The sequence below is a fragment of the Ruegeria sp. BJ6 genome (assembly GCF_056537885.1).
On the sequence record NZ_JBQFSG010000014.1, the window covers coordinates 1 to 55,337 of the forward strand.

Annotated in this window: 58 protein-coding genes (1 of these 58 running past the window's edge); 36 read left to right on the forward strand and 22 right to left on the reverse strand. The window is 59.4% G+C overall.

All coding sequences use genetic code 11. The features are described from left to right. Positions 1-118: 118 nt before the first annotated feature. Positions 119-1,471, forward strand: a complete 1,353-nt coding sequence (locus ACR0D6_RS20800) for an MmgE/PrpD family protein (protein WP_480766944.1) — start codon at positions 119-121, stop codon at positions 1,469-1,471. Between the two features lie 120 nt (positions 1,472-1,591). Here ACR0D6_RS20800 and ACR0D6_RS20805 read toward each other — a convergent pair whose 3' ends face one another. From ACR0D6_RS20805 to ACR0D6_RS20825, 5 genes are read right to left on the reverse strand one after another with little or no spacing between them, the layout of a single operon-like run. Next, entirely contained in the window at positions 1,592-3,751 is a 2,160-nt protein-coding gene (locus ACR0D6_RS20805) for a hypothetical protein (RefSeq protein WP_480766945.1), read from the reverse strand. Next, positions 3,748-4,617: a flagellar motor stator protein MotA gene (gene motA, locus ACR0D6_RS20810; protein WP_480452866.1), complete on the reverse strand. Its 870-nt coding sequence runs from the start codon at positions 4,615-4,617 to the stop codon at positions 3,748-3,750. The genes ACR0D6_RS20805 and motA overlap by 4 nt, the downstream gene beginning before the upstream one ends. Before the next feature lie 42 nt (positions 4,618-4,659). Further along, positions 4,660-5,253 (reverse strand): MotE family protein, encoded by a 594-nt coding sequence (locus tag ACR0D6_RS20815; protein WP_480766946.1) that lies wholly within the window; start codon positions 5,251-5,253, stop codon positions 4,660-4,662. Beyond that, entirely contained in the window at positions 5,250-5,690 is a 441-nt protein-coding gene (locus tag ACR0D6_RS20820) for a hypothetical protein (RefSeq protein ID WP_480766947.1), read from the reverse strand. Before ACR0D6_RS20820 ends, ACR0D6_RS20815 begins: the two co-directional genes overlap by 4 nt. Before the next feature lie 9 nt (positions 5,691-5,699). Then, positions 5,700-6,203: a flagellar basal body-associated FliL family protein gene (locus ACR0D6_RS20825; RefSeq protein WP_170656343.1), complete on the reverse strand. Its 504-nt coding sequence runs from the start codon at positions 6,201-6,203 to the stop codon at positions 5,700-5,702. 118 nt (positions 6,204-6,321) lie between these two features. Here ACR0D6_RS20825 and fliF point away from each other — a divergent pair, with 118 nt between their 5' ends. Genes fliF through fliP form a run of 4 tightly spaced genes read left to right on the forward strand, consistent with a single transcriptional unit; the run spans position 6,322 to position 9,527 of the window. After that, positions 6,322-7,926, forward strand: a complete 1,605-nt coding sequence (gene fliF / locus ACR0D6_RS20830) for a flagellar basal-body MS-ring/collar protein FliF (RefSeq protein WP_480766948.1) — start codon at positions 6,322-6,324, stop codon at positions 7,924-7,926. After that, the gene (locus ACR0D6_RS20835; protein ID WP_480766949.1) at positions 7,926-8,522 is read left to right on the forward strand and encodes an ABC transporter ATP-binding protein; all 597 of its coding nucleotides are present in this window, start codon (positions 7,926-7,928) and stop codon (positions 8,520-8,522) included. The genes fliF and ACR0D6_RS20835 overlap by 1 nt, the downstream gene beginning before the upstream one ends. Then, on the forward strand, positions 8,515-8,802 hold the full coding sequence (locus tag ACR0D6_RS20840) for a FliM/FliN family flagellar motor switch protein (RefSeq protein ID WP_480766950.1): 288 nt from the start codon (positions 8,515-8,517) through the stop codon (positions 8,800-8,802). Before ACR0D6_RS20835 ends, ACR0D6_RS20840 begins: the two co-directional genes overlap by 8 nt. Beyond that, positions 8,802-9,527: a flagellar type III secretion system pore protein FliP gene (gene fliP, locus ACR0D6_RS20845; RefSeq protein WP_480766951.1), complete on the forward strand. Its 726-nt coding sequence runs from the start codon at positions 8,802-8,804 to the stop codon at positions 9,525-9,527. Before ACR0D6_RS20840 ends, fliP begins: the two co-directional genes overlap by 1 nt. A gap of 40 nt (positions 9,528-9,567) precedes the next feature. Here the strand turns inward: fliP and ACR0D6_RS20850 are convergent, their stop codons facing one another. Then, a complete protein-coding gene (locus ACR0D6_RS20850; RefSeq protein ID WP_480766952.1) occupies positions 9,568-10,914 on the reverse strand; it encodes an aminotransferase class III-fold pyridoxal phosphate-dependent enzyme in 1,347 nt (448 codons plus the stop codon). Then, entirely contained in the window at positions 10,911-11,720 is an 810-nt protein-coding gene (locus ACR0D6_RS20855; RefSeq protein ID WP_480766953.1) for an IclR family transcriptional regulator, read from the reverse strand. Before ACR0D6_RS20855 ends, ACR0D6_RS20850 begins: the two co-directional genes overlap by 4 nt. Before the next feature lie 116 nt (positions 11,721-11,836). Here ACR0D6_RS20855 and ACR0D6_RS20860 point away from each other — a divergent pair, with 116 nt between their 5' ends. From ACR0D6_RS20860 to ACR0D6_RS20880, 5 genes are all read left to right on the forward strand, one after another. Continuing rightward, positions 11,837-12,781 (forward strand): tripartite tricarboxylate transporter substrate binding protein, encoded by a 945-nt coding sequence (locus ACR0D6_RS20860; protein WP_480732137.1) that lies wholly within the window; start codon positions 11,837-11,839, stop codon positions 12,779-12,781. A 65-nt stretch (positions 12,782-12,846) separates the two neighbouring features. Continuing rightward, positions 12,847-13,386, forward strand: a complete 540-nt coding sequence (locus ACR0D6_RS20865; RefSeq protein WP_170656327.1) for a tripartite tricarboxylate transporter TctB family protein — start codon at positions 12,847-12,849, stop codon at positions 13,384-13,386. A 12-nt stretch (positions 13,387-13,398) separates the two neighbouring features. Then, on the forward strand, positions 13,399-14,916 hold the full coding sequence (locus ACR0D6_RS20870; RefSeq protein ID WP_480766954.1) for a tripartite tricarboxylate transporter permease: 1,518 nt from the start codon (positions 13,399-13,401) through the stop codon (positions 14,914-14,916). A 5-nt stretch (positions 14,917-14,921) separates the two neighbouring features. Next, positions 14,922-16,406, forward strand: coding sequence for an aldehyde dehydrogenase family protein (locus tag ACR0D6_RS20875; RefSeq protein WP_480766955.1), 1,485 nt, complete (start codon positions 14,922-14,924; stop codon positions 16,404-16,406). A gap of 27 nt (positions 16,407-16,433) precedes the next feature. After that, positions 16,434-17,663 carry a Tm-1-like ATP-binding domain-containing protein gene (locus tag ACR0D6_RS20880; RefSeq protein WP_480766956.1) on the forward strand — a complete coding sequence of 410 codons (1,230 nt, stop codon included), beginning with the start codon at positions 16,434-16,436 and terminating at the stop codon, positions 17,661-17,663. Here the strand turns inward: ACR0D6_RS20880 and ACR0D6_RS20885 are convergent. After that, positions 17,650-19,101, reverse strand: coding sequence for a sensor histidine kinase (locus tag ACR0D6_RS20885; RefSeq protein ID WP_480766957.1), 1,452 nt, complete (start codon positions 19,099-19,101; stop codon positions 17,650-17,652). The two genes, ACR0D6_RS20880 and ACR0D6_RS20885, sit on opposite strands and share 14 nt — an antisense overlap. Further along, positions 19,098-19,835, reverse strand: coding sequence for a response regulator transcription factor (locus ACR0D6_RS20890; protein WP_170656365.1), 738 nt, complete (start codon positions 19,833-19,835; stop codon positions 19,098-19,100). Before ACR0D6_RS20890 ends, ACR0D6_RS20885 begins: the two co-directional genes overlap by 4 nt. A gap of 217 nt (positions 19,836-20,052) precedes the next feature. On the opposite strand from ACR0D6_RS20890, the gene ACR0D6_RS20895 reads away from it, so the two are divergent. From ACR0D6_RS20895 to ACR0D6_RS20915, 5 genes are read left to right on the forward strand one after another with little or no spacing between them, the layout of a single operon-like run. Next, complete coding sequence (locus tag ACR0D6_RS20895) at positions 20,053-21,291, forward strand: ABC transporter substrate-binding protein (protein WP_480766958.1); 1,239 nt, start codon at positions 20,053-20,055, stop codon at positions 21,289-21,291. 57 nt (positions 21,292-21,348) lie between these two features. Then, positions 21,349-22,221, forward strand: a complete 873-nt coding sequence (locus ACR0D6_RS20900) for a carbohydrate ABC transporter permease (protein ID WP_039543053.1) — start codon at positions 21,349-21,351, stop codon at positions 22,219-22,221. Beyond that, positions 22,214-23,113, forward strand: coding sequence for a carbohydrate ABC transporter permease (locus ACR0D6_RS20905; RefSeq protein WP_480766959.1), 900 nt, complete (start codon positions 22,214-22,216; stop codon positions 23,111-23,113). Before ACR0D6_RS20900 ends, ACR0D6_RS20905 begins: the two co-directional genes overlap by 8 nt. Positions 23,114-23,118: 5 nt before the next feature. Further along, positions 23,119-24,216 carry a sn-glycerol-3-phosphate ABC transporter ATP-binding protein UgpC gene (locus ACR0D6_RS20910; RefSeq protein ID WP_170656310.1) on the forward strand — a complete coding sequence of 366 codons (1,098 nt, stop codon included), beginning with the start codon at positions 23,119-23,121 and terminating at the stop codon, positions 24,214-24,216. Between the two features lie 4 nt (positions 24,217-24,220). Continuing rightward, on the forward strand, positions 24,221-25,087 hold the full coding sequence (locus ACR0D6_RS20915) for a glucokinase (RefSeq protein ID WP_480766960.1): 867 nt from the start codon (positions 24,221-24,223) through the stop codon (positions 25,085-25,087). 6 nt (positions 25,088-25,093) lie between these two features. On the opposite strand, the gene ACR0D6_RS20920 is transcribed toward ACR0D6_RS20915, so the two are convergent. Continuing rightward, positions 25,094-25,702 carry an MlaC/ttg2D family ABC transporter substrate-binding protein gene (locus tag ACR0D6_RS20920; RefSeq protein WP_480766961.1) on the reverse strand — a complete coding sequence of 203 codons (609 nt, stop codon included), beginning with the start codon at positions 25,700-25,702 and terminating at the stop codon, positions 25,094-25,096. Next, a complete protein-coding gene (locus tag ACR0D6_RS20925) occupies positions 25,692-26,489 on the reverse strand; it encodes an MlaA family lipoprotein (protein ID WP_480732160.1) in 798 nt (265 codons plus the stop codon). The genes ACR0D6_RS20920 and ACR0D6_RS20925 overlap by 11 nt, the downstream gene beginning before the upstream one ends. Positions 26,490-26,818: 329 nt before the next feature. On the opposite strand from ACR0D6_RS20925, the gene ACR0D6_RS20930 reads away from it, so the two are divergent. The 4 genes from ACR0D6_RS20930 to ACR0D6_RS20945 are packed head-to-tail and all read left to right on the forward strand — an operon-like array spanning position 26,819 to position 29,564. Continuing rightward, positions 26,819-27,274, forward strand: coding sequence for a RidA family protein (locus ACR0D6_RS20930; RefSeq protein WP_480732162.1), 456 nt, complete (start codon positions 26,819-26,821; stop codon positions 27,272-27,274). After that, positions 27,271-28,041, forward strand: coding sequence for a glycerophosphodiester phosphodiesterase family protein (locus tag ACR0D6_RS20935; RefSeq protein ID WP_480766962.1), 771 nt, complete (start codon positions 27,271-27,273; stop codon positions 28,039-28,041). The genes ACR0D6_RS20930 and ACR0D6_RS20935 overlap by 4 nt, the downstream gene beginning before the upstream one ends. Before the next feature lie 45 nt (positions 28,042-28,086). Then, positions 28,087-29,274 carry a GNAT family N-acetyltransferase gene (locus ACR0D6_RS20940; protein WP_480766963.1) on the forward strand — a complete coding sequence of 396 codons (1,188 nt, stop codon included), beginning with the start codon at positions 28,087-28,089 and terminating at the stop codon, positions 29,272-29,274. Further along, positions 29,271-29,564: a 4a-hydroxytetrahydrobiopterin dehydratase gene (locus ACR0D6_RS20945; RefSeq protein WP_170656296.1), complete on the forward strand. Its 294-nt coding sequence runs from the start codon at positions 29,271-29,273 to the stop codon at positions 29,562-29,564. The genes ACR0D6_RS20940 and ACR0D6_RS20945 overlap by 4 nt, the downstream gene beginning before the upstream one ends. 159 nt (positions 29,565-29,723) lie before the next feature. Here the strand turns inward: ACR0D6_RS20945 and ACR0D6_RS20950 are convergent, their stop codons facing one another. The 3 genes from ACR0D6_RS20950 to ACR0D6_RS20960 all read right to left on the reverse strand — a co-directional run bounded on the left by ACR0D6_RS20950 (position 29,724) and on the right by ACR0D6_RS20960 (position 30,938). Next, positions 29,724-30,071: an EF-hand domain-containing protein gene (locus tag ACR0D6_RS20950; RefSeq protein WP_480452910.1), complete on the reverse strand. Its 348-nt coding sequence runs from the start codon at positions 30,069-30,071 to the stop codon at positions 29,724-29,726. Between the two features lie 13 nt (positions 30,072-30,084). Beyond that, positions 30,085-30,330 (reverse strand): hypothetical protein, encoded by a 246-nt coding sequence (locus tag ACR0D6_RS20955; RefSeq protein ID WP_170656291.1) that lies wholly within the window; start codon positions 30,328-30,330, stop codon positions 30,085-30,087. A 122-nt stretch (positions 30,331-30,452) separates the two neighbouring features. After that, positions 30,453-30,938 (reverse strand): redoxin family protein, encoded by a 486-nt coding sequence (locus ACR0D6_RS20960; protein WP_480452912.1) that lies wholly within the window; start codon positions 30,936-30,938, stop codon positions 30,453-30,455. Between the two features lie 98 nt (positions 30,939-31,036). Between ACR0D6_RS20960 and ACR0D6_RS20965 the strand changes: the two genes are divergently transcribed. The 4 genes from ACR0D6_RS20965 (at position 31,037) to ACR0D6_RS20980 (ending at position 33,731) form a co-directional block, all read left to right on the forward strand. Next, positions 31,037-32,248 carry an NAD(P)/FAD-dependent oxidoreductase gene (locus tag ACR0D6_RS20965; RefSeq protein ID WP_480766964.1) on the forward strand — a complete coding sequence of 404 codons (1,212 nt, stop codon included), beginning with the start codon at positions 31,037-31,039 and terminating at the stop codon, positions 32,246-32,248. Further along, positions 32,245-32,805 (forward strand): 16S rRNA (guanine(966)-N(2))-methyltransferase RsmD, encoded by a 561-nt coding sequence (gene rsmD / locus ACR0D6_RS20970; RefSeq protein ID WP_480766965.1) that lies wholly within the window; start codon positions 32,245-32,247, stop codon positions 32,803-32,805. The genes ACR0D6_RS20965 and rsmD overlap by 4 nt, the downstream gene beginning before the upstream one ends. An 86-nt stretch (positions 32,806-32,891) precedes the next feature. Beyond that, complete coding sequence (locus ACR0D6_RS20975) at positions 32,892-33,527, forward strand: HAD family hydrolase (RefSeq protein ID WP_480766966.1); 636 nt, start codon at positions 32,892-32,894, stop codon at positions 33,525-33,527. Between the two features lie 24 nt (positions 33,528-33,551). Continuing rightward, entirely contained in the window at positions 33,552-33,731 is a 180-nt protein-coding gene (locus tag ACR0D6_RS20980; protein ID WP_170656281.1) for a hypothetical protein, read from the forward strand. On the opposite strand, the gene map is transcribed toward ACR0D6_RS20980, so the two are convergent. After that, on the reverse strand, positions 33,719-34,531 hold the full coding sequence (gene map, locus ACR0D6_RS20985) for a type I methionyl aminopeptidase (RefSeq protein ID WP_480766967.1): 813 nt from the start codon (positions 34,529-34,531) through the stop codon (positions 33,719-33,721). The genes ACR0D6_RS20980 and map overlap by 13 nt on opposite strands. Before the next feature lie 376 nt (positions 34,532-34,907). Next, positions 34,908-35,792 (reverse strand): LysR family transcriptional regulator, encoded by an 885-nt coding sequence (locus ACR0D6_RS20990; RefSeq protein ID WP_480766968.1) that lies wholly within the window; start codon positions 35,790-35,792, stop codon positions 34,908-34,910. A 102-nt stretch (positions 35,793-35,894) separates the two neighbouring features. Between ACR0D6_RS20990 and ACR0D6_RS20995 the strand changes: the two genes are divergently transcribed. The 6 genes from ACR0D6_RS20995 (at position 35,895) to ACR0D6_RS21020 (ending at position 43,538) form a co-directional block, all read left to right on the forward strand. Then, positions 35,895-37,337: an aldehyde dehydrogenase family protein gene (locus ACR0D6_RS20995; protein WP_480766969.1), complete on the forward strand. Its 1,443-nt coding sequence runs from the start codon at positions 35,895-35,897 to the stop codon at positions 37,335-37,337. Further along, positions 37,337-38,314: a membrane dipeptidase gene (locus ACR0D6_RS21000; RefSeq protein WP_480766970.1), complete on the forward strand. Its 978-nt coding sequence runs from the start codon at positions 37,337-37,339 to the stop codon at positions 38,312-38,314. The genes ACR0D6_RS20995 and ACR0D6_RS21000 overlap by 1 nt, the downstream gene beginning before the upstream one ends. Next, positions 38,311-39,996: a hypothetical protein gene (locus ACR0D6_RS21005; protein WP_480766971.1), complete on the forward strand. Its 1,686-nt coding sequence runs from the start codon at positions 38,311-38,313 to the stop codon at positions 39,994-39,996. Before ACR0D6_RS21000 ends, ACR0D6_RS21005 begins: the two co-directional genes overlap by 4 nt. Next, complete coding sequence (locus tag ACR0D6_RS21010; RefSeq protein WP_480766972.1) at positions 39,993-40,622, forward strand: DUF3726 domain-containing protein; 630 nt, start codon at positions 39,993-39,995, stop codon at positions 40,620-40,622. The genes ACR0D6_RS21005 and ACR0D6_RS21010 overlap by 4 nt, the downstream gene beginning before the upstream one ends. Before the next feature lie 12 nt (positions 40,623-40,634). Further along, positions 40,635-41,645 carry an Ldh family oxidoreductase gene (locus tag ACR0D6_RS21015; protein ID WP_480766973.1) on the forward strand — a complete coding sequence of 337 codons (1,011 nt, stop codon included), beginning with the start codon at positions 40,635-40,637 and terminating at the stop codon, positions 41,643-41,645. Positions 41,646-41,723: 78 nt separating this feature from the next. Continuing rightward, positions 41,724-43,538, forward strand: coding sequence for a BCCT family transporter (locus ACR0D6_RS21020; RefSeq protein WP_480766974.1), 1,815 nt, complete (start codon positions 41,724-41,726; stop codon positions 43,536-43,538). Positions 43,539-43,840: 302 nt separating this feature from the next. Here ACR0D6_RS21020 and ACR0D6_RS21025 read toward each other — a convergent pair whose 3' ends face one another. Further along, positions 43,841-44,983: an amidohydrolase gene (locus ACR0D6_RS21025; RefSeq protein ID WP_480766975.1), complete on the reverse strand. Its 1,143-nt coding sequence runs from the start codon at positions 44,981-44,983 to the stop codon at positions 43,841-43,843. An 81-nt stretch (positions 44,984-45,064) separates the two neighbouring features. Then, a complete protein-coding gene (sfsA, locus tag ACR0D6_RS21030) occupies positions 45,065-45,766 on the reverse strand; it encodes a DNA/RNA nuclease SfsA (protein WP_480766976.1) in 702 nt (233 codons plus the stop codon). A 50-nt stretch (positions 45,767-45,816) separates the two neighbouring features. Between sfsA and ACR0D6_RS21035 the strand changes: the two genes are divergently transcribed. The 5 genes from ACR0D6_RS21035 (at position 45,817) to ACR0D6_RS21055 (ending at position 49,523) form a co-directional block, all read left to right on the forward strand. After that, positions 45,817-46,539, forward strand: a complete 723-nt coding sequence (locus ACR0D6_RS21035; RefSeq protein ID WP_480766977.1) for a competence/damage-inducible protein A — start codon at positions 45,817-45,819, stop codon at positions 46,537-46,539. Further along, the gene (locus ACR0D6_RS21040; protein WP_480766978.1) at positions 46,536-47,246 is read left to right on the forward strand and encodes a GNAT family N-acetyltransferase; all 711 of its coding nucleotides are present in this window, start codon (positions 46,536-46,538) and stop codon (positions 47,244-47,246) included. The genes ACR0D6_RS21035 and ACR0D6_RS21040 overlap by 4 nt, the downstream gene beginning before the upstream one ends. A 16-nt stretch (positions 47,247-47,262) precedes the next feature. After that, a complete protein-coding gene (locus tag ACR0D6_RS21045) occupies positions 47,263-47,835 on the forward strand; it encodes a peroxidase-related enzyme (protein ID WP_480766979.1) in 573 nt (190 codons plus the stop codon). Then, positions 47,832-48,734 carry an OmpA family protein gene (locus ACR0D6_RS21050; protein WP_480766980.1) on the forward strand — a complete coding sequence of 301 codons (903 nt, stop codon included), beginning with the start codon at positions 47,832-47,834 and terminating at the stop codon, positions 48,732-48,734. Before ACR0D6_RS21045 ends, ACR0D6_RS21050 begins: the two co-directional genes overlap by 4 nt. 69 nt (positions 48,735-48,803) lie before the next feature. Then, a complete protein-coding gene (locus tag ACR0D6_RS21055) occupies positions 48,804-49,523 on the forward strand; it encodes an SDR family NAD(P)-dependent oxidoreductase (protein ID WP_480766981.1) in 720 nt (239 codons plus the stop codon). Between the two features lie 57 nt (positions 49,524-49,580). Here ACR0D6_RS21055 and ACR0D6_RS21060 read toward each other — a convergent pair whose 3' ends face one another. Further along, positions 49,581-50,486, reverse strand: a complete 906-nt coding sequence (locus tag ACR0D6_RS21060) for a LysR family transcriptional regulator (RefSeq protein ID WP_170656185.1) — start codon at positions 50,484-50,486, stop codon at positions 49,581-49,583. Between the two features lie 230 nt (positions 50,487-50,716). Between ACR0D6_RS21060 and ACR0D6_RS21065 the strand changes: the two genes are divergently transcribed. Next, a complete protein-coding gene (locus tag ACR0D6_RS21065) occupies positions 50,717-51,157 on the forward strand; it encodes a DUF4399 domain-containing protein (protein ID WP_480766982.1) in 441 nt (146 codons plus the stop codon). A 24-nt stretch (positions 51,158-51,181) separates the two neighbouring features. Here the strand turns inward: ACR0D6_RS21065 and ACR0D6_RS21070 are convergent, their stop codons facing one another. Further along, positions 51,182-52,093, reverse strand: a complete 912-nt coding sequence (locus ACR0D6_RS21070; RefSeq protein ID WP_480766983.1) for an AEC family transporter — start codon at positions 52,091-52,093, stop codon at positions 51,182-51,184. 97 nt (positions 52,094-52,190) lie between these two features. Further along, on the reverse strand, positions 52,191-54,218 hold the full coding sequence (locus ACR0D6_RS21075) for an FAD-dependent oxidoreductase (RefSeq protein ID WP_480766984.1): 2,028 nt from the start codon (positions 54,216-54,218) through the stop codon (positions 52,191-52,193). A gap of 132 nt (positions 54,219-54,350) precedes the next feature. On the opposite strand from ACR0D6_RS21075, the gene ACR0D6_RS21080 reads away from it, so the two are divergent. Beyond that, positions 54,351-54,836 (forward strand): RNA pyrophosphohydrolase, encoded by a 486-nt coding sequence (locus tag ACR0D6_RS21080; RefSeq protein ID WP_480766985.1) that lies wholly within the window; start codon positions 54,351-54,353, stop codon positions 54,834-54,836. 255 nt (positions 54,837-55,091) lie between these two features. Here the strand turns inward: ACR0D6_RS21080 and ACR0D6_RS21085 are convergent, their stop codons facing one another. Next, positions 55,092-55,337, reverse strand: partial view of a DUF6232 family protein gene (locus tag ACR0D6_RS21085; RefSeq protein ID WP_480766986.1) — the end only. Its footprint extends 537 nt past the window's final position; the window shows 246 of its 783 coding nt (coding positions 538-783); its start codon lies off the right edge, out of view — the gene reads right to left on this strand; its stop codon occupies positions 55,092-55,094.

The following is a 55,337-nucleotide window of genomic DNA, read 5'->3' on the forward strand; positions in this document are numbered from 1 at the left end:
AGGTAGAGATCTTTATTCTCGGCAAACCTCACAAGGCCAAAATCCTCGAAAAACCGCCGTTCGACCCAAAAGGCCAAAGATTGCGCGACGTTAAGACATCAGTTCTGGAAGGTGCAAAATGACCGGAACTTTCGAGCGCGTGGCTGACTTTGCCCTTAAGCGCAGGGCGGATGAAATGCCGGAAAGCGCGCGCGAGGCGGCTGCGCTTATGATGCTGGACACCCTCGGCATTCTGATCGCTTCCGGCCCGATGGAGGCCGGGGTGATTGCCCGTGATACCGCCGCACTGCTCTATGCCAGCACCGACCCCGCCTATAGCGCGCGGATGATGTTTGACGGCCGCCAGGTCAGCATGGCGGGCGCGGCTTATGCCGCCGCAACCCAGACCGACAATCTGGACGGGCATGATGGGTACAACCCGACCAAGGGGCATATAGGGGTGGTTGTGATACCGGCCCTTGCCGCACTGGCAGAACATTACCCCGTTTTGTCCGGTCCTGATGCGCTGGCCGCAGTGATCACTGGATACGAAATCGCGGGACGGGCCGGTTTGGCCCTGCACGCCACCGTAAGCGATTACCACACATCCGGTGCCTGGAATGCGCTTGGCGTTGTTGCAATGGCCTCGCGTTTGCGCGGCCATTCACAGGAACAGATGCGGCAGGCCATGGGGATCGCGGAATACCACGGCCCCCGCAGCCAGATGATGCGTGAAATTGCCAACCCCACCATGCTGCATGACGGGTCTGGCTGGGGCGCGATGGTGGGTATGTCCGCCGCCATTCTCGCCGAACGTGGCTTTACCGGAGCACCGGCAATCACCATCGAAGAGGACCGAGCCGCGCCGTTCTGGCAAGATCTGGGACAGTTCTGGCAGATGGAGCATCAATACGTAAAACCCTATCCCATCTGCCGTTGGGCCCATGCCGCGATCGATGGGACCCGCGCGATCATGCTGGATAACAACCTAAGCCATGATCAGGTGCAAAACGTCCGGGTCAGTAGTTTTCATCAGGCCGCGTGCCTGTACCCGGGCATGCCTGGAACGACCTCGCAGGCGCAATATTCGTTGCCCTTCGCCGTTGCCGTCCAGATGGTTTATGGCCGTATTGGCGTTGAAAATATCTCCGGCGCTGGGTTGACCGATCCTATTGTTTCGCAAGTGATCAAGCGGATCGAGGTGGGTGAAAGTGACAAACACAATGCGCGGTTCCCACAGGGACGATGGGCGGATGTTCAGATCTCAACAACGGATGGCCGCGTATTAGAGTCTGGTGACACCCACGCCCGCGGCGGTCCCGAGGCGCCCCTAAGCCAGAGCGAAGTCGTAGAAAAATACATGGAGTTCGCAGCCCCCGCCATCGGAGAACGGCGTGCATCCGCCATTCGCGACGCCGTATTCGGCCTTACAAGGCCGGACAGCGCGTTTTCCGATCTGGCCGATCTGTTTTATGACGCGCCCAGTGCCTGAAGTGTTACACAAACCCCGAATAGGGGACGTATAGCACCCTTGGAATTGCTGCATTCATGCCGCATGGCCAATCGTCAGACAACAGACAGCGACGCGATTGAGCGCCTTGATCTGGTCACATCAGGAAAGGGCGTCAAGCATGTTTGCAATGACCTCTCTGGCCTGGCTGCTGTCCCGGAGGATGTCTGTGGAACTCGACAACGGGGTTTCGGGTTGCCACTCTACGGTATTGGACAGATCGTCGGTCATTGCAGCGATTGATCCGAATTTCCCGACATTCTTCCGATCTGTATCGGGTACTGCCCCCGCAAGCCACCAGTAACGCTCTGCATCTTCCGATGCGTCCAGAACGTCCAGCAATTCAGCCGCCGCAGCAAAGTCTCCTGCTTGCGCTAAGGCTCTCGCGCGGAGGCGCAGGGAAGAAACGGACTCGTTTTCGGCAATTTCAAGCAAAGCCTGATGGGGCCTGCGTGACAACAATGCCGCCTTGGCCCGAATCTCTGCCCGGGCCGCGCGCATGGCCCTGTCCTGCGGTCGGTCTGAAAACGCAATCGCCCTTGCGGCGAACCCCAGAGAGACAAGGCGATCTGAAATTGCCGTGGCGGTTTCAACTGACAACGTATTCAGATCACCGCTGGTCATGTTGACTCCGTAGCGCAGAAAAGCGATGTCATCCGACCGTTCCACCAGTAGCATCATGGTTTGATCATGCGTCCTGTTCCAATCCGGTTCAGGCATATCCGGGCGGATTTTGCCAAGCTGCAATACGGCCTCATCAAATTCTTGATGTAGCGCCAGTGCCAGTACATGGCTCATTCTTACCGCAGGGCCGATTTCCGAGCGTCGGAATTGCAGGGCATATGCTGAGATCAGATCAAGCTCGGTCGCGGAAACCGCACCGCGTTCTGTCAGCCGTTTTTTGATCAACCTGACCATTGCAAGCGGAGCCTCGATCTCTGCTGCAGGTTCTGCAATGACTTCTAGCAGGATCGATTCTTCTTGTGCCGGGTTGCCTTCGATGGCGGCAATCCCTGCCTTGGCCAACCGGTATTCCGGTTCATTGTCGTCCTCGATCCGATCGACAGAGCGCAAAACCCGCCTCGCCGCTTCAGGCTTGTTTGCATCAAGCAGAATATCCGACAAGACACTTCCGTATTGGCGTCGCAGATGATTCGGCAGCCGCGCGAACGCTCTTTCGATTTCGCCGCTGTCGATGCCTTTTTTAAGGCTCCGGTCGGTCAATACGGCCCAAAGCGCGGCATCCCCAACGCATCCCTGCAAGCCAGAGAAAGGATTGTCGCGCTGTTGAGGGCCATTTTCCGCTGCCCGTGCGATTGCCTGAATACGCGCGACGTCACTGGTCGGATCATCAATCAGCGCAACAAGCTGACCCGCCTCGAAGCCAAAGCCGAAATAGGCGTAGAGCTTTGCAAGCCTGATGGCGTTGTCTTCGTTCAGCCGATCGAATTCCTGATATAAACCGCTGCGCAAATTCGCCACCTGATCGGAAAAAGACCCCTCGCCTCCCCAGCTTTCGAAGTTGAGTTCGTGATTGGTAATGCAGTTCTGCTCAGACCCTAATAAGGGAATTTCTATATCTGGGCGCCCAAATCTTTCATCATAGACTGAGCTGATCGACATATTGAAAGGCACGGGATCGGTTAAAAGGTTCGGGGCTGGTTCGAGCGTTGACGTACGTCTTGGCCCGACTGCGGCAAGCTTGAGGTCGATGGCCTGCCTGTCGGCCCCCTGCAGAAACCGGGACATCAATCGATGTTCAATACGTTGTCCCGAAAGCTCATGCAGGGGAGGCAGGATATCCTGTCCGGGTATCCATTCGATCTGGTTCGTATCTAAGTTAGGGGTCGGGGTTTGTCCCAGGTCGGACTGGGCATGCTCGGGTAATTCGGTGATCTCGGGTTCGCCGGTGGATATGTCGACCACGATCATCGTGTCATCATGAAGAAAAGCCCGGGCTACGCACGCACAGCCAAATTCCATTTCCAGACCACCACCGGGCCGTTTTTGGCCGAGCGACAACAGGCGCCCATCTGACAGACGCTGGAAAACGCCCTGGGTCGCAAATGTTACGTCCGTTATGTTCACGGACAAGGTCGCACCCTGTGCATGGGTAGCAAGCGACCAACCGGTTCCACCGGGCACCCTTATTACAAGGCGAGTAAAAGACCCGTGCTCACCCGACCGGACGGTGAGTTCCTTGGCCGCCAATGGCCCAACAACCGAAACCCACACGACAAACGCAAGCAATACCCGGATCATGCTGCCGCCTGCTTCAACCCCTTGAGCGCATCCTCAAGTTCGGAGAATTTGGGCCGATTGTGCGACGGGGTGTTCTGACGACCAACCTCGATGCACATGGCAGGGTTGTGATTGTGAAGGTTGGCAACCAAGACCTCTTTGATCAGTTGATAGAAGTGGCTGTCCTCTTCAACGACGGCCTTCAGCTTGCCCGCAAATGGCCCCACCAGCCCGTAGGCCAGAAAGACACCCAGAAATGTTCCAACCAACGCGCCACCGATCAGCTTTCCCAGAATCTCGGGCGGCTGATCAATGGAGCCCATCGTTTTGATGACCCCCAAAACCGCCGCAACAATCCCCAGCGCAGGCAAACCGTCCGCCATTGTTTGCAGCGCATGACTGGAATGCATGGCGTGATGGAAATTGGCCTCCATGCGCTTTTCAAGCACTTCCTCGACCTGATGCGGGTCATCATAGTTCATCGAGGCTGATCGCATCGTGTCACAAATCAGATCAACCACCTCACGGTCAGACTGAATTCTGGGATAGTCGGAAAACAGGCTGGAGTTGTCAGGGTCTTCGATATGCTGCTCTACCTCGACCGGGTTGGCGCGGGCGATCCGGATCAGGGAAAACAGCAGACACAGCAGATCCCGATAGTCGTCAGGCTTCCATTTCGGGCCTTTGAAAACTTTTCCAACGTCTTTGAGCGTATGTTTGATACCGCCTATGTCGTTGCTGATCAGAAAGGCACCGACAGCAGCGCCGCCGATCATCATAATCTCGTACGGCAAAGATTTCATAATGATGGTCATCTTGCCACCGGCAGCCAGATATCCGCCGAAAACCATGGCGAAGATGACGACAATCCCGACAATACCGATCATGTTCTCTCTCCAGCGAAGTGTATGTTCGTGTTCCCGGTCATGCTAGTTTCTGGGGGCCGAGGCATTGCGCCCGGCAAGCACGACACTGATGGTGTAAGCTGCCTGCGGGCTGAGCCCGGCCATGACGCCAGCCGCCGCGTCGGGCGGCATGCGGGCAAGAAACCCGGCGGCGAAAACCGGATCCATTTCCTCGAAAAGGGCGGCGGCGTCCTTGGGCTTCATGTTCTGATAGACATCCGTCAGACGGGCCAGGTCGTCTTCGGCCGCCTCGTCTGCCAGTGCGAGTGTCGCGCGCAGCGACTCTTCGGCGTGTTTCAGGGCAGCGAGCCGGGTTTCAATGGCCTTGTCCGCGATTTGCAGTGCTTTTTCACGGTCCTGAAAATCCGCTTCGCGCCGTTTCAGCGCATCTTCACGACGCAACAGCTCCTGCAACAGAACCTGCATATCCTCGGCGGGTGTTTTCATCCGGGCGGGGTCGGGCCTGTTTTCCGGCTGCGCCTCCAACTCGCGGGCCAGCGCCGGGCCAGCCTCTAATCCCAGACGAATTACGGCAGAGCCGATCATCAGAACGGATATCAGGAACAAAACGCCGCCTCGCGGTCTTGATCCATCCCCGGTCGGGCGTTTCCGGATCATTGATTTGCCTCGACCTGCTCGCGCTCATGCCGGAAAAACATCAACCCGCCCGGTGTGGCCCGAGGATGAGAGTCTGCGCCCGATTCGCCGTTGTTGTCTGGTCCCGGTTTCGCCGTTTCAGGGTCTACGGAGGGTGTTTCCAGCGGATCATCGGGAATCACGTCATGCATCGACGCCATCATCAGCTCCAGCCGTTGCGCGACTGATTCTCCTCTTTTCGTCAGCTCCTCCAGCGCCACCCCCGACCGGTCCGCTGCTGTTCGGGCCGACTCCAGAGATTTCCTGAGTTCTTCGACCTGAGACGACAAAACGGCCACCGCACCGCCGACACCCTGTTCCAGATTGGTGAACCGTTTCAGGCGCCGCGCCAGAACAAAGCAGTAAAGGCCCGCCCCAAACGCGCCCGCAGCAAGAAGAATATCCGCGATCAGCTCCACCTTCGCCTCCTAGTTCAGTACAAATTCCATCACCAGCACATCGCGCACGCGGCCTTCGCCCATGACGATGTTGATGCGCCGCAGCAGGTGGCCGCGCATCCGCGCCAGTGCCAGCGGGTCTTGCAGGTCCGTAACCTCGATGGCCCTCAGGTATCCGTTGAGCACATCCATGATTCGGGGCCGCATCTTTTCGACATCGGCGGCGTATTCGGGGTTTGCCTCCAGCTGGGCGTGAAACTTGAGATGCCTTGAATTGCCCGCGTTCAGGGACACGATCACCGGAGGCAGATCCACGAACACCACATCAGGCAGACCCTTCGCCCCGGATTTTCCCATATTCTCGCCACCCTTGGCCTCCTGCGCCCCGACGTCCCCGCCGATGGGTAAAAAGCCTGCATTGGTCAGGGCGAATCCGCCGGCAGCCCCGGCCACGGCCAGTACCACGCCTATGATCAGCCCTTTTTTTCCCGGTTTTCCGGTGGGAGCAGCCTCATCAGCTGTCGCGTCGGTCATGGCACCCTCATCTGTCTGTTCGGGTCAGTCATAACCCCGCAGGGACTAACCGATTGTTAAGGGCAATCGTTCAAACAGAGGACGCGCCGCACAGAAAGTCGGCGGGACGGAGGTGAACGTGCAGCAGATCGGAACGGTCTGGACCGGCTTGAACAGACGCAAACAGATAATTGTTGTTGCAGCAGTGATTGTTGTCTTTCTGAGTGTTCTGGCCATGTCGCGGCTTGCGGTCAGGCCCTCGATGACCCTGCTCTATTCCGGTTTGGACAGCGGTGCGGCCGGTGACGTCGTGGGTGCGCTCGACCAGCGCGGCATACGGTATGAAGTGCGCGGGGGGGCTATCTACGTTCCAGATTCGCAACGGGATGAATTGCGACTAACGCTGGCCAGCGAAGGATTGCCCGCAAATGGCAGCGGTGGCTACGAACTGCTCGAATCGCTCAATGGTTTCGGCACTACTTCGCAGATGTTCGATGCCGCCTATTGGCGTGCGAAAGAAGGCGAACTGGCACGCACGATTGTCGGCAGTCCCCATGTCAATCAGGCGCGGGTTCACATCGCGACCGGGTCGAACAACCCGTTCCGGCGCGAGGTTGAACCGACGGCGTCGGTCTATCTCGTGGCGTCCGGCGCACAGGTTACGCCGGCGCAAGCCAAAGCCGTCCGGTTTCTGGTCGCCTCTGCCGTCAGCGGGCTGACCCCGGAAAACGTTGCGGTGATCGATTCCGGTGGCAATGTAATCGGATTGCAGGAAATCGCATCCTCGGCAGATGCCGCCAATGATCGGGCGCAGCAGATCCGCGAACGGGTGATGCGCCTGATTGAGGCGCGCGTTGGCCCCGGCAACGCGGTGGTTGAGGTGAGCGTGGATACGGTGACAGAAACCGAGTCGATTCGCGAGCGGCGCATCGACCCAAACGGTCGGGTCGCGATCAGTACCGATGTTGAGGAAAGTTCGGACAATTCCAGAAACCGCTCGCAGGAAGTCACCGTGGCGTCGAACCTGCCGGACGGCGACGGGGCGGGTGGCGGTGAATCCAACTCGACCACCAGTCAAACACGCGAGCGTGTGAACTATGAGGTGTCGGAGACCGAGCTGGAGGTCCACCGCGCGCCTGGCGCCATTAAGCGGCTGACCGTGGCCGTTCTGGTGGGGGGGACGCGGGTCATTGACCCTTCCGGGACCGAGGTATTCGAGCCTATGCCGCAGCAGGAGCTTGACGCATTGGGCGAACTGGTCGCGTCTGCCGTCGGATTCGATGCCGAACGGGGGGACAAGATAACCCTGAAGTCACTTGATCTCCCCGCTTTCGAGCCGCAGGGAACTCTGGCTGCCGCTTCGATCTGGCAAAAGGTGCATCTTGACGCGATGTCTCTGATCCAGATGGCAGTGTTGGCTTTTGTCTCGTTGCTTTTGGGGCTGTTCGTCATCCGCCCGATCCTGACCGGGGTACCCGGATCGCCGCCCCTACTTGCATCCGGTACGGAGGACAAAGGCCGGGATGCCGACAGGCTGGCACTGACCGGGGAAATCTCTGACGATACCTCTGCCGAGGTTGCTTCCCTGCCATCCGCTACCGACGACCGGCCCGCTGTGCCCGCGCTTGCCGGAAACCGGAGTGACGATGCTGTTGACCGGTTGAGGAGCATGATTGGCGACAAGCAGGAAGAGACCGTCGAAATTCTGCGCAGCTGGCTTGAAGAAAGCGAAGAGAGAGCCTGATGCCCATTTCCCACTTGCTCGAGGACTTTTCGGCACAGGCCAATACCGATGCCGTGCATTTGCTGGCGGATGAGGCGCTTGAGGAATTGCGGCTGGAGGCATTCGAGCGTGGATACGGCGCCGGATGGGAAGATGCCACTGCCACACAGGAAAAAAACCGTGCCGTCTTTACCGAGGAACTGTCGAAATCCATCGCGGATGCCTCTTTCACTTATCACGAAGCCCTGGCGCGAATGTCCCGATCTTTGGAGCCGATGTTTCTGAGTCTAATTCAGGCAGTTTTGCCCGAAACGCTGGAGCGTGGTCTTGTTCAGCGCATATCGGATCAATTGTCTGAAATGGCCCGCGAACAGGTGGCGCAGCCGGTTTCCCTTTGTGTGCCCATCGGTTTTGCGGACGAGATCCGGCCGCTACTGACGCACGATTTGCCCATGCCGGTCACAGTGACCGAAAGTGAGGCGCTGTCGTGGGGGCAGGCGCGATTGCAGGTTGGCATAGCCGAACGCGAGGTGGACTGCTCGGCCCTTCTGGGGTCAATCGGGCAAGCGTTTGACGCATATATTTTCGAAGCAAAAAAGGCGTTGGCAAATGAATGATGCAGTGAACCGGAAGATGGAAAAACCCGGCCCCTTCGACGCGGTCCCGATCGAGGTCACGGTGTCCGTGGGCCGCGCTCGACCGCTGATCCGCGATCTTCTGAATCTGGGGGAAAACGCGGTTCTGCCTCTGGACAAGCGGATCGAAGACCCGGTGGACCTCTATGTCGGTGACCAGCTCGTCGCGCGCGGCCTTCTGGAGGAGCTTGGGGGCGACCAGCCCGGACAGCTTGCCGTGCGGTTGACCGAAATCTCGGATCTGCAAAACGGAATCGGGTGATGCGAACCCTTTTCTGGGTGGCGGTGCTGCTGTTTCTGCCCTCCGTTGCCTTCGCGCAGGATATGACGCTTTCACTGGGCGAGGGCGGGTCTCTGTCGGCCAGAACGATTCAGCTGATCCTGCTGATCACCGTTCTGAGTCTCGCGCCCGGCTTGGCGATCATGATTACCTGTTTTCCCTTTTTAGTGACTGTTCTTGCTATTTTGCGGCAGGGGATCGGGTTGCAGCAGTCGCCACCAAACATGCTGATCGTCAGCCTGGCGCTGTTTCTGACCTATTTCATCATGGAACCCGTATTTTCCGAGGCCTGGACGACGGGCATCAGGCCCCTGATGGATGAAACGCTGGAGATTGAGCCGGCGCTGGAACGCGCCATGGTCCCGTTCCGGGCCTTCATGGCGGCGCGTCTTGATCCCGATACCTTTTATTCGATGGCGGCCCTGCGTCCCGGAGGCGACGCCATGGAACTGTCTCCGGACGCTCCGTTTTCGGTTCTGGTGCCGTCTTTCATGCTGTCGGAAATCGCGCGCGCCTTTCAGATCGGTTTTCTAATCTTTCTGCCGTTTCTGATCATCGACCTTGTGGTGGCCGCCGTTCTGATGTCGATGGGGATGATGATGGTGCCACCGGCCACGGTTTCATTACCGTTCAAGCTGGCCTTTTTCGTCATCGCGGACGGATGGGCGCTGATTGCCGGGGCGCTGGTGCGCAGCTATGTGCCGTGATGCGCCGCAACTCTTATCGCGGCGCAGCGGGGTCGAGGAATTAAAGCGCGGAAAAACCCGCATCCAGCGCCGCCAGAATGTCCTGCACATCGGTTTCCGTCAGAACCAGCGGAGGCGACATGATCAGGTTTGGCCCGGATACACGAACCATCACGCCATTCTGATAGGCCACATCCTGCACTTTGACGGGGGTTGGTTTGTCGATCGGGGCCTTGGTGGCCCGGTCGCTGACCATTTCGATGGCGGTCATCAATCCATGCCCGCCGCGCACGTCACCGATGATGTTGTGCTTGTCCATCAGTGCCTTGCACCCCTCAAACAACTGCGCCCCGCGCGCAGCCGCATTTTCGACCACGTTCAGTCGTTCCGTTTCGGCCAGGCAGGCCAATGCCGCCGCGGCACCGACCGGGTGACCTGAATAGGTATAGCCATGGCCGATGGCGGCACCGGCATTGCCTTCGAAGGCCTCGATCATCCGGTCGCCGATCATTACCGCACCGAATGGGAAATAGCCGTTGGTGATGGCCTTGGCCGTGCACATCATATCCGGCTGCACCCCCCAAAGACGCGCGCCCGACCATGCGCCGGTGCGGCCATAGGCGGTGATGACCTCATCCGAGATCAGCAGAATGCCGTGCCGGTCACAGATCTCGCGCACCATCGGCATAAAGCTTTCATGCGGAGGAATGACGCCGCCTGCACCCAGAATCGGCTCCATGATGAATGCGGCGATGGTGGACGCCCCCTGAAACGCAATTTCGTCCTCAAGCGCGGCGGCGCACAACTGTGCCAGCTTTGCCGGATCGGTTTCGTTGAACGGATTGCGATAGGTGTAAGGCGCTGGAATGTGATAGCAGCCCGGCATCAGCGGTTCATAGGCTGTTCGGAAATTTGCGTTTCCGTTCACACTGGCCCCGCCGAAATGGGTGCCGTGATACCCTTTCTTCAGGCTCATGAACTTGACGCGCCCGGGCTCGCCCCTCAGTTTGTGATACTGCCGCGCAAGCCGCAGCGAGGTTTCCACGCTGTCCGACCCGCCCGAGGTGAAAAAGGCCCGGCTCAGCCCGTCAGGTGCAAAAAACCGCGCCAGTTCATAGGAAAGCTCGATCACCGCGTCATTCGACGTGCCCCGGAAGGTCGAGTAGTAGGGCAATTGGTCCAGTTGCCCGGAAATCGCCTGTTTCACCGGGTCGCAGGAATAGCCCAGATTGACGTTCCACAGCCCGCCAACGGCATCGATGGCCTCGTGCCCGTCAATGTCGCGGATGCGAACGCCCTGACCGCCGGTGATGATCTTGGGCGGGTTCACCCGGCTGTCTTCCGGAGACGTCATCGGATGCCACAGGTGGCGCGCGTTGTTTTCCCTTAAAAAGTTTGAATCCTTCATGGCGCAGGTTCCTTGATGGGTAATGAGGCGAGGGTTTCCGTCCACAGGGCATCCACTGCCGCAGGAACGATGCCGCCCCAGTTTCTGGTGATTTGGCGGCCAGCTTTGATCAGGCTGGCGCGATTGATGGCTTCCTGTTCCGGCGTCATGCGGGTCGAGACGCTGGCCACCGCAACTGCTCCGGCCAGCAGACCGGACTGATCGAAAACCGGAACGGCCATGCCGTGAACCCCGGCTTCGTATCCGCTGCTGGAAACGCTGATCCCTGTTTCCCGCGCTTCGGCGACAGAACGGTCCAGATCCTCAGCGGTCGTGGGCGTGAAGTCGGTGAACCGGCTCATATCGGCAAGTGCCGCCTTGCGCAGTTCGGCCCCACCGTAGGCAAGTGCCGTGATCCCCGATGCGGTGGCATGAAGCGGCAGGATGGTTACGTCGATCACTACGCGGGTGCTGTGCTTTGCCGATTCGTGCACGGCCAGAGAATGCAGTGTTGTGCCGGACAGAACCGAGGCATGGGCGCTTTCGCCGGTACGCTCTGCCAGCTCTGCCAGCGGTTGCAGCACGCCATCTTTTCGCGGCACGGTGGCCTCGCGCAGCTCTGCCAGACGCAGAACTGCCGGGCCGATCCGATAGGCCTTGTTGGTGGGATTTTTCTCAACCAATCCAACGGATTCAAGAGCTGTCAGGTAACGATAGGTCGTGGCCTTGTCATGACGCGACAGGCGGCGGAATTCGGACAGTCCGATCTCGGGACGCAGAGGGGAAAAATGGCCCAGCAGCCCGATTGCCTTTTCGATTACCGACATCGCCTTCTGTCGCCCTCCATGTGGTCCTTTCAAAAAAGATTGACAGAAGAAACTTCACAACGCAATATATTTTTCGAACCATCGGTTTAAATAATGAACCACTTAGGGAGGAAGGCATGAAGAAACTGGGATTCGCATTGGGTTCCGCCGCGCTGGCGGCAATGGCAATGGCCACGGGGGCGGCCGCTGAATATCCGGAAAAACCGGTCGAGTTCGTGGTTCCGTGGCCACCGGGCGATCTTGAGGATGTCCTGACCCGGATGATCGCCGAGGATTTTCAGGCCAAATATGGTGTGGCCGCAGCCGTAGTGAACAAACCCGGCGGCGGTGGTGGCCCCTTCCCGGGCGCGGTCGAAGTCGCGAATGCCCCGGCTGATGGTTACACCGTCGGGTCGTTCATCATCGCTGTTCCGACAGTCGGCCCTCAGATCGGTATTCCCGAGCTGAACCCGGACCCGTTCGAGCCTTTGGGGAACTTCCTGACCTATCCGTTTGTCATCGCTACATCAGGCGACGCACCCTATGACGACATGGCCGGTTTGGCAGAATACGCCAAGGAAAATGATGTGGCTCTGGGTCACTTTGGTGCGCCGCTTGTGCCTACCCGTGTCACGCTCGCGCTGGCCGAGGAAATGGGGTTCAACTATGCCTCTGACGCGCCGTTTGACGCGCTGGACTGTAATACGCTGGCATCGGGCGATGTGGACGTGATCAACACCACGCTACAGCTGATCCTGCCCTGTCTGGACGACGTCAAAGTGCTGGCCTCGATCGGGGCCGAGCGAATCTCTCTGACGCCGGATGCGCCCACTGTGGCCGAACTGGCCCCGGACCTGAATGTCTCGCTATGGAATGGTCTGTTCGTGCACAAGGACACCCCGCAGGAGGCGCGCGACAAGATCATCGAAGTGGCGAAAGAAACGGTTCTGTCGGATCGCGCACAGCAGATCGCGGCAGAGACCGGGGCGCTGATCTATTGGCAGGATGCCGATGCGGTCAAAACCCAGATCAGCAACGATATCGAAACTCTGGGTCATATCGGCGAGATGCTGGGTAACTGATCCGCGATACCTGCCCGGGCGCCCGGTACGGGCGCCCCTTTCCATTTGCCGAAAGGCCATCTGACATGTCACGCGTCAAGACATTACAGGCTCTGTTCAAGCGATACAGGCGTCCGGGCGACATCGTGTTCGCCTGGGTCTTTCTGGCCTTTGCCCTGTTCCTGCTGTTCCACCTGACCTCGCAGACCCAATTCAAGCCGGGCGGCAAGTTCTTTGCCCAGCCGCGATTCTGGCCAGCGGTTGCCTTGTTCGGCATGGCCGTCTTTGCGGCGCTGCACCTGATCGGTTCTGCCTTGTCGGAACGGATCGAGGGGCGCTGGCAAGAGGTCTGGTTATGGATCAGGTCGGTGGAATACGCAGGTTGGTTCATCGCCTATGCCGCTGTGGTTCCGATCATCGGCTATCTGCCTGCCACGGTTCTGGCTGCACTGCTGCTGACGGTCCGGGCCGGTTACGGCAATCGTATGATACTCACCGCGGCATTCGTGTCGGCCATCGCCATTGTCGTGCTGTTCAAAAGCTTTCTGCAGGTCAAGCTGCCCGCCGGGCAGGTCTATGAATACCTGCCCGATGGTTTGCGGCAGATCATGCTGACCTATTTCTGACGGGGACCTGTCATGGAAAACCTTCTTGCCGGTGTCGAACTGCTTGCCCGTTGGGATGTGGGTCTGGCCCTGCTGATCGGCTCTGTTGGTGGTGTGATCATCGGTGCCATTCCCGGCGTCGGCCCTGCTGTCGCCATCGCCATCCTGCTGCCCGCCACTTTTTCGCTGGAACCTATTGTGGGCCTGACCATGCTGTTGGGCATCTATGGCTCGTCCATGTATGGCGGAGCGCTACCGGCGGTTCTGATCAACACGCCCGGCACTGCGGTCAACGCGCTGACCTCGTATGACGGCTATCCCATGACCAAAAAGGGTCAGGCGCTCAGGGCGGTTTCGCTTGCCTATTTCGCGTCCTTCTGGGGCGGATTGTTCGGCATTATATGCCTGATCCTGCTGTCACCGGTTCTGGCCATCATCGCGCCGATGTTCGGCAGTCGAGAGATTTTTCTGGCCGCCCTGCTTGGGATCATCCTCGTCATCCTTGCCCACCGGGGCCAGATATTTGCCGCCGGAATGCTGGCGATGTTCGGCATCTTCCTGCAGACCATCGGGCTGGATGCCGTCACCTATACCAAACGCTTTACCTTCGACATGACCTGGCTCAGTTCGGGGGTGAACCTGATCGTGGTTGTTCTGGGCCTCTTTGCGCTCAGCCAGGCGTTCATGCTGCTGACCAGCCCGGATGAAAGGCCGCATCCGCAGCCGGTCACGGGCCGTCCCATTCTCGGGCTTAGGGAGTTGTTCCGTCACAAACGCGTCGCCACCGCCGCGTCCGGGTTTGGCGTGATGATGGGCATGATCCCCGGCGTCGGTGAGTTCACCGCGCAATTCATGAGCTATACCTATGCGCAGCGCACCTCGAAAAACCCTGATCAGTTCGGCAAAGGCTCGCCCGAGGGTCTGATCGCCTCTGAGGCCGCGAACAACGCGGTACCAGCCGCCGCCATGGTTCCTCTGCTGGCGCTGGGCATTCCGGGCGAGGCTCTGACCGCGATGATGTTGTCGGTTTTCTACGTTCACAACGTCATTCCCGGTCCGCAACTGTTCCAGAACAACATTGATCTGGTCTATGCGCTCTACGTTGCGCTGATCGTTCTGAACGTCATCGTCATTGCATTCCTGATGGTGTCGACCAACCTGCTGACCCGGATCATCCAGATCCCGACGCGTTTTCTGGGCGTGCTGATCCTGATCCTGTCTTTTGTCGGGGTCTACTCTCTGCGGAACTCGTTGACCGATTGCATGATGGCCGCCGGGTTCGGGGTACTGGGACTGATCCTCAAACGTTTGAACCTGCCCATCGTGCCGATCATTCTTGGCATGGTTCTGGGTGGCATCATGGAGGTCAAGCTGCGTTCGGCCATGGCGCGCGTGAAGACCCCGTTCGACATGATCGACCGCCCGCTGGCATTCATCATCTTTCTCACCATCCTGCTGGTCATCGCCCTGCACATTCGCACCCTGATCAAGGAACATCGCGCGCGCGAGCCCGAGGCCGATCACGACCTGCACGACACTCAACAAAGGTAAACCCGATGGATCAGCAACGCATTGATCTCCTCCGCTCCGAACCTGTCGCGGCGCAGCAGCATCTGATTGACGGGGCAAGCGCGCCCGCATCGGATGGCGGCGTGCTGAAGGTTCTGTCGCCGATCGACGGTCAGCCTCTGACTACGATCGCGCGCGGCACCGCCGCTGATGTGGACCGTGCCGTTGCGGCAGCGCGCGCCGCATTCGCGGACCGGCGCTGGGCGGGTCAGCCGCCTGCCGCCCGCAAAAAGGTCCTTCTGAAATGGGCCGAACTGATCGAAGCCGAGGCGCTGTCCCTCGCCGTGCTTGGTGTTCGCGACAACGGGACCGAGATCAACATGGCCTTGAAGGCAGAGCCCCTCTCGGCGGCGGGTACCTTGCGCTATTATGCCGAAGCCATCGACAAGGTGTATGGCGAAATCGCCCCGACCGCCTCGGATGTTCTGGGCCTTGTGCACAAGGAACCCGTCGGCGTGGTTGGTGCCATCCTGCCATGGAATTTCCCGCTGATGATCGGGGCGTGGAAGCTGGGTCCTGCGCTGGCGGCGGGTAATTCGGTGGTGCTGAAGCCCGCTGAAACCGCCTCGCTTTCCCTGATCCGCATGGCCGAACTGGCGCTTGAGGCCGGCTTACCGCCCGGTGTCCTGAACGTCGTAACCGGCGAAGGCGCGGTGGTGGGCGAGGCGATGGGCCTTTCCATGGGAATTGACGTACTTGTTTTTACCGGCTCCGGTCCCGTGGGGCGCAAGCTGCTTGAATATTCGGCGCGATCCAATCTGAAACGGGTCTATCTGGAACTGGGGGGCAAGTCGCCCAACATCGTCTTTGCCGATGCGCCAGATCTGAATGAGGCAGCAAAAGTTGCCGCAATGGGCATCTTTCGCAATTCCGGTCAGGTCTGCGTGGCGGGTTCGCGCCTGCTGGTCGAACGTTCCCTTCACGACGATTTTGTTGCGGCCGTAAGCAAACATGCCGAGGCCCTGCGCGTCGGTGACCCGCTGCATCTGAGCAGCGACATCGGCGCGGTCAATTCTGACCGCCAGCTTGCCCAGAACCTGCAATTCGTCGAAACCGCCATTGCCGAGGGCGGCATTCTCACCACCGGTGGCACCCGCATTCTGTCGGAAACCGGTGGTTATTATATGTCCCCGACGGTCGTCACCAATGTCGAGGTCAACGCAACGCTGGCGCAGAAAGAGGTGTTCGGGCCGGTTCTGGCCGTCACCTCCTTTGCGGATGAAGACGAGGCCATCCGGATTGCCAACAGCACCGACTACGGGCTGGCGGGGGGTGTCTGGACATCCAGCCTGTCGCGCACGCACCGGATGATCCGCGCGGTAAAAACCGGGGTGGTTCACGTCAACACCTATGGCGGCGCGGACGGCACTGTGCCTCTGGGCGGGGTCGGTCAGTCCGGCAACGGACATGACAAATCCCTGCACGCGCTGGATAAATACCTCGACCTGAAAACCGCCTGGATCAAACTGTAACAGCCAATCCCTAAGTCGGAGCATGACATGGACAAGACAATTCTGGTGATCGGCACCTATGACACCAAGGATGACGAGCTGAACTTTCTGACTGATGCGATCCGGGGGCAGGGCGGCAATGTTTTGACCATGGATGTCAGCGTGCTGGGTGATCCGACCGCACCGACAGATTATTCCAAACATGACGTGGCCGAGGCGGGCGGCAGCTCGATTCAGGCGGCCATCGACAGCGGCGACGAAAACCATGCCATGCAGATCATGGCGCAGGGGGCCGCCCAGCTGACCGCGCGCCTCTATGGCGAAGGCCGTTTTGACGGCATGATCGTTCTGGGTGGCACCATGGGCACCGATCTGGCGTTGGATGTCTGTTCGGCGCTGCCCATTGGCGTTCCGAAATACATCGTCTCAACCGTGTCATTCTCGCCCCTCATCCCGTCGGATCGGCTGGCGGCGGATGTGCAGATGATCCTCTGGGCCGGTGGGCTTTATGGTCTGAATTCGGTCTGCAAGGCATCGCTCAGCCAAGCTGCCGGGGCCGTTCTGGGCGCCGCGCGCGCCGTACAGCCGCCGGACCGGACCAGACCGCTGATCGGGATGACATCGCTGGGCAAATCAGCGTTGAAATACATGGTCACGCTCAAGCCTGCGCTTGAAGAGCGCGGGTTCGAAGTTGCTGTCTTTCACGCGACAGGCATGGGCGGGCGGGCCTTTGAAAGTCTGGCGTCGCAAGGGGCCTTTGCCTGCGTGTTCGATTTCTGCACGCAGGAACTGGGCAACCACATTCATGGCTCGAACATCTCTGCCGGACCCGATCGCCTGACAAATGCGGGGCGACAAGGCACGCCGCAGCTGGTTGCGCCGGGGTGCTATGATCTTGTGGATATCGTTGGCTGGCAGGCGGTGCCGCAGAAATGGGACAACCATCTTCAGCACGCGCACAATCGCCTGCTGACCTCGATCGTTTTGGATCAGGAGGAACGCAAGGCCGTAGCCCGCGCTCATTGCGAACAGCTGGCGCAGGCCACCGGTCCAACGGCTCTGCTGTTGCCCAAAGGCGGCTGCGGTGAGTGGGACCGCCCCGGCGCGGACCTGCACGACCAACAGGGGCTGTCGGCCTTCATGGATGAAATCACGGCAAACTGCCCGGGCAATGCCACGCTTGTCGAACTTGACGCCCATATCAACGATGCGGAGTTCGCGGACAAGGCGCTGGAAATCTTTGACCGCTGGCGGGCCGAAGGCATCATTGCCGCGTGATGTGAAGGCAGGCGCGCAGGCCCTGCTGGCCTGCCTCGAATGTCAGTGACCCGCCATGCTGTTCAGCCACGGTGGCAGCGATGGTCAGGCCCAGCCCGAACCCGTTGGACGATCCGGTGTTCGATCCCCGGCGAAACGGGGCCATCAGCGACTCGATATCCGCAACGGACAGATCGGCGCCCTTGTCCTCGATGATGATCGTGGCGGTGCGGGCGTCTGTCTCAAGCTCGACCTCGGCATGCCGCCCGTATTTCAGCGCGTTGTCGATCAGGTTTGTCAGCGCACGCTTCAGAGAGATCGGTCGCGCCGTCACAAGGACCCGCCGCGTTTCAGGCAAAGCCCCGTGCCCCCGCCGGGACATGAAGACCGAGGGCGCGCCTTCGATAGCCACGGGTGCGGCCTGTTTCAGTGTCACCGGTCGCCCGGTATCCTGATAATCCGCGACCAGCGACTCGACCAGAGAGGCCAACGAAATCTGACGCGGCTCTTCGACGCTCAGCTCCGAACGGGTGTATGTCAAGACGCTTTCGATCATGCCGGTCATCTGGTCCACATCCGCCTCAAGCTTTTCGCGCAGCTCGTCATCGGAAATCAGTGCCGCGCGCAGACGGACCCGTGTTGCCGGGGTGCCCAGATCGTGACTGACCCCCGACAGCACGATAGCGCGTTTCTCCAATTGCTCGCGCTCGGCTTCGAGATGGGCGTTCACCGCTTCGACGATATCACGCAGTTCGAACGGGCCGTCCGCGTCATAGCTTTCCGGCCCGCCACTGCGTCGGCGGCCCCGCAACGTCCGGGCAAACTGCGAAAACGTGTCCGTCACGTTCACCACCGATGACAGGATGACCGCCAGCCCAACAGCGGCAAGCAAAATTGCCGGAACACGCATGTCGGTGGGCGCGGCCTGGCACCCCCAGATCCCCCGTCCGTCGATCTGCTGCCATGTTCCGCGTCCGAACCGTGCAATCAGGATCGGCTCGCTGCAATAGGTGGCCAGCAATCGGGTCAGGTTTCCCATCTTTTCCGGCGCCGTCTGATCCGTCCCCGAGGTGATACCCGAAACCGGGTAAACCAGCTGATCCGACATAACCGCCAGATGCAGCACCCGGCTGCTGAGCGGCGCGGAACTGTCCGTCAAAATGGACAGGTGCGTCACAAAGCTAAGGTTTGTCAGGTCGGGAAGTTGCTCGAACTCGCCCGCCTCGGCCAGCGTGGCGGCCTCGGTGGAAAGCGGTGATATCCGTAGCGGGGCAGGTGGTGTATTGCCGGTGCGCAACGCTTCATACACGGCAAATCCCGCCACATAGGATCGCGTCAGATAGCTTTCCCACGCACGCGCCGAGGCGAACCACAGCCAAGCCGAGGCTAGGCCGATAGCAAAGCCGGCCAGGGTCCAGAGCCACCCAAGGCTGCGCAACCGTAAACCGCGCGCGATCATTCGTCCTGTTCCACGGAAACATCCGCGGCAAAGATATAACCGACACCACGTTCGGTGCGCAGCAGTTGCGGTTCCTTCGGGTTGGCCTCGATCTTTGATCGCAACCGCCCCACCAGCATGTCGATCGCCCGACCCTGCGCATCGCCCTTGTCGCCTTCACCCGTCACGTCCAGAGCAGCGGCAATCTCGTCGCGCGTCAGGGGAATGTGGGGGTTGGCCAGCAGAACTTTCAACAACGCGGTTTCGCGCTGTGACAGGGCGACCAGATATCCGTCGGGTGAATGCACCTCATCCCGCTTGCCATCATACATCCATCCGGCAAACCGGAAGGTCCGGGTCCGGCGGCGATAGGCCAGCGATGACGAGCGGCGCGCACGTTGCAGGACCGCCCGTACCCGCGCCAGCAACAACTGGGGATTGAACGGCTTGGCGATATAGTCGTCGGCCCCAACCTCGTATCCGGCCATGCGCTGATGATCCGCGGACAGGGCCGAGACAAAGATGATCGGCACATCCTGTTCGCGCCGCAACCGTGCGCAGATCTCGACGCCGTTCTCATCGCCCAGCATGACGTCCAGCAGGATCAGATCTATGCGTCCGGACTTCAGATGTGTCTGCACATCCGCTTCAGACGCGGCGGGCAGGGCAGCGAACCCGTTCTGCTGAAAGAACTGGGTCAGCATCGAACGCATGTCGGGATCGTCATCGACAACCAGCAGCCGTGGAATGGACACTTACCTTGCCTCCCCAATTCCATTCTGCCGCCGATGCTTTGTAACGAACGGCAACAAATTCAAGGTCAACGTAACACGCTGTAACAAAAGCGGTGAAAATTTCCATCCCAGTCCGCACAGACCGGATTTTCTGCGTTGTCAGACTGGTTTCTTGGCCCAGAATGGCGGGCATCGCTGCGCCATAGCAGCCTTTGTTGTATTTGGGAGGATACCAAAAATGAAACGCCTTGCGTTTGCCACCGTTTCCACGATGGCCGTTGCGTCAGCCGCCTTTGCCGAGCCGCAGGCAGAGGTTCTGCACTGGTGGACCTCGGGCGGCGAGGCCAAGTCGGTCGCCGTGCTGCAGGAAGAATTCGCGTCGAACGGCGGTACCTGGACAGACATGCCGGTTGCCGGTGGTGGCGGCGATGCGGCCATGACCGCCTTGCGCGCCCGCGTCCTTGCCGGAAACGCACCGACCGCAGTTCAGTTGAAAGGCCCGGCCATTCAGGAATGGTACGAAGAGGGCGTTCTGGCCGACATCTCGAATGTGGCCGAGGCCGAAGGCTGGGCCGATGTTCTGCCCGCTTCGATCGCGGGTCATATGAAATGCGAAGGCACGTGGTGCGCGGCACCGGTGAATGTGCACCGCGTGGATTGGATCTGGGCCAATGCGGACGTACTGGCCGCCAACGACATCGAAATGCCGACCACATGGGAAGAGTTCAACGCCGCAGCTGAAAAGCTGCAGGCCGCAGGTGTGATCCCGTTGGCCCATGGCGGTCAGGCATGGCAGGACGCCACCGTGTTCGAAACCGTTGTGCTGGGCATTGGCGGGCCGGAGTTCTTCCAGAAAGCGCTGGTTGATCTGGACCCCGAGGCGCTGACTTCGGACACCATGGTTCAGGCATTCGATCAGATGCGCACCCTGCGTGGGTATGTCGATGAGAACTTCTCGGGCCGTGACTGGAACCTTGCCACCGCCATGGTGATGAACGGTGAGGCCGCATTCCAGATCATGGGCGACTGGGCCAAGGGTGAATTTCTGGCGGCTGGCAAGAAGCCCGGTGAAGATTTCTTGTGCGCCTCGACCCCCGGCGACGGCTATCTGTACAACGTCGACAGCTTTGCCATGTTCGAGGTTGAAGGCGACGACAAACGCTCGGGTCAGGAGCTTCTGGCCAAACTGATCGTGGCTCCGAACTTCCAGAAGGTGTTCAACCTGAACAAAGGTTCGATCCCCGCGCGGACCGACGTGGCGCTGGATGACTTTGACGTCTGCGCCACCCTGTCGGCAGAAGACATGGGCTCGACCTCGGCTGGCGGTTCGCTGCTGCCGTCCTATGCCCATGGTATGGCGCTGCGCGGGTCGCAGGCCGGTGCGATCACCGATGTTGTGACCGCGCATTTCAACTCGGACATGTCCTCGGCTGACGCAGTTCAGCAACTGGCGGACGCGGTGGCAAACAGCTACTGATCCAATACGCTCTGCCCCCTATAGTGTGGGGCAGAGCATTTTTCCCCGGAGGCTAAAATGTCCGAATGGCTGGAAAACCACCTGCCCAAGGTGGTGCTGGCACCGTCGTTCATCGCCGTATTGATCTTTGTCTACGGATTTATCGGATGGACTGCGTGGGTGTCGCTGACCCGATCGAAACTGCTGCCGAAATACGAGATCAAGGGCTTCATCCAATATGAACGCCTGTTCGACTCGCCCCGCTGGGATACGGCGATCAACAACCTGTACATCTTTGGCGCGCTGTTCATTGTGATCGCGATGGTGCTGGGTCTGTTGCTGGCGATCCTGCTGGACCAAAAGATTCGCGTCGAAGGGGCCATTCGCACGATCTATCTGTACCCGATGGCACTTTCGATGATCGTGACCGGCACGGCTTGGAAATGGATTCTGAATCCGGGTCTGGGCATCGAATCCATGGTGCAGGGCTGGGGCTTTCCCAATTTCGAATTCGACTGGCTGGTGAACCCCGACTACGCCATCTACACCATCGTAATCGCTGCGATCTGGCAAAGCTCGGGCTTTGTGATGGCGCTGTTTCTGGCCGGTCTGCGGTCGGTGGATGGTGAGATCATCAAGGCCGCGCAGGTCGATGGCATCCCCACATGGCGCATCTATACGGCGATCATCATCCCCTCGATGGCGCCGATCTTTCTGTCCGCCTTCATCGTGCTGGCGCACCTCGCGATCAAAAGCTTTGACCTTGTCATCGCCCTGACCGGCGGCGGTCCGGGTTATGCGACCGATCTGCCGGCCACGTACATGTACGCCATGGCGTTTTCGCGCGGTGACATCGGTCAGGCGGCGTCATCCGCGATGATCATGATGCTGGTCGTCTTTGCCATCGTGGTTCCCTATCTTTATTCAGAGCTGAGGGCGAAAAATGACTGATCTGTCGATGCCCCAAACCCGCACCCGCAGCCAAAGCGCAACCGGCAAGATTGCCCTGCGCTGGCTGCTCTATATCCTGCTGGGCCTGTTCGCGCTGTATTATCTGATGCCGCTTTTCGTGATGTTGACCACATCGCTGAAAAGCCTTGAGGAGATTCGCACCGGGTCCCTGATCTCGCTGCCGCGCGAAGTGAGCTTCGACGCCTGGAAAACTGCGTGGTCCGGTGCTTGTACCGGTATCCAGTGCGAAGGTCTGCGGCCCTATTTCTGGAACTCGGTCCTGATCGCGGTGCCTGCGGTTGTTCTGTCGACCCTGTTGGGAGCGCTGAATGGTTATGTCGTGGCGCAGTGGCGGTTCAAAGGGGCCAACATCATCTTCTCGCTGATGCTGTTTGGTTGCTTCATCCCGTTTCAGGTCGTGCTGCTGCCGATGGCGCGCCTGTTGGGCATGATGGGGATCGCGGGGACCATTCCGGGCCTGATCTTCGTGCACGTGATCTATGGACTGGGCTTCACCACGCTGTTTTTCCGCAATTACTATGTCACCATTCCGTCCGAGCTGACCAAGGCGGCCCGTGTCGATGGGGCAGGCTTCCTGCGGATTTTCTGGTCGATCTTCCTGCCGCTGTCACTGCCCATCATCGTGGTGACCGTGATCTGGCAGTTCACGCAGATCTGGAACGACTTCCTGTTCGGCGTGTCGTTCAGCCAGGCGGGAACGCAGCCCGTGACCGTTGCACTCAACAACATCGTAAACTCCACCACCGGCGTCAAAGAATACAACGTCGACATGGCTGCCGCGATCATCGCGGGGCTGCCAACGCTGCTCGTCTATGTCGTTGCCGGTAAGTATTTCATCCGCGGCCTGACCGCTGGCTCAGTGAAGGGATAAGACCCATGGCTCCCATCCTTGATATCAACAAACTCTACAAGAACTACGGCCCTGTCGAAATTCTCAAGGACATCAACATCTCGATCGATCCGGGCGATTTTCTGGTGCTGGTCGGGCCTTCGGGCTGCGGTAAATCCACCCTGCTGAACTGCATCGCAGGGCTGGAGGAGATCACCGGCGGCACCCTGTCCATCGGCGGCAACGACATGACCCATGTCAGCCCCAAGGATCGCGACATCGCCATGGTGTTTCAGTCTTACGCGCTTTACCCGACGATGACCGTTGCCAAGAACATTACTTTCGGCATGAAGGTGCGTGGCGTCGATCAGGCCACGCAAGAGGCCAAACTGAAAGACGTGGCCTCGCTGCTGCAGATCGAACCGTTGCTGAACCGCCGCCCTAGCCAACTGTCGGGCGGACAGCGGCAGCGGGTTGCGATGGGCCGGGCGCTGGTCCGCGACCCCAAGCTGTTCCTGTTCGATGAGCCGCTGTCCAACCTTGACGCCAAGCTGCGGGTTGAGATGCGGACCGAAATCAAGAAGCTGCACCAGACGCTGGATGCTTCAATCGTTTATGTCACTCACGACCAGATCGAGGCGATGACGCTGGCTACCAAGATCGTGGTGCTGAAAGGTGGCGTCGTGCAACAGATCGGCAGCCCGGCTGAAATCTACAACAATCCGGCCAACCTGTTTGTTGCTGACTTCATGGGCTCGCCAGCAATGAACCTGATCCCGGCCAAGGCCGAGCGCAATGGCACCGGCACGCATATCTCCATCGCGCGCGGATCAGGTGCGCCGATCGTTCTGACAGACGCGCGCAATCCGGACCTGCCGCAGGACGTCATTTTGGGACTGCGTCCGGAAGACATTGCCGAGGCAGGTTTTCGCGCAGGCGCAGGCGTGCAGGAGGCTGAATGCCTTGTCGACATGGTCGAACCCGCCGGGGCCGACACCTATGTGGTCTCAGAGCTGGGCGGCAAACAGGTGACGGCACGGCTTCACGCCGAAACCAGTGCGCAGGCCGGTCAGATGCTGAACCTTGCATTCGACATGAGCAAGGTGTCCTATTTCGCAAAGGAAAGCGGCGAAAGGTTGAACTGACTCCATGCGTCTGGTTGCGGATCTGGGCGGCACCAATGTTCGGTTTGGTCTGGTTTCGGGCGGGTCCCGGCCTGACCACGTGGAACGGCTGCGCAATGATGACTTTGACAGTTTTTCGGATGCGCTGTCCCGGTATTGGGCCGGGACGGGGCTGCCCCATCTGGATGAGGTTGCGATTGCCATCGCTGGCCCGGTCATCGGAGACAGGGCGCGGCTGACCAACCGCGACTGGACCATCGACGCGCACCGGATCAGCGACGAATTGGGCGGTCCTCGGATCAGGCTTCTGAATGACCTCAACGCGCTGGGTTACGCGGTGCCGCACCTCACTGGCGAAGATGTGGAATTGCTGACACCGGAATGCCCGGCCGAGACAGACGTCAGGCAGGCGCTGGTCGCAGGTATCGGCACCGGCTTCAATGTCAGCCCGGTTCTGAATACCGGCACATCGATCTTTTGCCCGGTGTCCGAGGCCGGCCACACAGTGATGCCCGCCGATATCGCGGATCGCCTGAAAGCGGATTTCCCGGACCTGCCGCAAATGCCGACGGTCGAGCATTGTTTTTCGGGCCGCGGCTTTGCCCTGTTGCGCGGGAAGTGGGAGGAACGGTCGGATTACCCCTCATTCCTCAACTACTACGCGGAACTGATGGGTCTGCTCTGCCGCAATCTGTTGCTGGGGTTCATGCCCATGTCCGGCATCTACTTCGCTGGAGGCGTTGCCCGCGAGGTTCTGCAATCCCCTGCACGGGCAAGATTTGCGCAGGTGTTCAACAGCCCGTTTGACCTGTCAGACAATCTGGAAGCGCCCGCATACCTGATTGTGGACGACACCGCCGCACTGCGGGGATGCGCGGCAGTTCATATCTGAGTGAACTCAACCGATATTGTTTAGGTCTTTGATCAGCTGGTTCAGATTGCCCTTGCGCGCATCCAGCAGGGCACCGATCTCGGTCCGTTCGGTCAACAGCATGTTCACGCCTTCGATGAACATGTTGTAGAACTTGTCCTTGCCCGATTTGTCCGACACCAGGAACGTCACCTCGAACGGTGCCTCGCCCCGCAGCTTGACGCTGCTGCGTACTTCGTATCCGGCCTTGATCTTGCGGGCGTTCTTGACGGTTACTTCACCGCCGATGAATTCGCGGAACCGGCGACCGTATTTGCGCGCGATGTAACCCTGAAACGCTTTGGTGAACTGGCGGATTTGCGCCGAACTTGCGGTACGTGCATCAGGCCCCAGCGCATAGCGGGCCATGATCGGCACATCGGCGTATTGCGAGAAGATCTTTTCGAAATCCCGCAGCATGGCCTTTTCCGATTTGCCCGAGTCGATTACCCGGTTGATGTCGGCAACCACGCTGTTGACCAGTTGCTTGGCACCGTCCTCGGTCAGGGCCAAGGCAGGCAGAGGAAGTGCGGCAAGGCTCAGGCCCGCGACTGCGGTGGCGACAAATGTGCGGCGGTCAATCGGGTTATTCAGCATAAGGGTCCTCGTAGGGGTCTAGGTAGGGGTCCCTGACAGGGTCGGTGCCGGTATCGGCATAGGGATCGGTGTAAAGCCCTAGATAGGCGTCTTCGTCGTCTCTTGCCAGTTCGAACCGGCGGTTTTGCAGATAGATCAGGCGCGCCTGCGCGTAACTGTCTGCGCTGCCATACAGAATTGAATCGACCGTATCCGAGAATCGACCCCGGTCGCCCATGCGGCGCACCACCTCGGCATAAAGTCCCAGATTGTCCACCGGGCGCGTCGGCGCGAAATCAATGGGGTTGGTGAACAGGTTGACCACAACGCCAACCGCGTCACGGGTTGTCGATGGCCCGTACAGGGGCAGCTCGACATATGCACCTTCACCAAAGCCCCAGGCGTGCAGCGTTTCGCCAAAATCGGTATCGACCTGCGGGATTTCAAAATCGCTTGCCGGATCGGCGAGCCCGGCAAAGCCGACGGTCGAATTGATCGTGAACCGCAACAACGCGATGCCCATCTCTTTGGGTTTACCCTGCAGCAGATAGTCGACCGCCTGACCTGGCAACGAGATATTCTCGGCGAAATGGTTGAAACTGGTCACCATCGGTTCGGGGATGATCCGGACATACCCCTTCGAGGCAGGGCGGAAAAAGAACCTGTCGACGCCAAGATTGAATTTGTGGATGGACCGGTTGGTTTTTTCGTAGGGGTCGAAAATCTCGCCGCGTGCCACTTCGTCGGCGGGTGCTTTGGCGCAGGCCGACAGCGCCGTAACCGCGGCCAGAACGAATAGATGTTTCAAACGGGCTCTGCTCAACACGGTTCTTCGCTACTCCACGACATCCGGTGATAACGGGCCGGACGGTTCATTTCAAATTGGCCTCGGAATCAAAACGATTTACGGCTTTTGGGGTGACATAATCGTTTCGCGGCGGATTTGGAACCGCCAAGCGTGTAACCCGCATTCACGTTCGGCGTAAAGTGACCGCAGTTCAACAGCCGTAAATGAGAGGAGTTGCGCGCAAATGTGCGTTCGGTCGGAAAAAGCGGGCCAAGGTGCCGGATTTGCGCTTTCCGAAATCTTCGATCCCGATTAGCGTCCGCGGGATTCGAACAGGGTGAGGAAAAATCATGAGCTTTGCAGCAAATCTCGAAAAACTGGGCGTCAACCTGCCCGACGCACCGGCACCTGCCGCCAACTATGTGCCCTTTGTGAAGATGGGCAACATCGTCTACGTGTCCGGTCAGATTTCCAAGGATGACGACCTGATCACCGGCAAGCTGGGCGACGATATGGACACCGAAGCGGGCGCAGCAGCGGCCAGAGTGTGCGCCATCAATCTGCTGGCTCAGGTCAAGGCGGCCTGTGACGGCGATATCGACCGTCTGGTGCGGGTGGTCAAGCTGACCGGTTTCGTCAATTCGACCGCTGATTTCACGCAACAGCCGCAGGTCATCAACGGTGCATCGGACTTTCTGGTCGAGGCGCTGGGCGATGCAGGTCGTCACTCGCGTTCGGCGGTCAGTGCTGCGTCGTTGCCGCTGGGTGTCGCGGTCGAGATCGAAGGCATCTTCGAGATTCGATGACTCCGGCCCTGCCAGCGTCTTTCTTGCAGCGCCCGATCGCGCATCGGGGGTTGCATGACACCGCCAAAACCCGCCCGGAAAACAGCCGGGCGGCCATTCAGGCTGCCATTGATGCAGGGTATGGCATTGAAATCGACCTGCAAATGTCGGCGGACGGGCGGGCGCTGGTGTTCCACGACTATGACCTTGGCCGCCTGACGGAAAAATCCGGACCAGTGCGGCAAAGATCGGCCGCCGAGGCCGCCGAAATCCGGCTTTTGCATTCCGACGCCGAAGGCATCCCGACGCTGGATGAAATCCTGGCTCTGGTTGCCGGAAAAACGCCGCTTCTGATCGAACTCAAGGATCAGGACGGCGCGATGGGCACCGATACTGGTCCGCTCGAACGGGATACGATCCGGGTGCTGGCGGGCTATGATGGGCCGGTCGCCCTGATGTCGTTCAACCCCCACAGCGTGGCCGAACTGGCGCGACTGGCACCGCACCTGCCGCGCGGCATTGTCACCAGTTCCTATGACCAACGCGAATGGCCACTGTCGCAGGAAACCTGCGATCATCTGCGCGTCATCCCCGATTTCGACAGGGTCGGTGCCAGCTTCATCAGCCACGAAGTTCCTGACCTCAACCGCCCCCGTGTGGCCGAACTCAAGGCGCGGGGGGTACCGGTCCTGTGCTGGACCGTCCGCTCATCCGGAGAGGAGGTTCAGGCCCGCAAAGTTGCCGACAATGTGACCTTCGAGAATTATCTGGCGACGCATTCGACTTGATCCCGGCCTGCACTGTCACAGATAGTGGTCGGGTGCGGAGGGCAGATGGATCAGGCACAAATCGAAGTTCGCGTTCTGGGTTCGCTCTCGCAGATTGCAGAGGCGGAATGGGACAGTTGCGCCTGCCCCGAGGCGGAACAGGGCGGTCGCCCGCTGGACCCGTTCACGACGCACCGGTTCCTGTCGGCGCTGGAAGACAGTGGATCGGTCGGGCCGGGAACCGGCTGGCAACCACAATATCTGACCGCTTATCTGGACGGGATGCTGATCGGCGCCGCGCCGATGTATGCCAAGTCGCACAGTCAGGGCGAATATATCTTCGATCACAACTGGGCGCATGCCTATGAAGGCGCAGGGGGTCGGTATTATCCGAAGCTTCAGATCGCGGTCCCCTTCACCCCCGCAACCGGACGGCGGTTTCTGGTGCGCCCCGGATATGAGGGGATCGGGATGTCGGCGCTGGTGCAAGGCGCGGTGCAATTGGCCGCAGATAACGAGGTATCGTCGCTGCACGCCACCTTCTGCACACAATCCGAGGCTGAAGCCGGTGAGCAGATGGGGCTGCTGCTCAGAACCACGCAGCAATTTCACTGGCTGAACGACGAATACGCTGATTTTGACGGGTTTCTTGCCGCTCTGTCTTCGCGCAAGCGAAAGAACATTCGCAAGGAACGGGCGCAGGCCCGTGAATTTGGTGGCAATATCCGCACCCTGACCGGCAACAACCTGCGACCCGAGCATTGGGATGCGTTCTGGCGCTTTTATCAGGATACCGGATCGCGCAAGTGGGGCTCACCCTATCTGACGCGCCAATTCTTTGATATCGCACAGGAAACCATGGCCGATGACATGGCTTTGGTTCTGGCCGAACGCAATGGATATCCGATCGCCGGGGCGCTGAATTTCATCGGGCGTCAGACGCTCTTTGGCCGTTATTGGGGCTGTGTCGAACATCACCCCTGTCTTCATTTCGAACTGTGCTATTATAGGGCAATCGATTTTGCCATTGCCCATGGCCTCGCCCGGGTAGAAGCCGGCGCGCAGGGTGAACACAAACTGGCGCGCGGTTATCTGCCGACGCCGACGCACAGTCTTCACTGGATCGGAAATCCGGGGTTTTCTGATGCGGTCGCCAAGTATCTGGATGCCGAGGCCCGTGCAGTGGGAGAAGAGATCGAAATCCTGACGGAATACGGCCCGTTCAGGAAATCGAACCCGGAGGAACAGCAATGACCGAACTACTGTCCAACGAGACCCGCGGACCTCTGCTGGACCCGCTGTTCAAGAATGGCTGGACCATGGCCGACGGCCGCGACGCAATCACCAAGACCTTCATCTTCGAAAACTTCGTCGAAGCGTTCGGATGGATGACACGTGTGGCGATATGGGCGGAAAAATGGGACCATCACCCGGAATGGTCGAACGTGTACCGCACGGTCGAGGTTACCCTGTCCACCCATGATGTCGGCGGGCTGTCGGCACTGGATGCCAAGCTTGCGCGCAAGATGGATGCCCTGACGTAGTTCAGGTGCCTGTGCGCCTAAGATGAGCCAGCGCAAAGGCGCAGGCCCAGTTCTGTTTAAACGTTTAGGCTTTAACTTGAGACACGAATACCCTGCTACGCCTACGGCGTTCTAAGGGCATTCGTGTCGCAGAATGCTTCAGGTAAAACCCGAAACGCTTTAGTCCAGCTGTCCGTTGCCGTCCTGATCTGCCGCCGAAAAATCGTCGGCCATCTGCGCGCCGAATTCATCCCGCGTGACCTGATTGTCGCCGTTCTTATCCATCTTGCTGAAATGATCGATGGCGAAATGAGGACGCGTTTCGTCGGCTACAAGCGTGCCGTTCTTGTCCTCGTCCATCGCCTGAAAGGCATAGTCGGAAAAGGCGTCGAACTCTTCCTTGGACAAAAAGCCGTCATTGTTCTTGTCGATGGCGTCCAGATGCGCCTGATTGAGTTCCGCTACATCCGCCAGCGCGACGGATGCGGTCATGGCTGAAACAGCCGCAAAAACCAAACCGAATTTCATTTCGCTGCCTCCCTTAACACGCGTAACGCTGGCCGGACACGGCACCGGCACCGGCACCCGCGGCAGTCAGAATTGCCTGACCGGACCCGCCACCAAACTGATTCCCGATGGCCCCACCAATCAATGCGCCGCCCAGACTGCCGCTGAGGCAGGCGATTTCATGCTGCCGTGCGGCCTGAGCCTGCGGCGTCGGCGCGGGGCCACAGGCGGACAGCGCACCCGCAGCGATCAGCGCCACTCCCAAAATCCTCAATTTCATCAGCATTCTCCCCTGATTGCACCGTGATTATTCCTGTATATGGGGATTGCAGCAAGTGGTTCATATTAAATCTGAATTAAACCGGCAGGATATGGCCCCGGTTAATGCCGGGGCCAGCGCTGTCACATTTTGTCCAGCAAACCTTCACCCGCCGAAATTTCGCAGGCGCCGGGGTTTTCTTCCAGGTTCAGCGCCACGATTTTCCCGTCCTCAACCAGCATGGCATAGCGTTTCGACCTTGCGATCAGACCGGCGGGCGGGGCATCGAAATCCATGCCGATCGCCTTGGTAAACTCGGACCCGGCATCGGCCAGCATGGTCAGGCCCGCCGCGGCCGCACCCGTGGCCTCGCCCCAGGCGTTCATCACGAAGGGGTCGTTGACCGAAACGCAGATGATCTCGTCCACGCCTTTTGCGTCGAATTGCGCCTTTGTGCGGATAAAGCTGGGAACATGCGCCGAATGGCAGGTTGGTGTGAATGCACCGGGTACGGCAAAAATCACCACCTTGCGACCGGCGGTCTTGGCCGACATCTGCACCTGTTCCGGTCCTTCCGCGCCAATCTGTGTCAGCGTTGCATCAGGCAATGTGTCTCCGGCTGAAATCATTTTCCTCTCCCTCAATGTTGGATTTGCGAGTCAGTCCTCTCCGGCATATAGGTGTCGGGGTGGATGTGACCACGGTTTTTCGACTGGGCAGGAGGATTATGAGCCATATTGTCGTGATCGGTGCAGGGCAGGCGGGGGCGTCTCTGGTTGCAAGGCTGCGCAAAGACGGATTTGACGGGGATATCACTCTGATCGGGGCCGAGCCGCATCCGCCCTATCAGCGCCCGCCGCTGTCCAAGGCTTATCTGCTGGGCGAGATGGAGCTTGAACGCCTCTTTCTGCGTCCCGAAAGCTTTTATGACGAGCAGAACATAACCCTGCGTCTGGGCGAACGTGTGAGCGCCATCGACCCGCAGGCCAAAACTGTTTCGATCGGGGACGAAGTCGTGTCCTATGACCATCTGGCCCTGACCACTGGATCCGACCCGCGTCGCCTGCCCGCTGCAATCGGCGGTGACCTCGAAGGCGTGCATGTGGTGCGTGATCTGGCCCATGTGGATAGCATGGGCCCCTGGGTGACCGAAGGCGCAAAAGCGCTGATCGTCGGCGGCGGCTATATCGGGCTCGAGGCTGCGGCGGTCTGTGCCAAGCGTGGGGTCAAGGTGACGCTGGTGGAAATGGCAGACCGTATTCTGCAACGTGTCGCGGCGCCTGAAACCAGCGATTACTTCCGCGCACTGCACACCGGCTATGGCGCTGATATCCGCGAGGGCGTGGGCCTGGACCGGCTTGTCGGCGAGAACGGCAAGGTGACGGGCGCGATCCTCAGCGACGGAACTGAACTGGACGTGGATTTTGCCGTTGTCGGTGTGGGCATTGCACCATCGACACAACTGGCCGAGATGGCAGGGCTTGAATTGGACAACGGCATCAGGACCGACGCACAGGGCCGCACCTCGGACCCGTCGATCTGGGCCGCGGGCGATTGCGCCTCATTCCCGCACCGGGGCGAGCGTATTCGTCTGGAAAGCGTGCCCAACGCCATCGATCAGGCCGAGATCGTGGCCCAGAACATTCTGGGCGCGGACAAGGATTACACCGCGAAGCCATGGTTCTGGTCGGATCAATACGACGTCAAACTGCAGATCGCGGGCCTGAACACCGGCTATGACCGCGTCGTGACCCGCGAGGGCGAAGGGCAGACGGTTTCCTTCTGGTACTACAAGGGCGACCAGCTGATTGCGGTTGATGCGATGAACGATCCGCGTGCCTACATGGTGGGCAAGCGCCTGATCGAACTGGGCAAAACCGCCGATCCTGCGGTGGTGGCCGACCCTGCTGCCGATCTGAAGCCGCTGCTCAAGGCGTGAGGATCATCGCCGGAGCATTCCGGGGTCGCGCTCTGGCCTCGGTCGGCAAGGGGGATGCGGGTGCACACCTGCGTCCCACCACTGACAGGGTGCGCGAAAGCCTGTTCAATGTTCTGACCCATCAGATCGACTTTGAAGGGCTGCGCGTGCTGGACCTGTTCGCCGGGACCGGTGCACTGGGGCTTGAGGCACTGTCGCGCGGTGCAACTCATGTGACCTTCGTTGATGACGGGCGCGCCGCGCAGGGCCTGATCCGCAAGAATATCGACCTGACCCGCAGCGCCACCCAAACCGACCTGATCCGGCGTGATGCAACTCGCCTTGGCGCCAATCCGGGGGCGCCCTGCGATCTCATCTTTCTGGATCCGCCCTATGGCAAGGGGCTGGGCCAAAAGGCGCTGGCCGCTGCGGTCGAAGGGGGATGGGTGGCGGTGAATGCCCTAGTGGTCTGGGAAGAAAACGCCCCTATGCCAGCGCCCGAAGGATTCGATCTGCACGACAGCCGGAAATACGGCGACACGCATATCTCATTGATGTGGCGGGATGTTTCAGACTGAAACGATCCAAGCGCCATTGCGCCGACCGGAACATTGCAAGCCGTCGGGCCTTCTGCCAAACCGCGTATGGCGGACAGGAGGCGTATATGCACGATCTGGTAATCTTCGACTGCGACGGCGTTCTGGTTGATAGCGAGGTTCTTTCAAATCGGGTCATGACCGAAAGCCTTGCCCGCTATGGTCTGAACCTGTCTCTGGCAGAGTGCATGTCATTGTTTGTGGGCTCGACAATGACCAGAGTGCAGGACACGGCGCAGGCCATGGGGGCTGATCTTCCGGGAAACTGGATCGAAGAGGTTTATGATGAAACCTACGCCCGCCTGCGCGACGGCGTGCCCCTGATCAAAGGTATCCCCGAGGTGTTGGCGCATCTGGACGATCACGGCGTTCCGTATTGCGTCGCCTCGAACGGCAGTCCGGACAAGATGCAGATCACACTGGGGCAAAACAATCTTTGGGACCGGTTCCAGAACCGGATGTTCTCTGCCCATGTTCTGGGCGTTGGAAAACCCGATCCAACCCTGTTCCTGACAGCTGCGCAGCAATTCGGGGCCGCTTCATCGGTTGTCATCGAAGACAGTGCCAGTGGCGTTCGGGCCGCAATGGCGGCGGGGATGCGCTGCCTCGGTTACGCCGAGCATGACGATGGCGCAAAGCTCGGCGCATTGGGGGCCGAGGTCTTTCATGACATGGCCGAGGTACCCGCGCTTTTGGGACTTTGATCCGAACGTGCTAGATTAGCGCCCATGGATCAGACATGGACGCCCCGGATGTGGGCACTCAATCAGGATGCCGACATCAAAACGGGGCCCGAGCCAACGCCGCTCCGCGCGCCCGTTTTCATTCATGACGCGGTGACGCCATGGGGCAGGGATACGATGCTTCTGAAGCTCCTGCGGGAACAGAGCAGCGATCAGGATGAATAGGTCGGGTGGAACTTACCGCCGGGCGACAGGGTAAAGATTTCGACCCCATCTGCGGTGACGCCCACCGAATGTTCGAACTGCGCCGACAACGACTTGTCGCGGGTCACGGCGGTCCAGTCATCAGCCAGCGTCTTGGTTTCGGGGCGGCCAAGGTTCACCATCGGTTCGATGGTAAAGAACATGCCCTCTTCCAACTTGGCGCCGGTACCCGGGCGGCCATAGTGCAGCACATTCGGCGGCGCGTGGAATACACGTCCCAGACCATGCCCGCAGAAATCGCGCACAACGCTCATCCGGTGTGATTCGACGTAAGACTGAATGGCGTGGCCGATATCGCCGAAGGTGTTGCCCGGCTTGACCATCTCGATGCCCTTGAACAGGGCGTCATGGGTCACCTGAATCAACCGCTCGGCCTTGCGCGGCAGCTTACCTGCCACATACATCCGGGATGTATCACCAAACCAGCCATCGACGATCACGGTCACGTCGACGTTCAGGATATCGCCGTCCTTGAGCCTTTTGTCGCCCGGAATTCCGTGACAAACCACATGGTTGACCGAGATGCAGCTGGCGTGCTGATAGCCCTTGTAGCCAATCGTTGCCGATTTCGCGCCCGCATCTTCGACCATCTGCGTGATGACGCGGTCGATCTCGGCCGTGCTCTGGCCGGGAAAGACATGTTCGGCAATGTCGTCGAGTATCCGCGCCGCCAAGGCCCCTGCCGCGTGCATCCCGGCAAAGTCACCCTGTTCATAGATGCGGATACCGTCCTTGGTCAGACGTCCACGATGTTCTTTCATCGACGCGGGGCTCCAAAATGTTGCGCAGCATCCTTTTTACGCTGCTTGCGCAGAAAGTACCAGAGGGTGCGGGTTTGTGGGTCCTATCTGTTAGACATGAATGGTTTTTTGAATAAGAGAGATCAAAGGGCAGAAATATCAACCGTACGATCTGTGGATTTGATGTGGAATGACGTCAAAACGCGTTCCATACCCAGATAGGTGAGCTGCTATTCACGATGCCAGAGTACCTCGCTACGCTTGGGAAAATCCGCAGATATTGCCGAAAATTTAGGGATGACCATTGTCTACTACCGGTCATGAATTCTGACCCTGACACGAGGGCTTCATATCAAACCACCAGACTTTGGAGATTGCGACAGAATCCCCAAAAAAGTTACTCCGTTCGCCAATCATCAATACATTCCAAAATGAACGACTTGCACGCATCGGTCTGTTCCCGAAATCGTGTTCTGTTGTGGACATACAAATAGACCTGCCTTTTGTCCGGCAGGTCGGAAACGGAACGAAACGCTATGGTTTCCGGCATAAACCGTGAAACGGTTTGGGGCAGTATCGTGACCCATTTCCCGGTTTTGACCAAAGCAATCAACGAGTATGTGTTGTGCAGAGTTATCGCCGCGCCCTCCATTGCGCTCACGAAGGCTGGGGTTTGGATATTGTCACTCAAAGCGTTCCGCACGAACTGCGCGGCAACCACATCCTCAATTGTCGGAGGGGCAGTTTGCGTGATCAGAGGATGATCCGCAGCACACACTAGTCCGAACCGATCCTCAAACAGGGGGATCGCTTCGACGCCGTTGATCGGGTGGTGACCGGACGCGATCCCGATATCGGCCTCTCCTTCCGCAAGCGCATCCAGAACGCGTTGCGTGTCGGTATCGCGTATCTCGACTTTTAGATTGGGATACCGGGCTGCCAAGATGTCAAGAACGGCCGGAAAGATCAGCGCCCCGACTGATGGGACCGATACAATTCGAACCAGGCCGTGCTCGGTCTTTGCGGCTTCTCCGATGCTGTTTATGGTGTGTTCGAACTGGCGCACCTGTTTCAGTGCCAATTTAAACACTTCCTCTCCCAGCACCGTTAGCCGGTTCTTACGCTCGCCTTCGAACAGCGGCTTACCGATGTGCTGTTCCAACTGCTTCAGTGACATTGAAACAGCGGATTGTGTGCGGCCAAGCCGTTCTGCCGCTTCGGCAAGGTTTCCGGTTTGCGCGACGATGCAGAAGCAGCGCAGCATTTCGATCTTGATCGCCATATTTCAATTCCCCTGAAGTTCGGTCAACTTATTTGAATTTGACTGATGCGATCAAAAAAATCCATCCTTCTGTAATCCGAATTTCTGTTGGTGGGATCCAAAGTGACCAAATTGAACTTGATTGCAGGCGAGTGGCTGGCTGGCGAAAGCGAGATTGAAAACCGCAACCCGTCGGATTTGAGCGATCTGGTGGGCATGTTTGCCCAGGCCAGTGCCGATCAGCTGGACGCAACGGTGGATCAGGCCCGCATCGCACAGGCCGAATGGGCATCCTATGGGCTGGAGCGTAAACAAGCCGTGCTCCTGAACATCGGTAATGAGCTGATGGCGCGCGCCGAGGAACTGGGCACATTGCTCAGCCGCGAAGAGGGCAAACCGCTGGCGGAAGGCAAGGGTGAGGTTTTCCGCGCCGGTCAGTTCTTTACTTATTATGCCGCTGAATGCTTGCGCCAAATCGGTGAGAACGCTGAATCCGTGCGCCCTGACATCGAGATCGACGTGCGACGTGAGGCGGTTGGCGTTGTCGCGATCATCAGCCCATGGAACTTCCCTACTGCGACCGCCTCGTGGAAGATTGCGCCCGCGCTGTGCTATGGCAACGCGGTTGTGTGGAAACCTGCTAACATCACGCCCGCCTCTGCTGTGGCGCTGACTGAAATCATCGAACGTCAGGATATTCCCAAGGGCCTGTTCAGCCTTGTGATGGGCTCGGGTCGTTCAATCGGGCAGCGACTGGTCGAAAGCCCCAAGGTCAACGCGATTTCCTTCACCGGCTCCGTACCAGTGGGCAAGGGTATCGCCGCTGCCGCCATTCAGAACCTGACCAAGGTCCAGATGGAAATGGGCTCCAAGAATGCTCTGGCCGTCATGGATGACGCCGATCTGGATCTGGCAGTCACCTTGGCACTGGGTGGAGCCTTTGGCGGTACAGGCCAGAAATGCACGGCCTCGTCGCGCCTTGTGGTGCATGAGGGTATCCACGACGCCTTTGTCGAGAAGCTGGTCGCGGGTGCGCAGGCGATGAAAGTGGGTCATGCGTTGGAAAACGGCACCCAGATTGGACCTGTCGTCAGCCTGCAGCAACTGTCTGAGAACCTCGCCTATGTCGATCAAGGCAAATCCGAAGGTGCAGAGCTTGCTTGCGGCGGCCAGCGGCTTGAGATGCCGCATGACGGGTTCTACATGTCTCCCGGCGTGTTCCTGAACACCACCAACGATATGCGCATCAACCGCGAGGAAATGTTTGCGCCCCTGACCAGCGTCATCAAGGTCGGCAACTATGACGAGGCGCTGAGCGTGGTCAATGACACCAACTTTGGTCTGACCTCGGGCATTGTAACCAAGTCGCTGGCTCGCGCCACTCATTTTCGTCGCAACGCGCGCACCGGTGTTGTCACCGTGAACCTGCCGACTGCAGGCACCGACTATCACGTGCCCTTCGGTGGCCGTGGTGACAGTTCCTATGGTCCGCGCGAGCAGGGCAAGGCTGCAGCCGAGTTCTACACCACGGTCAAAACCGCCTATATCAGTGCAGGCCCTGTCTGATGCTGATCGATGGCCTGCAATATGCCAACTGGTCGGAAAAGATCTTCCGCCAACTTCGCGAAGGGGGCGTGGACGCGATCCACGTCACTATCGCCTATCATGAGAATTTCCGCGAAACCGTTCTGAACTTTGAGAAATGGAATCGCTGGTTCGAGCAATATCCGGACCTGATCATGAAAGGCCGCTGGGCCAGCGACATTGATTTAGCAAAGGAAACGGGCCGGACGGCTGTATTCTTCGGGTTCCAGAACCCGTCTCCGATAGAAGACGATATCGGTCTGGTCGAAATCCTGCACGATCTGGGTGCGCGGTTCATGCAGCTGACGTACAACAACCAATCCCTACTGGCGACCGGCTGTTACGAGGCCGAAGACACCGGCATCACCCGCATGGGCAAGCAGGTCATCAAGGAAATGAACCGCGTCGGACTTGTGGTCGACATGAGCCACTCGGCAGACCGCTCGACCATCGAGGCGGCTGATGTTTCCGAACGTCCTATCGCCATCACGCACGCCAACCCGCACGAATGGTCTCCCGCGCTGCGCAATAAGCGCGAAGACGTGATCCGCGCGGTGACACAAAACGGCGGTATGTTCGGCTTTTCGGTCTATCCGCATCACCTGAAGGGCAAATCTGACTGCACGCTGGAAAGCTTCTGCGAGATGATCGCCCGTACGGCCGATAAATATGGGGTAGAGCACCTGGGGATTGGTACGGACCTGTGTCAGGATCAATCCGACAGCGTGGTCGAATGGATGCGGGTTGGGCGCTGGACGAAAGAGATTGACTATGGCGAAGGCTCGGCCTCGGCTCCCGGTTTCCCTCCGATGCCGCACTGGTTCCGCGACAATCGCGACTTTGGCAACATCAAAGACGGGCTTCGCGCCGTTGGCATGAACGCCGAAGAGGTGGCGGGCATCATGGGTGGCAACTGGTACCGTTTCTTCGCCAAAAACTTTGGATCGCAACAGTCATGACCACCACGCCCCAAAATGTTGAACGTCGTGATCCTGCCCGGGTGATGCGCCTTTCGCGTCTTGGGTCGTTGCATCAATGTCGGCTCAGCTTCATGCGTCAGCTCACCCGCCGCATGGCGGCTGAGAAATGGGTCTTTTCCCGGCCCGTTTTTGATATTGACGCTAACGGGGTAGGCCACGCGGTGTATTCCGCGCAAGGACCCGATCGCACCTATTCACTGGTCGCCTTCGCCCATGACCTGCCGCCCGAGCAACGTTCGGATCGCGTGATAGCCGAGGCCTGGGATGCCACCTTCGCCTTGTTCGACGGTGTTCCCACCAAGGACGATATTCAACGTCTGTCCCGGAATGTACCGCTGCAAGAGGCCGGTCGGGTCAGCGAAAGCGAGTTGTCGCTGTCGCGCGCCAACCGCTCGGTTCGGTTGTGGGCCCATGTGGTAGATCGGCTGGTTGCGGGTCAGCAGCCGGATCTCGCGCAGATCTACAAGGTTGGGTATCTGATGCGCACCACAGCGGTTTACGGATCGGGCAAGTTCGGCGCGGCGGACCGTGAAAAAATCGCCGACCGCCCCGAGGTCAGCGGCCCGTTTCAGGCCGAGATGCTCTCGGTCTATCTGACCCGGATATTCGTACGTGATCTGGTGCAGCACATGGCAAAGGCCAAGGGCGGTGAACAGACTGCGCAGCTTGACCCGAATATCGCCCGCTGGCTGGGGATCGGCAACTCGACCGGGCTGGGCATGGCGCCCTTCATCGTCAATCACCCGATCCTGTTCAACAATTGGATCATGGCACGCGAAGAGGCCATCGCGCGCGTTCGGTCCGTTGAGACCGCAACGGACGCCGAAGTGACTATGTTCCGCGAGGTATTCGAGCGCAGCAAATTGTCGATCTCGTGGTGGCTGTCTGAGCACCCGATCCAGATCGAAAAGCTTGTCGCCCTGAATGCCGATCTGGACGCGATAGCCGCGCATCTCGATCAGACAGATCTGACGAGAATCCAGCCCTGGGAACACCTGATCCAATGGTCTCAGACTGCCCTTGGCGAAGAAGGGCAAGAGTTGCTGGCCTCTCTGATCCTTGAACCATATGGCGAGTTAGTGGACGGGTTGAGCAGTTGTATGGCGGATGGCAACAGCGCAGCCTTTGCAATCGACGGTGCAATGCCGGTCAACCAGGTGCGCGAGCTGATCCGCACGAGCTTTGGCTGGGCGCTGGACCTGGATTGGAACGCGGCCGAACATTGCGCGCGCGCCTGGTATGTTTCCGAAGAAAAGCTTGAACCCCGACTGGGGGAACGGTTCGACGAACCAATCGCGGACTATGAACAACCTCTTGCTCCGGCGCGCGATGCGGCGCATGCGTTTGACGCGCTGGACAAATGGTCGGGCGAAGCCCCGGTCGCAGAATTCCTGCTGCGCCACCCGGAACATCGTCACACGGTGCGCCGCGCGCAGATGAGCCGCGTCGCCCCATATGGTGAAATCCGGGACAATACGATTGGCGCAGAGGTGATGCCCATCGACATGCTGCGCGCCAAACTTTCGTTTTTCGGCGCCACCCATTTCGATCCGCGTTCAGACCGCTGGGTTCGCATCTGTATGTACGCAGGCGCGCCGTATCCTGAAGAGCTGGGCCCGGACAATGCCGATTTGTGGGTCTATCCGGAGCTTGCGCAATGAGCTTTTCCCTTAATGAAGTCGAAGCCACCGCCAAACGCGCAACGCGCGGTGCAGGCTATGACTGGGGTGTGGCGGAAGAGGCCGGGAAGGCGACGCGCTGGCTCTGTGCACAGGGTCTTGACGGGGTGGCCGAATTGGCACGCGTTTTGGAGCGCGGGTTTGCCAGTAACTTGGGTGAACACGTCCCTAAACATATGGAACCCGACTGGGCCGTGGGTATGGACTTGTGTCCGCTGATGACTGGGGCATTGCTGTCGGATTGCTCGCATTTGCTGCAATCCGGACCGAACCGGATCAGAAATTTGGCCACGCCTGCTGTCTTGCTGCCATTTGCGGCCCAAGCCGCAAGTCGCCAATCCGCAATTGTTACTGTCATGGCGGGCGATTTCTTCGCAGCGACTGACGGGACGCAACTTGTACTGAAAAACGAGTGCCCCGCCCACGCGAGCGTAATCGAGGTTGCACTGGGTGATACCCTGACCAACCCGCGCGCGCAAAAGACCCGCGCGGTGCCCGATCCGGCGGCATGGAACATCCTTAACCGCTTTGCACACCGCACCTACGCCCCGGCAACGGAAGAATCCCGTCTGCTCGGCGCTGGTGCCGGGCTTTCCGACAACGACTGAAAAGAGACCGCCATGATCCAAACCCGCACCCTGTCACTTGCTGAAATCGAAGAGCTGTCTTTCCGGGCACTGGTCGCTGCGGGCACAAGTGAGGAAAACGCGCGGCCTCTGGCGGTTGCAACCGCCGCGACCGAGGCAGACGGGGTTGCCAGCCATGGCCTGGCCTATATCCCGATCTACTGTGAGCATGTTCAATGCGGCAAGGTCGATGGGCAGGCCCAGCCGGTTCTGGCAAAGCCACGCCCCGGCGTTATCACTGTCGATGCTGCCACCGGGTTTGCGCATGCAGCCATTGAGGCCGGGTTCAAAGCCCTGATCCCGACTGCCCGCACGCAGGGGATTGCGACGCTGGCGATCCGCAACAGTTATAATTGCGGAGTTTTGGGGTACCACACTCACCGGCTGGCGCAGGCCGGGTTGGTCGGTCTGGGCTTCACCAACGCTCCGGCATCAATTGCACCTTCGGGAGGCTCTAAGCCGGTGGTTGGGACCAACCCGTTCTCGATCGCCGCTCCGGGCACCGATGGGCAACCCGCGCTGCTGATCGACCAGAGCGCCAGCACCATCGCAAAAAGCGAAGTCATGAAACATGCCCGGGAAGGCAAGTCGATCCCGGTTGGCTGGGCGCTGGACCCCGATGGTAACCCCACCACCGACCCGAATGTCGGGCTCAAGGGATCGATGGCTCCTTCGGGGGGCTACAAAGGTGTCGGCGTGGCTTTGCTGACCGAGGTTTTGGCCGCGGCGCTAACCGGCGCCACGCTTGGAATTCACGCCTCACCCTTTTCGGGAACGGCTGGAGGCCCTCCTAAGACGGGTCAGTTCTTTATCGCGATTGACGCATCAGCGACTGCAGGTGACGTTTTTTCGACCAGAATTGCCGATCTTGTTGAAGCGATCCGATTTCAGGACGGCGCACATTTGCCCGGTGATGGCCGCCGGGCAAAGCGTTTAGCGGCAAATTCTGAAGGTGTAGCCGTCAACGTGGCAACGCTGGAAAAAATTGAGGCCCTGCTCTCCTAGGGCCCAGATGGTGAAGTTCCGGGACACCTGCCAAATCTTTTCTGGACATCAGGACACGTGCGAACAGGGAGGAAACACATGTCAATGAAGGATCCATTTACCGATCTGGAGATCAAGCGATCTTCGGGCGGCTTCTATGAAGGTCACAGCGTCGAAATTGCTTTGCTCAGCAAGTCGATCATGGTTGCGCTGGTCATCTGGGCACTGGTCTGGCCTGCAAACGCAAATGGCGTTCTGGGAAGCCTGAACTCGCGCCTATTGGAAGACTTCAATGCGTTCTACATCATTATCGTAGGCCTGTTTGCCTTTTTCCTGTTTGTCGTAGCCGCGCTGCCGCAAACCGGTAAACGGCTTATGGGCCCCGAGGGTGAAAAGCCGGAATTCTCGGACTTTTCATGGTTCTCGATGATGTTCGGTGCCGGTCTGGGTGTTGGCCTGATGGTCTTTGCGACCGCCGAACCTCTGGGCCTGTGGGGATCGAACCCGGTCGTTATTGCCGGAGACGTCACCGGCAACACAGAAGAGGCGTTGCAGTCCGGGTATCGTTATACCTTCCTGCACTACGGGTTTCATGCCTGGTCGATCTATGTGGTGACTGGACTTTCGCTGGCATACTACGCCTATACGCGTAACATGCCGCTGACCATCCGCACTGCGCTGACACCACTGTTTGGCAAGCTGATGAACGGCTTTCTTGGCCACGTAGTGGATGTACTTGGTGTGGTTGCTACCATTTTGGGCGTGTCGGTCACCATTGGGTTTGGTGTCTCGCAGTTCATTGATGGCCTTTATGCCATTTCGGGAATGGAATGGATGATGGACATGACTGGTGACACTCCGGCTCCCAGCACCGTTGGCTTGCTGGCAGGTCTGATGGTGATCATGGGGCTGTCCATCGTTTCAGCGGTTTCGGGTGTTGGTCGGGGTGTCAAATACCTGTCAAACCTGAATCTGGTACTTTCGCTCATCCTGCTGCTGGTCTTCGTGGTTTTCGGGTCATTCCTGTTTGCCATGACAACCTATGCAACGGCATTCGTGGATTACATCCTGCACTTCATCTCTCTCAGCTTTGGTGCCTTCAATCCGCAATCGGCTGCAGCGTTTGATGCGGCTCTGCCCAGCGAAGCCGCGCCGTTTGCCGACGCGCTTTATGCCGGTGCGACCAATCCCTGGGGATCGTTTGACGGGTTCGTGTCGGGCCTGGAAGGCGATGCTGCAGCGCTACCGGAATCGGTTCTTGCGTCGGTATACGCCGCAGGCGATCCGGGTCGTCAGTTCGGTTGGCAAGCAGGTTGGACCACGTTCTACTGGGCCTGGTGGATCGCGTTTTCGCCCTTTGTGGGGCTGTTCCTGGCGCGCATCTCCAAAGGCCGCTCGGTACGTGAGTTCATCATTGGCTGCGTGTTTGCTCCGGCACTGGTCTGCTTTGCGTGGATGACCATTCTGGGTGGCACCGCCATCGATCTTGAACTGAACGGCACCGCCGAGGGCGCCATCATCGGTGCGTCGAACACTGCCAAGCTGTTTGTCACCCTGCAGGAAATGATCGCCGGCGGTCTGCTGTCGGGTGTTACAGTGATGTGTGTTGTCCTGATCATGACCTTCCTGGTCACATCGGCTGACTCGGGCATTCTGGTGATGAACACCATTATGTCGGGTGGCGATCAGAACATCGGCAACAAGCACAAGATCATCTGGGGTCTGATCCTGACAGCGGTGATTGGCGCTCTGATTCTGGCTGCAGGCGAGAACAATCCAATGGATGCCTTGCGGAACGCGATGATCATCGGCGCATTGCCCTTCACGATGGTCATGGGTTTGATGTGCGTGGCACTCGCCAAGGCCCTATACCGCGACAGCCTACGTCAGAAACTGACAGCCCCGGCTGAATAGGCTCTATTCCGGGCAGCTGAACCATGGCTGCCCGGATTTCCACCAACGGGTTTTGTTCTCGAAATCCGTGGTGCTCTTTTCGAAGTCTTGGTTGAATGAAGAGTACGCGCCGTAGCTGCGGGTTCAGGGTCAGGACTCATATCCAGTAGATGACAGTTGTTGCGAGTGCCCTGGCTGACAGGAAGCCTCTGGTTCAGTCGATCAGACGGCCACCCCTTTTGGGGCGCTCAAGTTGAACGCGATGCGTTGTGCCTTGAGTTAGGTCGCGTCGATCATGACCGTCTTCTCTTCAGCCCGCTCACCTACCCCCGCACTGGCAACCGGTCGCGCACCAACGCTTTCCAGAACCCGGCGCCGATGGGCAGGATCTCATCATTAAAATCGTAATCACTGGCATGCAGTGGCTGGCCGTGCGGCCCGGTTTCCCCATTGCCCAGCAACAGAAAACATCCCGGCACTGCGGCGCTGAAATGGGCGAAGTCTTCGGAAAAGCTCATCGGTTGCCGGTCCGGGATCGTCTCCAGCCCCTCGGCACGGGCGGCGCGGGTCACGGCCTGCACCGGGCCTTCGGCGTTGATCGTTTCGATGAACTCAGTGTTGTAGGAAACGTCAACGGTCACACCATGCGCTGCCGCCACTCCTGACGCGATCTGGCGCATGAAGCCTTCGATGTTTTCCCGGTCTTCGGGGCTGCGGGCGCGGACGTCACCTTTTAGCGTTGCGGTGCCCGGCAGCACGTTGCGCTGTCCGTCGGTCAGAAATTCGGTGACAGAAACCACCGCCCCGGCCCCGGGAGCCAGCTTGCGCGACACGATGGTCTGCAGCGCCTGAACCAGTTCCGCGCCGATGGTGATGGCGTCGCGCCCGGCCTGCGGCATCGAAGCATGGCCGCCCTGACCCCTGACCGTAATCTCGAACAGGCTTTCCGATGAACAGATCAGCCCGGTCCGCGTCGAGACCTGACCGACAGGTGCACCGGGAAGGTTGTGGATGGCATAGACCTCATCCACCGGAAAGCGCTCCAGTACCCCCTCGTCGATCATCGCGCGTGCGCCCAGACCGTGCTCCTCGTTGGGCTGGAACAGGAAAATCACCGTGCCGTCAAAGTCCGGATCGGCGGCCAGTGCTTTGGCGGCGCCCAATAGCATGGTCATGTGGCCGTCATGCCCGCAGGCATGCATGACGCCCGGCGTCTCTGACGGGTAATCGTGCTGGCTGGTCTCATGGATCGGCAGGGCGTCCATATCCGCGCGCAATCCGATTGCCCGGTTGCCCGTTCCCGCCCGCAGAACACCGATGACACCGACGCCTTCGTGAACCTCCAGCCCCAGATCGCGCAGAATTTCCGCCACTCTGGCCCTTGTGCGGTTTTCCTGAAACCCGAGTTCGGGAAAGCGGTGAAACTCATGCCTGAGTGCGATGAGTTCGGATTGATCAGGTGCCAAGAGTTTCTCCTCGATAGCCAAACAGCCAATGATGCGACCTTAGCGAAACGCCCGCCACGGGCAATCACAGATCGGTCAGGGTCACACGGGCCGCAGCGCGTCCGCAAGCCAGACCCCTTCGGGCGAGATCCGCGTCCCGTATACCAGCCGCTCGACCCCCTGCGCCTGCGCGACGTCGAACGCTGTCGCATAAGCCGGGTCGATATCCGCAGCCAGCGCGAACCTGCCGCAATCGGTGCGCTGCACCAGATACAGCATGATGGCCCGGTGCCCCTGCGCCACCATGGCTGCCAGCTCTCCCAGATGTTTGGTGCCGCGTGCTGTGACGCTGTCGGGAAATTCGGCAAGACCCGTCTGGCGCGACAGGGTCACGCTTTTGACCTCGACATAGGCGTCGGGCAATCCCGGCCCGCTCAGCAGAAAGTCGATGCGGCTTTTCTCGCCGTATTTCACCTCGGGTCGCACGGTTTCATATGCGGCCAGTTCGGCAATCTCTCCGGCCTCCAGCGCCGCCCGCAGCGCCCTGTTCGGTACCGAGGTATCGACCCCGGTGAAATGTCCGTTTTCATGATCGACCAGCCGCCACCCGTATTTCAGCTTTTTCTTCGGGTCGTCATTGGGCTCCAGCCAGATTTTCATCCCCGGCTCGGCCAGCCCCATCATGGAACCGGGATTGGCGCAATGGGCCGTCACCTCGCGGCCGTCCTCAAGGCGGCAGTCGGCCAGAAAGCGTTTATAACGGCGGATCAGGCGGGCGGGAACAAGAGGGGTTTCAAAGCGCATGTCCAAGCGCCTATACCTGCACACAAGTTCGTTCAAGAGGAGAGGGTGCCATGGCCAATCCAACCGCCGCAATGCTGGTGATCGGAGATGAGATTCTGTCGGGCCGCACCCGTGATGCTAATATGCATTTTCTGGCAGGCGAACTGACCAAACACGGCGTCGACCTCAGGGAAGTGCGGATCGTCAGCGACGAGGCGGACGCCATCGAAAGATCGGTCCGGGACCTGTCCGAAGGCTTCGATCACGTCTTTACCAGCGGCGGTATCGGCCCCACCCATGACGACATCACCGCCGACTGTATCGCCCGCGCATTCGGCGCTCGGCTGGATGTCCGCGACGATGCCCGCGCGCTGCTTGAGGCGCATTATGAAAAGTCCGGGCTGGAACTGAACGAGGCACGCCTGCGCATGGCACGTATCCCGGACGGGGCGGTGCTGATCGAAAACCCGGTCTCGACCGCGCCGGGCTTTACCATCGAAAACGTCCATGTGATGGCCGGGGTTCCAACGGTTTTTCAGGCGATGGTGGCCAGCGTGCTGTCAACCCTGACCGGTGGCGTGCCGCTGTTGTCGCAATCCCTCAGGGTGGATCGTGGCGAGGGGGATATCGCGCCGACGCTGTCATCCCTGGCCGAGGATTTCGATGATTTATCCATCGGCTGCTATCCCTTTCAGGTTAACGGCGTATTCGGGGCGAATGTGGTCATCCGCGGCACTGATGGCGGGCGCATCGATGCTGCTGTGACCCGGCTGGCGAAGGAGCTTGAGCTTTGAGCGTCAACTGGGCCGACGTGGTCGACGGAACATGGCCTGCAGCGCATTATGAAACGCTAGGTCCGTTTTTGCTGCGTCAGGGGCAGGGCGGCGGGTCGCGCGTGTCGGCGGCCAGCCCGACAGGCACCTTTACAGCCTCCGATATCGCCGCCGCCGAAGCGAGGATGCAGGCAATGGGCCAGAAGCGGATTTTCTGCCTGCGCCCGGGAAATGAGGACCTGGACACGCAACTGGCCGACCGCGGCTATGACATCCTCGATCCAGTCAACATCTACGCCTGCCCGGTCGAACATCTGACCGATATCGCCATTCCCCGCGTCACCGTTTTCCCGTTGTGGGAACCGCTGGCGATCATGCGCGAGATCTGGCAGCAGGGCGGCATAGGCTCTGCGCGGCTGGCGGTGATGGACCGCGCACCCGGCCCGAAAACCGGGCTGCTGATGCGCCACCGCGATCAGCCCGGCGGCACCGGGTTTGTCGCCATCCATGACGGCATCGCCATGATGCACGCACTGGAAATCCTTCCGCATCAGCGTCGTCAGGGCCTTGGCCAGTGGGCCATGCGCGCCGCGGCCTTTTGGGCGCTGGACAACGGCGCTCATACCCTTAGCGTGATCTGTACAAAGGCGAATGAAGGGGCGAACCGCCTCTACCTCTCTCTCGGAATGCCAGTCGTGGGAGAATATCATTACCGCCAGCTTGCCTGAGGGGAGAGAGACAGACGTGACCGATCAGAAACAGCCCACGGCGCTGAACCTGCCGATGGTGGACCCGCTGCCGCCCGAGACGCAGAAATACTTTGATATCTGTGTCGAAAAACTGGGCATGGTACCGAACGTGCTTAAGGCAAACGCGTTTGATATCAACAAGCTGAACGCATTCACCGGGATGTATAACGACCTGATGCTGGCCGATAGCGGGCTGTCCAAGCTGGAACGCGAGATGATCGCCGTCGTCGTGTCCTCGATCAACAAGTGCTTTTACTGCCTTGTGGCGCATGGGGCCGCCATCCGGCAGCTGTCCGGCAATCCGCAACTGGGCGAGATGCTGGTGATGAACTACCGCGTGGCGCCTCTGGATCAGCGTCAGCGTGCGATGCTGGATTTTGCGGCCAAGATGACCACTGCCAGCGCCGAGATCGAGGAACCTGATCGGCAGCGCCTGCGCGACGCGGGTTTCTCTGACCGCGACATCTGGGACATCGCCAATGTTGTCGGGTTCTTCAACATGTCCAACCGCGTGGCCAGCGCCGTCGCGATGGAACCGAACGAAGAATATCACGCCCTGTTCAGATGATCCTTCGCCTCATCCTCTGCGCCGCTTTTGCGGCGGGACCGGCCCTGTCCCAGGAACTGACCTTGCCCGCCAGCGCCAGACAGCTGTCGGAACGTGTCAGTGAACTGGACAGCTATGATCTGCCGACGGGCGTGTTCGCCAATGGTGCCGTGCCGTCAAAAACGGTCGAGGGCCGGGTCGAGCGTCGAACCTGGGGCATCCAGTCCGGCTCAGCTACGACATTGCAGATACTGGCCCCGCTGCGTGACCAGATCGAGGCGCAGGGATACAAAATCACGATGGAGTGCGAGGCGCAGAAATGTGGCGGTTTCGATTTCCGCTTCGGAACCGAGGTGGTGCCGACTCCGGACATGTACGTGGCCATTCACGACTATCGCTTTCTGACAGCCGAACGCGACGACACCGTCTTTAGCCTGTTGATCAGCCGCAACCCGCCGGACGGGTTCATTCAGTTGATCCGTGTCACACCAGCAGATGTCAAAGCCGAACCACCACTGGTGGTTGTCGAAGCGGCCTCGGGTCCGGAACCCGTGCTGGACGATCTGGAACGCGACGGCCATGTCATTCTGAACGATCTCGAATTTCAGACCGGCTCGGCCGCGCTGGGAGCAGGGCCGTTTGCCTCGCTGAAATCCCTTGCCGATTTCCTTACCGACAATCCGGAGATGCGTCTGGCGCTGGTCGGGCATACGGACGACACAGGCGCACTTCAGAGCAACATCGCCCTCAGCAAAAAACGGGCTGAGGCGGTGCGTGATCGTCTGATCTCGGGCTACAGCGTGGCGGGCGACCGGATCGAGGCACAGGGCGTCGGGTATCTTGCGCCTTTGACGTCGAACCTGACCCCCGAAGGCCGTGACCGCAACCGCCGGGTCGAGGCCGTGTTGCTGGCAAACTGAACCGCGCTCAACCGGCTGTGTTTTGCGCGGACTTTGGAATCCTGTCATGTTGCGGCAGGAGGAAATGCCATGCCGGACTCTTCGAAAAAATCAGCTGCCCTGATCGTTGGTGCGGGGGCGGGCCTGTCAGCCTCGCTTGCGCGTGAGCTTGCGCAGGCGGACTACGCCTTGCATCTGACTGCTCGTGATACGTCGGACCTGCAGGCTCTTGCGGATGAAACCGGTGCGCAGTTGCACCAACTGGATGCCACAGATGCCGCGGGCATGGCCGCCCTGATTGCAGGATTGCCCGGCGAACTTCGCGTTGCCTGTTACAATCCGTCGGCGCGCCAACGCGGCCCGGTCATCGAGCTTGACCCGGAAACCGTGCGCAAATCGGTCGAAGTCACGGCCTACGGCGCATTTGTGATGGGGCAGGCCGCTGCGCGGCGCATGCTGGCGCAGGATCTTTCGCCTGACCGGCGGGGCACGATCCTGTTCACAGGCGCTTCGGCTGGCGTTAAGGGGTTTCCTCTGTCGGCCCCCTTTGCGATGGGTAAATTCGCCCAACGGGGACTGGCGCAGTCCATGGCCCGCGAACTGCATCCCAAGGGGATACATGTCGCCTGGATCAACATCGACGGTGGCATTCGCAACCCCAACCGCGCTGGCCGCATCGACAGCGCCGACAACCCCGACAGCATGCTAGACCCGGATGCAATAGCGCGGGAATACATGCACCTGATCAATCAGGATCGCACGACATGGTCGAACGAACTGACGCTCAGACCCTGGGTCGAAAACTTCTGATTGCGACAAAAAAAACCCACGCCAGAGGCGTGGGTGTCTAAGGTGGTCTGGGAGAAATTACCAGTCCATCGGTCCCTTTTCCGCATAGGAATCGACGAGAAAATCAATAAAGGCCCGTACCTTGGGCTGCGTGAAGCGCCCCGGCGGATAGACCGCATAGATGCCCTGTATCTCGTCCGGCAGCGACGGCATTGCGTCGACAACCTCGCCGCTTTTCAGCGCGTCGGCATAGAGATAACTGGGCAGATAGGCGATTCCCAACCCCGATATTGCGGCGTTGAGAAGCGACTGACCGTCATTCACACTCAGCCACCCGGCAGTGCGAACTTGCCTTTTTTCCCCTGAAGGTGCGGTCAGCTTCCAGACATTGCCCGAAGACTGGCTGGAATAATGCAAAAGCTTGTGTTCGTTCAGTTCGTCGATGCGCTGGGGGCGGCCATACCGTTCGATATAGCTGGGCGCCGCGACCATCCGCTTGACGGTTTCCGTGAGTTTGCGCGCGCGCAGAGTGCTGTCTTCCAACTCGCCAATGCGTATGGCGACGTCAAATCCTTCCGAGATCAGTTCGACAAAACGGTTGTTCAGGACCATGTTGACCGTGATGTCGGGAAAGTCGGACAGGAACTGTGACAGAACCGGCGACAGGTGATTGACGCCGAAATCGGTGGCGACACTGATCCGCAGCAGCCCCGAAGGTGCCGATTGCATCGACGTGACCAGCGCATCCGCTTCGCCCGCGTCGTTCAGAACCCGCCGTGCGCGGTCATAATAGGCCAGCCCGATTTCGGTCGGCGACACGCGTCGCGTCGTGCGGTTTAGCAGGCGGGCACCCAATCGCGCCTCAAGGCTTGAGACGTGTTTGGAAACGGCCGATTTGGAAATACCCATCTTTTTGGCCGCATCGGTGAAGCCACCCTGATCCACCACGTTGGCAAAGGCTTCCATTTCGGTGAGTCGGTCCATACTCGCGTCCCCAAGGTGTTGTTTGTCGTACCGTACATTCGCTGCAAATCTGGGCGAGAACGGGGCAGACATGGGATAATATCAGGGATTTAGTTGGGATCGTTTGCGTGTCGGAAACGCGGAAACAATGATTAAGCGGCCCCTCACGGGCCTTTTAAGTCTGCGTGAACTGGACATTTTCCCTTACGTGCTATCCTGAGAATGGCATTTTTGTGACCAGGGAGGATATCATGAAGGCCTTTATCGCGACTGTTTCCGTCTGTTTGTTAGCAAGCTTTGCGCATGCCGGGGGGGAAACGCCGTCCAACCCCGATGCCAAGGTCTATTTCGTCAATCTGGCTGACGGTGATACCGTGAGCGCACCGGTTACCATAGTATTCGGGCTCAGCGGCATGGGCGTCGCACCCTCCGGGACCGAGGCGGAAAATACCGGCCATCATCATCTTCTGATCGACCGCCCGCCTCTTGGCGAGGGTGAGGACGGCGCTGACGAGTTGTCCTATGGCCTGCCGGCAGACGACAACCATCTGCATTTCGGCGGCGGCCAGACAGAGGTCACGATCGACCTCGCGCCGGGCGAGCATACGCTGCAGCTGGTGCTGGGAGATTACGGCCACGTCCCCCATTCCACCCCCATCGTTTCCGATGTGATAACGATCAAGGTGGAATAACAATCGGGCAGTAAAACCGTCGCGCTAAAAGGCTGCTCTTGTCGCAAGTATCCACAAGGGCAGTGTTACGGCGCTGAGCAAGGTCGACTGCGCGATGAGCGTGGCAACTAGCTTGCGGTCGGCGCCGAAACCGGATGCCAGCACATGTGCTGCCGACGCGGTTGGAAGTGCAGCAAAAAGAACCAGTACGGGTGCCAGACCACTGGTGTTGCCTACGACAAGGCAGACAAGAAACGTACCGCCCGGCACCAGAACCAGCCGCGACAAGCTTACATATCCGCTGAAACGATCCATTTTTGCCAAGGCGCTCCAATTCATCGTTGCGCCGATGGAAATCAGCGCAATTGGAATGGCTGCTGCGGCGACCATGTCCAGCGGTGCCATTATTGGAGAGGGGATCGAGATACCTGACAATCCCACGGCAACCCCCAGCACACTCGCCAGCAGAAACGGGTTCAGCACGACTTTGGAAATTGTCTGAACAATGCTCAGGCTCCCGCCGCGGGACAACACAATAACGGCAAGCATGTTGGCGACAGGTACTGCCATGCCGATGGCGACGGCCATATGGCCAATCGCATCGGGTCCGATAATCTGTGACGCGACCAGCGCAATTGCCGAGTTAAAGCGCCAGACGGTTTGCCAGCCGCCAGCAAAATCCAGAAACTTGTCCGGTCCAATGGGACGCGCCAGCCATCCAAGCAGCATCGCAAAGACCAGAATGCCCCACACAGCGGGGCCAATCTGCAAAACCTCGGAAATCTCGATCGGGCGTCTGCTTGCGGCGACAAACAGCAAGGCCGGAAACAGGATCTCAAAGTTCAGTTTGTCGAGGCCCTGCCATGCATTTTCAGACAGGCGCGCCCGGATAAGACCTCCAAGCGCGACCATAAGAAAACTCGGCGCAAGCCCTGACAGGATGGTGGCAAAGACCATGGCAGGTCGTCCCTTCAGTCAACCTGTGTTTGTCTATTGCACCTGAACCGAAGAGCTTGGTCACTAACGACACGTAGCGTCGAAATCGTGAAGCGCATCAAAGTTCTGCCGCCAGCCGCGTGCCCTGATTGATCGCCCGCTTCGCATCCAGTTCCGCAGCCACGTCCGCCCCGCCGATGACATAGGGAGTGATCCCCTTTTCGATCAGGGCGTCTGCAAGCGTCCGGTCCGAGACCTGACCCGAGCACAGCACAATCGTCTCGGCCGCGATCACTGTGGGATCGGCGCGCTCCTCGCCAAAGCTGACATGCAGCCCGTCATCGTCGATACGCTCGTAATTCACGCCGCCCACAAAGTTGACGCCCTTTTTCTTCAGTGTCGTGCGATGAATCCAGCCGGTGGTCTTGCCCAGCCCCTTGCCATGCGCCTGTTTCTTGCGTTGCAGCAGAGTGACCTCGCGCGCTGCCGCTTCGGGCTGCGGGCCTTCGGGGGCCAGGCCCGAACGATGCTCGGCCGGGTCGGTTACACCCCATTCCTTCATCCACAGGGGCAGGTCGGTTGTGGGGCTGTGCCCCTCTTCCAGCAGAAACTCCGACACATCGAACCCGATACCGCCAGCCCCGATCACAGCTGCCGTCTTGCCAACCTTGGCCTTGCCGCGCAGTACATCGACATAGCTCAGGACATTGTCCCGGTCCTGTCCCGGAATCTGCGGATCACGCGGGGTGACGCCGGTGGCGATGATCACTTCGTCATATCCTGACAGATCGTCCGCGGTGACCTCACGCCCCAGTTCCAGCCTGACGCCAAGATCGGCGATCATCGCGCGGTACCAGTCGACCAGCCCCCAGAACTCCTCCTTGCCGGGCACTTGTTTGGCCATGTTCAGTTGCCCGCCGACCTCATCCGCCTTGTCGAACAGGGTCACGTTGTGGCCGCGCTGGGCGGCGGTCATCGCGGTGGACAATCCGGCAGGCCCGGCGCCGACAATCGCAACTGTCTTGGCGCTCTCGGCCTTTTCGATCACCAGCTCAGTCTCATGACAGGCGCGCGGATTGACGAGGCACGAGGTCAGCTTGCCGCTGAACGTGTGATCCAGACAGGCCTGGTTGCAGGCAATACAGGGCGCGATCTTTTCACCCTCGCCCGCCATCGCCTTGTTCACGAAATCCGCATCCGCCAGCATCGGCCGGGCCAGCGACACCATGTCGGCACAGCCATCCGCCAGCACCTGCTCGGCCACCTCGGGCGTGTTGATCCGGTTCGAGGTGATCACCGGGATCGACACCTTGCCCATCAGCTTTTTCGTCACCCACGCAAATGCAGCGCGTGGCACACTGGTGGCGATGGTCGGGATGCGCGCCTCGTGCCAGCCTATTCCGGTATTGATGATTGTCGCCCCGGCCTTCTCGATCTCCTGCGCCAGTTGCACCACCTCGTCATGGGTTGAACCATCGGGGATCAGGTCAATCATCGACAGCCGGTAGATGATGATGAAATCGGTTCCCACAGCCTCGCGCGTGCGCCGCACCACCTCGATCGGCAGGCGCATCCGGTTATCATACGACCCGCCCCAACGGTCGGTGCGCTTGTTGGTATGGGTAACAAGGAACTGGTTCAGGAAATACCCTTCAGAGCCCATGATCTCGACCCCGTCATAGCCCGCCTCTTGCGCCAGCACGGCGGCATTGACGATATCGGCGATCTGTTTCTCGATCCCCTCTTCGTCCAGCTCAGTCGGCGGAAACGGAGAGATCGGCGATTTCACCGGGCTGGGTGCCACACATTTCGGCCCATAGGCATAACGACCCGCATGCAAGATCTGCATCGCGATCTTGCCGCCTGCCTCATGTACGCGGCGGGTGACGATCGAATGGTTCGCAACTTCGGTGTCATTCGTCATCATCGATGCCCCCGGCAGCACCGATCCTTCAAGGTTCGGCCCGATACCCCCGGTCACCATCAGCCCGACGCCGCCGCGCGCCCGGTCGGCATAGAACTCGGCCACCCGGTTCCAGTCGCCGGTTTCCTCCAGACCCGTATGCATCGAGCCCATCAGCACGCGGTTCTTCAGTGTGGTAAAGCCCAGATCCAGCGGGGCCAGCATGTTCGGGTACGCAGTCATGAAACTCTCCCTGAGATTTACGCCCGAAGATCACCGCAGGACCGCCCGGTGTCACGCAAAACCCGACGTCATCCCCTTTGCTGACGCGGCGGCGCTTGCTAGAGGTTGGCCGAACAACCCATGAGGCCGCGCATGACACCCGAAGAAATCGCCAAACTGCCCTATCGCCCCTGCGTCGGGCTGATGCTGATGAACGGGCAGGGCAAAATATTCGTCGGCCAGCGCAACGACCGCCATGCCGACGCCTGGCAAATGCCACAGGGCGGTGTGGACAAGGGCGAAGACCCCCGCGACGCGGCCCTGCGCGAGCTGTGGGAAGAAACCGGCGTCACCTCTGATCTGGTCGAGATCATCGCCGAAACCAACGGCTGGCTGCCCTATGACCTGCCACATGACATCGTGCCGAAAATCTGGAAGGGCCGCTATCGCGGTCAGGAACAGAAATGGTACCTGCTGCGCTTTCTGGGCCGCGACGATCAGATCAACATTCAAACCGATCATCCCGAATTCACCCGCTGGAAATGGCAGGAACCGGACCGCCTGATCGAAGAGATCGTGCCCTTCAAGCGCGAGGTTTATGAGCGGGTGGTTGAAGAATTCGGGGAGGTTCTGAAATGAAGCGCAATCCCAGCGCGAGGGGAACCCGCGCTGTCTGACCCAACCGGAGGAGATGACCCCACCTGCGCATTAAAAAAGTGGTGGAGGTAAACGCTTCACCCGTCCACCATTGGGTCGGAAATCTCTATCCTGCTCAACGAAAGGCACGGAAATTTTCCCTACATACTCCGGAGCCCTTTTATGGGGGGAGTGGGTAACTCCCTCCTAGAATCTTCTGTTCGGCACTGGTTGGGCTCACCGCAATCGAGTGCTCGGTCAAATTGCCGCCAGCATTGAAATGCCAGCCGTGACCATGCCACCGGCTTTCATTGCGGTATCGAGTGTGTCGTAGCCTTCGCATAGGGTTTTGAACTTTTCCCAAGCTGAAGAGATCTTCGAGGCTTCGGGTTTCTCCGCGTTGAAGGATTCCACGACATCCTGTAGCTGTTTTTGAAGTTCAGGAACCTTAAGGTTTTCAACAGTAGTACCCAATTCCTTCAATGCATCTGACAGTGAATTTTG

Coding starts and splice junctions, on each gene's coding strand:
- ACR0D6_RS20800 (WP_480766944.1), top strand. CDS start 119: ATGACCGGAACTTTCGAGCGCGTGGCTGACTTTGCCCTTAAGCGCAGG.
- ACR0D6_RS20880 (WP_480766956.1), top strand. CDS start 16,434: ATGGACAAGACAATTCTGGTGATCGGCACCTATGACACCAAGGATGAC.
- ACR0D6_RS20930 (WP_480732162.1), top strand. CDS start 26,819: ATGAGCTTTGCAGCAAATCTCGAAAAACTGGGCGTCAACCTGCCCGAC.
- ACR0D6_RS21060 (WP_170656185.1), bottom strand. CDS start 50,486: ATGGACCGACTCACCGAAATGGAAGCCTTTGCCAACGTGGTGGATCAG.
- ACR0D6_RS21075 (WP_480766984.1), bottom strand. CDS start 54,218: ATGACTGCGTACCCGAACATGCTGGCCCCGCTGGATCTGGGCTTTACC.
- ACR0D6_RS20840 (WP_480766950.1), top strand. CDS start 8,515: ATGAATGATGCAGTGAACCGGAAGATGGAAAAACCCGGCCCCTTCGAC.
- ACR0D6_RS21070 (WP_480766983.1), bottom strand. CDS start 52,093: ATGGTCTTTGCCACCATCCTGTCAGGGCTTGCGCCGAGTTTTCTTATG.
- ACR0D6_RS20960 (WP_480452912.1), bottom strand. CDS start 30,938: ATGATTTCAGCCGGAGACACATTGCCTGATGCAACGCTGACACAGATT.
- ACR0D6_RS20815 (WP_480766946.1), bottom strand. CDS start 5,253: ATGATCCGGAAACGCCCGACCGGGGATGGATCAAGACCGCGAGGCGGC.
- motA (WP_480452866.1), bottom strand. CDS start 4,617: ATGATCGGTATTGTCGGGATTGTCGTCATCTTCGCCATGGTTTTCGGC.
- ACR0D6_RS21055 (WP_480766981.1), top strand. CDS start 48,804: ATGCCGGACTCTTCGAAAAAATCAGCTGCCCTGATCGTTGGTGCGGGG.
- fliP (WP_480766951.1), top strand. CDS start 8,802: ATGCGAACCCTTTTCTGGGTGGCGGTGCTGCTGTTTCTGCCCTCCGTT.
- ACR0D6_RS20945 (WP_170656296.1), top strand. CDS start 29,271: ATGACCGAACTACTGTCCAACGAGACCCGCGGACCTCTGCTGGACCCG.
- map (WP_480766967.1), bottom strand. CDS start 34,531: ATGAAAGAACATCGTGGACGTCTGACCAAGGACGGTATCCGCATCTAT.
- ACR0D6_RS21080 (WP_480766985.1), top strand. CDS start 54,351: ATGACACCCGAAGAAATCGCCAAACTGCCCTATCGCCCCTGCGTCGGG.
- ACR0D6_RS21015 (WP_480766973.1), top strand. CDS start 40,635: ATGATCCAAACCCGCACCCTGTCACTTGCTGAAATCGAAGAGCTGTCT.
- ACR0D6_RS20935 (WP_480766962.1), top strand. CDS start 27,271: ATGACTCCGGCCCTGCCAGCGTCTTTCTTGCAGCGCCCGATCGCGCAT.
- ACR0D6_RS20860 (WP_480732137.1), top strand. CDS start 11,837: ATGAAGAAACTGGGATTCGCATTGGGTTCCGCCGCGCTGGCGGCAATG.
- ACR0D6_RS20955 (WP_170656291.1), bottom strand. CDS start 30,330: ATGAAATTGAGGATTTTGGGAGTGGCGCTGATCGCTGCGGGTGCGCTG.
- ACR0D6_RS20910 (WP_170656310.1), top strand. CDS start 23,119: ATGGCTCCCATCCTTGATATCAACAAACTCTACAAGAACTACGGCCCT.
- ACR0D6_RS20895 (WP_480766958.1), top strand. CDS start 20,053: ATGAAACGCCTTGCGTTTGCCACCGTTTCCACGATGGCCGTTGCGTCA.
- ACR0D6_RS20825 (WP_170656343.1), bottom strand. CDS start 6,203: ATGACCGACGCGACAGCTGATGAGGCTGCTCCCACCGGAAAACCGGGA.
- ACR0D6_RS21010 (WP_480766972.1), top strand. CDS start 39,993: ATGAGCTTTTCCCTTAATGAAGTCGAAGCCACCGCCAAACGCGCAACG.
- ACR0D6_RS20835 (WP_480766949.1), top strand. CDS start 7,926: ATGCCCATTTCCCACTTGCTCGAGGACTTTTCGGCACAGGCCAATACC.
- ACR0D6_RS20980 (WP_170656281.1), top strand. CDS start 33,552: ATGGATCAGACATGGACGCCCCGGATGTGGGCACTCAATCAGGATGCC.
- ACR0D6_RS20855 (WP_480766953.1), bottom strand. CDS start 11,720: ATGTCGGTAATCGAAAAGGCAATCGGGCTGCTGGGCCATTTTTCCCCT.
- ACR0D6_RS20920 (WP_480766961.1), bottom strand. CDS start 25,702: ATGCTGAATAACCCGATTGACCGCCGCACATTTGTCGCCACCGCAGTC.
- ACR0D6_RS21035 (WP_480766977.1), top strand. CDS start 45,817: ATGGCCAATCCAACCGCCGCAATGCTGGTGATCGGAGATGAGATTCTG.
- ACR0D6_RS20865 (WP_170656327.1), top strand. CDS start 12,847: ATGTCACGCGTCAAGACATTACAGGCTCTGTTCAAGCGATACAGGCGT.
- ACR0D6_RS20965 (WP_480766964.1), top strand. CDS start 31,037: ATGAGCCATATTGTCGTGATCGGTGCAGGGCAGGCGGGGGCGTCTCTG.
- ACR0D6_RS21005 (WP_480766971.1), top strand. CDS start 38,311: ATGACCACCACGCCCCAAAATGTTGAACGTCGTGATCCTGCCCGGGTG.
- ACR0D6_RS20850 (WP_480766952.1), bottom strand. CDS start 10,914: ATGAAGGATTCAAACTTTTTAAGGGAAAACAACGCGCGCCACCTGTGG.
- ACR0D6_RS21065 (WP_480766982.1), top strand. CDS start 50,717: ATGAAGGCCTTTATCGCGACTGTTTCCGTCTGTTTGTTAGCAAGCTTT.
- ACR0D6_RS21020 (WP_480766974.1), top strand. CDS start 41,724: ATGTCAATGAAGGATCCATTTACCGATCTGGAGATCAAGCGATCTTCG.
- sfsA (WP_480766976.1), bottom strand. CDS start 45,766: ATGCGCTTTGAAACCCCTCTTGTTCCCGCCCGCCTGATCCGCCGTTAT.
- ACR0D6_RS20975 (WP_480766966.1), top strand. CDS start 32,892: ATGCACGATCTGGTAATCTTCGACTGCGACGGCGTTCTGGTTGATAGC.
- ACR0D6_RS21000 (WP_480766970.1), top strand. CDS start 37,337: ATGCTGATCGATGGCCTGCAATATGCCAACTGGTCGGAAAAGATCTTC.
- ACR0D6_RS20875 (WP_480766955.1), top strand. CDS start 14,922: ATGGATCAGCAACGCATTGATCTCCTCCGCTCCGAACCTGTCGCGGCG.
- ACR0D6_RS20900 (WP_039543053.1), top strand. CDS start 21,349: ATGTCCGAATGGCTGGAAAACCACCTGCCCAAGGTGGTGCTGGCACCG.
- ACR0D6_RS20950 (WP_480452910.1), bottom strand. CDS start 30,071: ATGAAATTCGGTTTGGTTTTTGCGGCTGTTTCAGCCATGACCGCATCC.
- ACR0D6_RS20990 (WP_480766968.1), bottom strand. CDS start 35,792: ATGGCGATCAAGATCGAAATGCTGCGCTGCTTCTGCATCGTCGCGCAA.
- ACR0D6_RS20905 (WP_480766959.1), top strand. CDS start 22,214: ATGACTGATCTGTCGATGCCCCAAACCCGCACCCGCAGCCAAAGCGCA.
- ACR0D6_RS20870 (WP_480766954.1), top strand. CDS start 13,399: ATGGAAAACCTTCTTGCCGGTGTCGAACTGCTTGCCCGTTGGGATGTG.
- ACR0D6_RS20885 (WP_480766957.1), bottom strand. CDS start 19,101: ATGATCGCGCGCGGTTTACGGTTGCGCAGCCTTGGGTGGCTCTGGACC.
- ACR0D6_RS21050 (WP_480766980.1), top strand. CDS start 47,832: ATGATCCTTCGCCTCATCCTCTGCGCCGCTTTTGCGGCGGGACCGGCC.
- ACR0D6_RS20805 (WP_480766945.1), bottom strand. CDS start 3,751: ATGATCCGGGTATTGCTTGCGTTTGTCGTGTGGGTTTCGGTTGTTGGG.
- ACR0D6_RS20915 (WP_480766960.1), top strand. CDS start 24,221: ATGCGTCTGGTTGCGGATCTGGGCGGCACCAATGTTCGGTTTGGTCTG.
- ACR0D6_RS20940 (WP_480766963.1), top strand. CDS start 28,087: ATGGATCAGGCACAAATCGAAGTTCGCGTTCTGGGTTCGCTCTCGCAG.